This is a genomic window from Citrobacter sp. Cf132 (genome assembly GCF_030333885.1).
GTDB lineage: Bacteria > Pseudomonadota > Gammaproteobacteria > Enterobacterales > Enterobacteriaceae > Citrobacter > Citrobacter freundii.
Window position 1 is genome coordinate 1 of record NZ_JAOWFA010000023.1, and the last position, 57,671, is coordinate 57,671.

At 52.5% G+C, this 57,671-nt stretch carries 50 protein-coding genes and 1 riboswitch (1 of these 51 running past the window's edge); of the genes, 24 read left to right on the plus strand and 26 right to left on the minus strand.

Features of this window, described 5'->3' with window-relative positions; all coding sequences use genetic code 11:
• Positions 1 to 92: 92 nt before the first annotated feature.
• Together murI and btuB are read right to left on the minus strand one after the other, a co-directional pair.
• Positions 93 to 944, minus strand: coding sequence for a glutamate racemase (murI, locus tag OGV85_RS00540; protein ID WP_003028870.1), 852 nt, complete (start codon positions 942 to 944; stop codon positions 93 to 95).
• Positions 889 to 2,727 carry a TonB-dependent vitamin B12 receptor BtuB gene (btuB, locus tag OGV85_RS00545; RefSeq protein ID WP_061548048.1) on the minus strand — a complete coding sequence of 613 codons (1,839 nt, stop codon included), beginning with the start codon at positions 2,725 to 2,727 and terminating at the stop codon, positions 889 to 891. The genes murI and btuB overlap by 56 nt, the downstream gene beginning before the upstream one ends.
• Positions 2,728 to 2,792: 65 nt before the next feature.
• Positions 2,793 to 2,979, minus strand: a riboswitch (cobalamin riboswitch).
• Positions 2,980 to 3,094: 115 nt separating this feature from the next.
• Here btuB and trmA point away from each other — a divergent pair.
• Entirely contained in the window at positions 3,095 to 4,195 is a 1,101-nt protein-coding gene (gene trmA / locus OGV85_RS00550) for a tRNA (uridine(54)-C5)-methyltransferase TrmA (protein WP_003028866.1), read from the plus strand.
• 82 nt (positions 4,196 to 4,277) lie between these two features.
• On the opposite strand, the gene OGV85_RS00555 is transcribed toward trmA, so the two are convergent.
• Both OGV85_RS00555 and fabR read right to left on the minus strand, forming a co-directional pair.
• Positions 4,278 to 4,637, minus strand: coding sequence for a YijD family membrane protein (locus OGV85_RS00555; RefSeq protein ID WP_003028863.1), 360 nt, complete (start codon positions 4,635 to 4,637; stop codon positions 4,278 to 4,280).
• A 15-nt stretch (positions 4,638 to 4,652) separates the two neighbouring features.
• Positions 4,653 to 5,288, minus strand: a complete 636-nt coding sequence (fabR, locus tag OGV85_RS00560) for an HTH-type transcriptional repressor FabR (protein ID WP_003028862.1) — start codon at positions 5,286 to 5,288, stop codon at positions 4,653 to 4,655.
• A gap of 191 nt (positions 5,289 to 5,479) precedes the next feature.
• Between fabR and sthA the strand changes: the two genes are divergently transcribed.
• Positions 5,480 to 6,880: a Si-specific NAD(P)(+) transhydrogenase gene (gene sthA, locus OGV85_RS00565; RefSeq protein WP_003028860.1), complete on the plus strand. Its 1,401-nt coding sequence runs from the start codon at positions 5,480 to 5,482 to the stop codon at positions 6,878 to 6,880.
• On the opposite strand, the gene oxyR is transcribed toward sthA, so the two are convergent.
• From oxyR to argC, 4 genes are all read right to left on the minus strand, one after another.
• Entirely contained in the window at positions 6,863 to 7,780 is a 918-nt protein-coding gene (oxyR, locus tag OGV85_RS00570) for a DNA-binding transcriptional regulator OxyR (protein ID WP_003028858.1), read from the minus strand. The two genes, sthA and oxyR, sit on opposite strands and share 18 nt — an antisense overlap.
• A gap of 263 nt (positions 7,781 to 8,043) precedes the next feature.
• Positions 8,044 to 9,417 (minus strand): argininosuccinate lyase, encoded by a 1,374-nt coding sequence (argH, locus tag OGV85_RS00575; protein WP_032950735.1) that lies wholly within the window; start codon positions 9,415 to 9,417, stop codon positions 8,044 to 8,046.
• 108 nt (positions 9,418 to 9,525) lie between these two features.
• A complete protein-coding gene (gene argB, locus OGV85_RS00580; RefSeq protein WP_003028854.1) occupies positions 9,526 to 10,299 on the minus strand; it encodes an acetylglutamate kinase in 774 nt (257 codons plus the stop codon).
• A gap of 9 nt (positions 10,300 to 10,308) precedes the next feature.
• The gene (argC, locus tag OGV85_RS00585) at positions 10,309 to 11,313 is read right to left on the minus strand and encodes an N-acetyl-gamma-glutamyl-phosphate reductase (protein WP_008323185.1); all 1,005 of its coding nucleotides are present in this window, start codon (positions 11,311 to 11,313) and stop codon (positions 10,309 to 10,311) included.
• A gap of 155 nt (positions 11,314 to 11,468) precedes the next feature.
• Here argC and argE point away from each other — a divergent pair, with 155 nt between their 5' ends.
• The 6 genes from argE (at position 11,469) to gldA (ending at position 20,513) form a co-directional block, all read left to right on the plus strand.
• A complete protein-coding gene (gene argE / locus OGV85_RS00590; RefSeq protein ID WP_003028848.1) occupies positions 11,469 to 12,620 on the plus strand; it encodes an acetylornithine deacetylase in 1,152 nt (383 codons plus the stop codon).
• Positions 12,621 to 12,889: 269 nt separating this feature from the next.
• Positions 12,890 to 15,541 (plus strand): phosphoenolpyruvate carboxylase, encoded by a 2,652-nt coding sequence (gene ppc, locus OGV85_RS00595; protein ID WP_032938423.1) that lies wholly within the window; start codon positions 12,890 to 12,892, stop codon positions 15,539 to 15,541.
• A 212-nt stretch (positions 15,542 to 15,753) separates the two neighbouring features.
• Positions 15,754 to 17,487 carry a phosphoethanolamine transferase CptA gene (locus OGV85_RS00600; RefSeq protein ID WP_003840540.1) on the plus strand — a complete coding sequence of 578 codons (1,734 nt, stop codon included), beginning with the start codon at positions 15,754 to 15,756 and terminating at the stop codon, positions 17,485 to 17,487.
• Positions 17,488 to 17,638: 151 nt separating this feature from the next.
• The gene (locus tag OGV85_RS00605) at positions 17,639 to 18,487 is read left to right on the plus strand and encodes a helix-turn-helix transcriptional regulator (RefSeq protein WP_061548047.1); all 849 of its coding nucleotides are present in this window, start codon (positions 17,639 to 17,641) and stop codon (positions 18,485 to 18,487) included.
• A 247-nt stretch (positions 18,488 to 18,734) separates the two neighbouring features.
• On the plus strand, positions 18,735 to 19,397 hold the full coding sequence (gene fsa / locus OGV85_RS00610) for a fructose-6-phosphate aldolase (protein WP_016151282.1): 663 nt from the start codon (positions 18,735 to 18,737) through the stop codon (positions 19,395 to 19,397).
• Positions 19,398 to 19,409: 12 nt separating this feature from the next.
• Complete coding sequence (gene gldA, locus OGV85_RS00615) at positions 19,410 to 20,513, plus strand: bifunctional L-1,2-propanediol dehydrogenase/glycerol dehydrogenase (protein ID WP_061548046.1); 1,104 nt, start codon at positions 19,410 to 19,412, stop codon at positions 20,511 to 20,513.
• Positions 20,514 to 20,599: 86 nt separating this feature from the next.
• Here gldA and katG read toward each other — a convergent pair whose 3' ends face one another.
• From katG to OGV85_RS00630, 3 genes are all read right to left on the minus strand, one after another.
• Entirely contained in the window at positions 20,600 to 22,780 is a 2,181-nt protein-coding gene (katG, locus tag OGV85_RS00620; protein ID WP_003028832.1) for a catalase/peroxidase HPI, read from the minus strand.
• Positions 22,781 to 22,946: 166 nt separating this feature from the next.
• Complete coding sequence (gene metF, locus OGV85_RS00625; protein ID WP_003028830.1) at positions 22,947 to 23,834, minus strand: methylenetetrahydrofolate reductase; 888 nt, start codon at positions 23,832 to 23,834, stop codon at positions 22,947 to 22,949.
• A 157-nt stretch (positions 23,835 to 23,991) separates the two neighbouring features.
• Complete coding sequence (locus OGV85_RS00630) at positions 23,992 to 24,900, minus strand: LysR family transcriptional regulator (protein ID WP_061548045.1); 909 nt, start codon at positions 24,898 to 24,900, stop codon at positions 23,992 to 23,994.
• A gap of 89 nt (positions 24,901 to 24,989) precedes the next feature.
• Between OGV85_RS00630 and OGV85_RS00635 the strand changes: the two genes are divergently transcribed.
• A complete protein-coding gene (locus OGV85_RS00635) occupies positions 24,990 to 25,367 on the plus strand; it encodes a carboxymuconolactone decarboxylase family protein (protein WP_061548044.1) in 378 nt (125 codons plus the stop codon).
• 38 nt (positions 25,368 to 25,405) lie between these two features.
• Here the strand turns inward: OGV85_RS00635 and OGV85_RS00640 are convergent, their stop codons facing one another.
• On the minus strand, positions 25,406 to 26,962 hold the full coding sequence (locus tag OGV85_RS00640; protein ID WP_048216984.1) for a bifunctional metallophosphatase/5'-nucleotidase: 1,557 nt from the start codon (positions 26,960 to 26,962) through the stop codon (positions 25,406 to 25,408).
• A gap of 133 nt (positions 26,963 to 27,095) precedes the next feature.
• On the opposite strand from OGV85_RS00640, the gene OGV85_RS00645 reads away from it, so the two are divergent.
• On the plus strand, positions 27,096 to 28,259 hold the full coding sequence (locus OGV85_RS00645) for a hypothetical protein (protein ID WP_061548043.1): 1,164 nt from the start codon (positions 27,096 to 27,098) through the stop codon (positions 28,257 to 28,259).
• A gap of 35 nt (positions 28,260 to 28,294) precedes the next feature.
• Here the strand turns inward: OGV85_RS00645 and metL are convergent, their stop codons facing one another.
• A complete protein-coding gene (metL, locus tag OGV85_RS00650) occupies positions 28,295 to 30,727 on the minus strand; it encodes a bifunctional aspartate kinase/homoserine dehydrogenase II (protein WP_061548042.1) in 2,433 nt (810 codons plus the stop codon).
• Positions 30,728 to 30,729: 2 nt separating this feature from the next.
• Positions 30,730 to 31,890: a cystathionine gamma-synthase gene (gene metB / locus OGV85_RS00655; RefSeq protein WP_003028818.1), complete on the minus strand. Its 1,161-nt coding sequence runs from the start codon at positions 31,888 to 31,890 to the stop codon at positions 30,730 to 30,732.
• Between the two features lie 264 nt (positions 31,891 to 32,154).
• Between metB and metJ the strand changes: the two genes are divergently transcribed.
• Complete coding sequence (gene metJ, locus OGV85_RS00660; RefSeq protein ID WP_003028816.1) at positions 32,155 to 32,472, plus strand: met regulon transcriptional regulator MetJ; 318 nt, start codon at positions 32,155 to 32,157, stop codon at positions 32,470 to 32,472.
• Between the two features lie 52 nt (positions 32,473 to 32,524).
• Here metJ and OGV85_RS00665 read toward each other — a convergent pair whose 3' ends face one another.
• From OGV85_RS00665 to rpmE, 3 genes are all read right to left on the minus strand, one after another.
• Positions 32,525 to 33,949: an MFS transporter gene (locus OGV85_RS00665; protein ID WP_003028813.1), complete on the minus strand. Its 1,425-nt coding sequence runs from the start codon at positions 33,947 to 33,949 to the stop codon at positions 32,525 to 32,527.
• Between the two features lie 78 nt (positions 33,950 to 34,027).
• Positions 34,028 to 34,708: an oligogalacturonate-specific porin KdgM family protein gene (locus OGV85_RS00670; RefSeq protein WP_286552897.1), complete on the minus strand. Its 681-nt coding sequence runs from the start codon at positions 34,706 to 34,708 to the stop codon at positions 34,028 to 34,030.
• Between the two features lie 336 nt (positions 34,709 to 35,044).
• Positions 35,045 to 35,257 carry a 50S ribosomal protein L31 gene (gene rpmE / locus OGV85_RS00675; protein ID WP_003028810.1) on the minus strand — a complete coding sequence of 71 codons (213 nt, stop codon included), beginning with the start codon at positions 35,255 to 35,257 and terminating at the stop codon, positions 35,045 to 35,047.
• 204 nt (positions 35,258 to 35,461) lie between these two features.
• Here rpmE and priA point away from each other — a divergent pair, with 204 nt between their 5' ends.
• The 7 genes from priA to rraA all read left to right on the plus strand — a co-directional run bounded on the left by priA (position 35,462) and on the right by rraA (position 43,454).
• Positions 35,462 to 37,660, plus strand: a complete 2,199-nt coding sequence (priA, locus tag OGV85_RS00680) for a primosomal protein N' (protein WP_181522674.1) — start codon at positions 35,462 to 35,464, stop codon at positions 37,658 to 37,660.
• A 156-nt stretch (positions 37,661 to 37,816) separates the two neighbouring features.
• Positions 37,817 to 38,842 (plus strand): DNA-binding transcriptional regulator CytR, encoded by a 1,026-nt coding sequence (gene cytR / locus OGV85_RS00685; protein ID WP_003028807.1) that lies wholly within the window; start codon positions 37,817 to 37,819, stop codon positions 38,840 to 38,842.
• Between the two features lie 93 nt (positions 38,843 to 38,935).
• Complete coding sequence (gene ftsN / locus OGV85_RS00690; protein WP_003840513.1) at positions 38,936 to 39,916, plus strand: cell division protein FtsN; 981 nt, start codon at positions 38,936 to 38,938, stop codon at positions 39,914 to 39,916.
• Between the two features lie 91 nt (positions 39,917 to 40,007).
• Positions 40,008 to 40,538: an ATP-dependent protease subunit HslV gene (gene hslV / locus OGV85_RS00695; RefSeq protein WP_003028805.1), complete on the plus strand. Its 531-nt coding sequence runs from the start codon at positions 40,008 to 40,010 to the stop codon at positions 40,536 to 40,538.
• Positions 40,539 to 40,547: 9 nt separating this feature from the next.
• Positions 40,548 to 41,879, plus strand: a complete 1,332-nt coding sequence (hslU, locus tag OGV85_RS00700) for an ATP-dependent protease ATPase subunit HslU (RefSeq protein WP_003028803.1) — start codon at positions 40,548 to 40,550, stop codon at positions 41,877 to 41,879.
• 67 nt (positions 41,880 to 41,946) lie between these two features.
• Positions 41,947 to 42,876, plus strand: a complete 930-nt coding sequence (gene menA, locus OGV85_RS00705) for a 1,4-dihydroxy-2-naphthoate polyprenyltransferase (RefSeq protein WP_003028801.1) — start codon at positions 41,947 to 41,949, stop codon at positions 42,874 to 42,876.
• Positions 42,877 to 42,968: 92 nt separating this feature from the next.
• On the plus strand, positions 42,969 to 43,454 hold the full coding sequence (gene rraA / locus OGV85_RS00710; RefSeq protein WP_003028798.1) for a ribonuclease E activity regulator RraA: 486 nt from the start codon (positions 42,969 to 42,971) through the stop codon (positions 43,452 to 43,454).
• 36 nt (positions 43,455 to 43,490) lie between these two features.
• On the opposite strand, the gene OGV85_RS00715 is transcribed toward rraA, so the two are convergent.
• The 3 genes from OGV85_RS00715 to zapB form a co-directional block, all read right to left on the minus strand.
• A complete protein-coding gene (locus OGV85_RS00715; protein WP_048220112.1) occupies positions 43,491 to 43,880 on the minus strand; it encodes a hypothetical protein in 390 nt (129 codons plus the stop codon).
• A gap of 100 nt (positions 43,881 to 43,980) precedes the next feature.
• On the minus strand, positions 43,981 to 44,544 hold the full coding sequence (locus OGV85_RS00720) for a hypothetical protein (protein ID WP_231877190.1): 564 nt from the start codon (positions 44,542 to 44,544) through the stop codon (positions 43,981 to 43,983).
• A 92-nt stretch (positions 44,545 to 44,636) separates the two neighbouring features.
• A complete protein-coding gene (zapB, locus tag OGV85_RS00725; protein ID WP_088732415.1) occupies positions 44,637 to 44,882 on the minus strand; it encodes a septal ring assembly protein ZapB in 246 nt (81 codons plus the stop codon).
• Positions 44,883 to 45,310: 428 nt separating this feature from the next.
• On the opposite strand from zapB, the gene OGV85_RS00730 reads away from it, so the two are divergent.
• The 4 genes from OGV85_RS00730 (at position 45,311) to fpr (ending at position 49,674) form a co-directional block, all read left to right on the plus strand.
• Positions 45,311 to 46,156: an MIP/aquaporin family protein gene (locus tag OGV85_RS00730; protein WP_003028793.1), complete on the plus strand. Its 846-nt coding sequence runs from the start codon at positions 45,311 to 45,313 to the stop codon at positions 46,154 to 46,156.
• Positions 46,157 to 46,177: 21 nt separating this feature from the next.
• Complete coding sequence (gene glpK / locus OGV85_RS00735; RefSeq protein ID WP_003028792.1) at positions 46,178 to 47,686, plus strand: glycerol kinase GlpK; 1,509 nt, start codon at positions 46,178 to 46,180, stop codon at positions 47,684 to 47,686.
• Between the two features lie 135 nt (positions 47,687 to 47,821).
• Complete coding sequence (gene glpX / locus OGV85_RS00740; protein ID WP_003840506.1) at positions 47,822 to 48,832, plus strand: class II fructose-bisphosphatase; 1,011 nt, start codon at positions 47,822 to 47,824, stop codon at positions 48,830 to 48,832.
• Positions 48,833 to 48,927: 95 nt separating this feature from the next.
• The gene (gene fpr, locus OGV85_RS00745) at positions 48,928 to 49,674 is read left to right on the plus strand and encodes a ferredoxin--NADP(+) reductase (RefSeq protein WP_003840504.1); all 747 of its coding nucleotides are present in this window, start codon (positions 48,928 to 48,930) and stop codon (positions 49,672 to 49,674) included.
• Positions 49,675 to 49,737: 63 nt separating this feature from the next.
• Here the strand turns inward: fpr and OGV85_RS00750 are convergent, their stop codons facing one another.
• Positions 49,738 to 50,166, minus strand: a complete 429-nt coding sequence (locus tag OGV85_RS00750) for a DUF805 domain-containing protein (RefSeq protein ID WP_003840502.1) — start codon at positions 50,164 to 50,166, stop codon at positions 49,738 to 49,740.
• A 100-nt stretch (positions 50,167 to 50,266) separates the two neighbouring features.
• On the opposite strand from OGV85_RS00750, the gene OGV85_RS00755 reads away from it, so the two are divergent.
• Positions 50,267 to 50,863, plus strand: coding sequence for a YiiQ family protein (locus tag OGV85_RS00755; protein WP_003028785.1), 597 nt, complete (start codon positions 50,267 to 50,269; stop codon positions 50,861 to 50,863).
• 111 nt (positions 50,864 to 50,974) lie between these two features.
• On the plus strand, positions 50,975 to 51,742 hold the full coding sequence (gene tpiA, locus OGV85_RS00760; protein ID WP_003028783.1) for a triose-phosphate isomerase: 768 nt from the start codon (positions 50,975 to 50,977) through the stop codon (positions 51,740 to 51,742).
• A gap of 39 nt (positions 51,743 to 51,781) precedes the next feature.
• Here tpiA and OGV85_RS00765 read toward each other — a convergent pair whose 3' ends face one another.
• The 5 genes from OGV85_RS00765 to pfkA form a co-directional block, all read right to left on the minus strand.
• Positions 51,782 to 53,254, minus strand: a complete 1,473-nt coding sequence (locus OGV85_RS00765) for a DASS family sodium-coupled anion symporter (protein ID WP_016151273.1) — start codon at positions 53,252 to 53,254, stop codon at positions 51,782 to 51,784.
• A gap of 113 nt (positions 53,255 to 53,367) precedes the next feature.
• Positions 53,368 to 54,672 (minus strand): SLC13 family permease, encoded by a 1,305-nt coding sequence (locus OGV85_RS00770; RefSeq protein WP_061548040.1) that lies wholly within the window; start codon positions 54,670 to 54,672, stop codon positions 53,368 to 53,370.
• A gap of 73 nt (positions 54,673 to 54,745) precedes the next feature.
• Positions 54,746 to 55,495 carry a CDP-diacylglycerol diphosphatase gene (locus OGV85_RS00775; RefSeq protein WP_003847865.1) on the minus strand — a complete coding sequence of 250 codons (750 nt, stop codon included), beginning with the start codon at positions 55,493 to 55,495 and terminating at the stop codon, positions 54,746 to 54,748.
• A gap of 104 nt (positions 55,496 to 55,599) precedes the next feature.
• Positions 55,600 to 56,589 carry a sulfate/thiosulfate ABC transporter substrate-binding protein Sbp gene (gene sbp / locus OGV85_RS00780; protein ID WP_003028779.1) on the minus strand — a complete coding sequence of 330 codons (990 nt, stop codon included), beginning with the start codon at positions 56,587 to 56,589 and terminating at the stop codon, positions 55,600 to 55,602.
• Between the two features lie 203 nt (positions 56,590 to 56,792).
• Positions 56,793 to 57,671, minus strand: the 3' portion of a protein-coding gene (gene pfkA, locus OGV85_RS00785) for a 6-phosphofructokinase (protein ID WP_003028778.1). 84 nt of this gene lie beyond the right edge of the window; 879 of the gene's 963 nt are visible here — the last part of the coding sequence; the start codon falls outside the window, past its right edge; its stop codon occupies positions 56,793 to 56,795.

Consider the following 57,671-nt stretch of genomic DNA (forward strand, 5'->3'; position numbering starts at 1 on the left):
GTCAGTGGAGGCGCATTATAGGGAGTTATTTCAGGCTGACAAGGGGAAATTTAAAATAATCTTCCGAGTGCGTATTTTTTCATCAAAACCACTTAAACTGACAGTTTTTCGAGCGTTTTAAAGCCATAGCGCTGTAGCACGGGCAATAGTTGTTCGGCTTCTGTCGTCATTGCCATACAAAATGCAACGTTCTCATCGGTTGATTTCGCATCTGGCGCTTCATGTTCTAATAACCAGGCCGTGCGGCGCGCAATCGCGGCACCAGAATCCACCAGCCGCGTCCCCTCGGGCAGGACCTGTAAAAGCTCTTCCTGTAATAGAGGGAAATGAGTGCACCCGAGCACTACCGTATCGGGTGGTTCCGACATCCGCAGCCACGGACGCAGAATACGCCGCAGATCTTCCAGAGAAACTGTTTCACCGTGCAGCTTCGCTTCCGCCAGTTCCACCAGCTCAGCAGAACCCAACATTGCAATTTGGCATTCGTTAGCAAACCGCGCAATCAGCTCATGGGTATACGAGCGCTTCACCGTTGCACGCGTAGCCAGCAGCCCCACTACGCCATTCGCCGTGAGTCGCGCCGCCGGTTTAATCGCAGGCACCACGCCCACAACCGGGAAGGCAAACTTCTCACGTAACGCAGGAAGCGACACCGTGCTTGCTGTATTACATGCGATGACCGCAAGAGAAAGGGGATAGCGCTGCTGGACAGCAGTCACAATCTCAACAACACGCTCGACGATAAACTCCTCGCTCTTCTCTCCATAAGGGAAGGCGACGTTGTCGAAAGCGTAGATATAGTGGAGATCCGGCAGAAGACGCCGGATCTCGTCATAGACCGACAACCCACCGACGCCGGAATCAAACACCAGCACGGTGGGACGGGGATCAGAAGGTGTAGCTGCCAGACAAGGTGTATTCCCGTCCTGCAGTTGCGTAGCCATAAACTGTCTCGTAATCTTTATCGAACAGGTTGGCGATTTTACCACGAACTGTCAGCTGTGAGGTGATTGGATATGACACGGCAAGATCCCACAGGCTAACTCCTCCCATTTTTACCGGCTGGTAGGTTACGTAGTCCGTGTCATAACGCGTTCCCAGGTAGTGATACGTCAGGCCCCAGTCAAAATCATAGACCTGCCAGTCAAGCTGGTATTTCACCTGCTGTTTAGAACGTCGTGCGAGGGGCTTGTCCGTAATTGCATTGCGCGAATCGACATAATCGTAGCTCAACGTATGTGCCAGCGGTCCGGTATCAAAGTTTGCGGTCGCTTCAACGCCTTTAATGCGTACTTTACCTTCGTTAAAGTATTTCTCGGTATGTGGGTCATAATCGATCATGTCATCGATATCGTTACGATACCCTGAAACTCGCCAGTTCACACCCGCCGTTAAGCCTTCAAACGCCCCTTCCCATTGCTTACTTTGTTCAGGATCCAGGTTCGAATTGCCGTAATAACCATGCAACTGCCCGAGATTAGGTGCTTTGTAAGATGTGCCGTAGGACGCAATAAAGCGATAGCCTTCAATAAACTCCCATCCGGCGCTGGTTTGCCATGTGCCATGACGTCCAAACTCGGAGTTATCATCGCTACGCGCCGCGCCTTCAAAGGTAAAGTCGCCCAATTGCTGCAACCCGGTCAGATAGAGTCCCGTATTACGCTGATCGTAACCGTCCGTGACATACCCGGTGCCAGGCGTCGTGGTTTGTTTTTGCCAGTCGACACCTGCGCCTACGTTACCGTGCCCCAGCACCATACTGTTGGACCACTGAACATTATATTGCTTCATATCATCCAGCGTGGCCGAGGAGTCATAGCGACCATAATCCGGATCATAGTTGTAGTCTTTGCTATGGCTATAGCTCGAAACCAGCTGCGACTGGATAAGCTCGCCATTAAAACGCAGTCCTGCATCCCAGCTTTGGCTGTAGAGTTTTCGGGTATCGATGAGCGGCGAGCCAGGAGAGTAATATGAGTCGTAATTGGTGCGGTTATCATAACCATAACCGCGAACAAACCCACTCCAGGTATCAGAGAAGTTGTGTTCCAGCGCGCCATACAGCGTCTTACTTAAGAAGCCGTCTTTGTCGGGCTGAGCCTGAGAGCCGGTGCTGCCGTATGCTACAACATCAAAGCCTTTGGTATAGGCATAATCGCCCATCAGCGTGACGCGCGTATTTTCGCCGAGCTGTTGTTGGGTTGAGACATCGTAATTCTGATACCCATTGCTCCCCACACCGGCTGTCAGTTCCGTCCCCGGCTTTTCGCGCGTGGTAATGATATTCACCACGCCGCCAATCGCATCAGAACCATAAACCGCCGAACGCGGCCCTCGAATGTATTCGATACGCTGCACTAACGAGACCGGGAACTGGCTGAGATCGGCTGCGCCGCTAACCCCTGCCAGGTTCAGGCGCACGCCGTCAATCAGCACCAGAACATGGCTGGCGTTGGTGCCGCGAATAGAGATAGACGAGTTTTGTCCCATACCACCGTATTGGGCGATATCGACGCCAGGCAGGCGACGAAGCACATCATTCACGGAGGTAGATTGCCAGCGATCGATATCCTGACGCGTAACAACGGTAATAGGAGCGAGTACTGCGCTACGAGGCTGCTGAAAACGGTTGGCAGTGACGACGAGAGTATCCGGGCGAGTGTCCTGTGCCCAACCAGAAAATGCCGTGACGGACAGCGCCGTGCACAGCAATGATTTTTTGATCATTGTAAAGCATCCACAATTTAAGAAGGATGCCGCAGGTCCCACCGATAGTACGCGATGATGAAAACCAGATGCGACGTTAGCCGGCAGGTCTTCGGGCTTGGAGGCGACTTAAAGAGACGATGACTTCCCGCGGCAATCCGCAGTGTCTGCACCAGGTGCGCTCATCTCTTACCTTCCTTACCGCTGCGCGTCAGCTCCAGATTTACACTGGATTCCCTTTTAACTCACAGGACCGGAAAACGGATGCTACAGTTTGTTACAACCTGGTGTCCAGACCGCGTATCACATTATCGGAAATCATCAATGACTGGACATCTGTTGAGCAATCCCTACAATCCCCGCGTACTTTTATTTTTCAGGACGCATCATGACCCCCGAACACCTTCCGACAGAACAGTACGACGCCCAGTTAGCTGAGAAAGTAGTGCGTCTGCAGAGCTTAATGACGCCATTTTATGCACAGGCTCCGGAAGTGTTTCGCTCACCGGTCAGCCATTACCGTATGCGCGCCGAATTCCGCCTGTGGCATGACGGTGATGACCTGTACCACATCATGTTCGACAGCCAGACCAAAAACCGTATTCGCGTCGACAGCTTCCCGGCAGCCAGCGAGCTCATCAACACGTTGATGACGGCAATGATCGACGGCGTTCGCAACAACCACGTCCTGCGCCACAAACTGTTTCAGATTGATTACCTCACAACCCTGAGCGATCAGGCGGTGGTTTCGATGCTGTACCATAAAAAGCTGGATGATGAATGGCGTAAGGAAGCCGAAGCGCTGCGAGATGCGCTGCGGGCGCAAAACCTGAACGTGCATTTGATTGGTCGGGCTACCAAAACCAAAATTGAGCTGGACCAGGACTACATTGACGAACGCTTGCCGGTTGCAGGTAAAGAGATTATCTACCGCCAGGTTGAGAACAGCTTCACCCAGCCGAACGCCGCCATGAATATTCAGATGTTGGAGTGGGCGATTGATGTCACCAGGGGCTCAAAAGGCGACCTGCTGGAGCTGTATTGCGGCAATGGCAATTTCTCGTTAGCCCTGGCGCAAAACTTCAACCGCGTACTGGCCACTGAAATCGCCAAACCGTCCGTGGCTGCTGCACAGTACAACATCGCGGCTAACCATATTGATAACGTACAAATTATCCGCATGGCGGCCGAAGAGTTTACTCAGGCGATGAACGGCGTTCGCGAGTTCAACCGTTTGCAGGGAATCGATCTGAAGAGTTACCAGTGTGAAACTATCTTCGTTGACCCACCGCGCAGCGGTCTGGACAGCGAAACGGAGAAAATGGTGCAGGCGTATCCGCGCATTCTGTACATCTCCTGCAATCCGGAGACGCTGTGTAAGAACCTGGAAACGTTAAGCCAGACGCACAATGTTTCACGTCTGGCGCTATTCGATCAGTTCCCGTATACGCACCATATGGAGTGCGGAGTACTGTTAACGAAGAAGTAAGACTGAACGGAGGCCGGATAAGCACTACCGGTTCAGATTGCTGGATAGCGGCTTTGCCTTATCCGGCCTACAGCGACAACTGTTACTCTACAATTTCCTGTTTACGGTTACGCACTTTAAAGCCGATCCAGAACACCAGAATCACCGACAGCACCGCCGGGAAGAAGTTAGAGCCAATATCCGGATATTCAGCGCGTACCACGGTGCTGTACAGCAGAACACCGAGAATAAAACAGGCGGCGGCCAAGCCCGGCAATCCCACAGGCATGGTGCGGTTCTGATAGCGTTGATGCAGACAATAAACCGTCAGCACCAGCGAAATAATCGGGAATACGGAGAATGGCACAATGGAGCTAAACAGCGCCGCAAATGTACCATTGATTGATAAGCCAGCAACCAGCGCCAGCAGCAGCGTACCTTTATCTTGACCTGACTGTTTCATTGCTTGTCCTTCTCGTTACTCGGAGTGGTGCGTCATCTTCTCTTGTTCACGGCGGTACCAATAAAATGCGCCTTTCGCGATCATGCGCAGTTGCAATACTAGCCGCTCTTCTAGCTGTCGACGCTGTTCAGCGCCAACATCCAGTGCTTCTGCCCCGGCGCTGAAAACAATGGTTACCATGGCTTCGGCTTGCGCTTCAGTAAACGCACGAGGCATATGGTTTTCGAGTTCCAGATAGTCCGCAAGTTCCGCAATGAAGTGCTGAATTTCACGTGCGACCGCTGCACGAAACGCTGCGGATGTCCCCGAACGCTCGCGCAATAATAAACGGAAGGCGTTGGGATTGTTGCCGATGAACTCCATAAATGTTGAGACCGAGGTGCGGATCACACTCCCGCCCTTCGCGATACGCTGGCGCGCCTGGCGCATCAATTGACGCAGCATCAGACCGCTTTCGTCCACCATCGTCAGGCCGAGTTCATCCACATCGCGGAAATGGCGATAAAACGAGGTTGGCGCAATGCCCGCTTCACGAGCAACTTCGCGTAAACTGAGGCTGGCAAAACTACGCTCAGCGCTCAGTTGACTAAATGCGGCTTCTACCAGCGAACGCCGGGTTTTTTCTTTTTGTTGCGCTCTAACGCCCATCACGATGTCTGAATCCTTCCACATACCTTGCTGGCACTATACCAGAGATTAGGCGGTTGGCATGGCTTTGTGAATGATTGTTTACGCGCAGTTTGTGCTTCGACTTCGCAAAAAAGCACAACGATAATTGGGTTATCCTGACAACGATGTTACTATTCTGTTGCTTTTATGTATAAGAACAGGTAAGCCTGACCATGTCACATTCCTACGATTACGATGCAATAGTAATAGGTTCCGGTCCCGGCGGCGAAGGCGCTGCAATGGGTCTGGTTAAGCAAGGAGCGCGCGTCGCGGTGATTGAGCGCTATCATAACGTCGGCGGAGGCTGTACCCACTGGGGCACCATCCCGTCGAAAGCCCTCCGCCACGCCGTCAGCCGCATTATTGAATTCAATCAGAACCCACTGTACAGCGACCACTCCCGACTCCTTCGTTCTTCTTTTGCCGATATTCTCAACCACGCTGATAACGTTATTAATCAGCAAACGCGTATGCGGCAAGGATTTTACGAGCGCAATCACTGCGAAATTTTGCAGGGGAATGCCCGTTTTGTTGATGAACACACGATCGCCCTGGAATGTCACGACGGTACGGTGGAAACGCTGACTGCGGATAAGTTTGTTATTGCCTGCGGTTCGCGTCCTTATCGCCCTGTTGATGTCGACTTTTCGCATCCACGGGTTTACGACAGCGACTCTATCCTGAGCCTGCACCACGAACCACGCCATGTGCTGATTTATGGCGCGGGGGTCATTGGCTGTGAATATGCGTCGATCTTCCGTGGAATGGACGTCAAAGTTGATTTAATCAACACCCGCGATCGTCTGCTGGCGTTCCTCGATCAAGAGATGTCCGACTCGCTCTCTTACCACTTCTGGAACAGCGGTGTGGTCATTCGCCATAACGAAGAGTATGAGAAGATTGAAGGCTGCGATGACGGTGTCATCATGCACCTGAAATCCGGTAAGAAACTGAAGGCAGACTGCCTGTTGTACGCCAATGGCCGTACCGGTAATACCGATTCGCTGGCGCTGGAAAACATTGGCCTGAAAACCGACAGCCGTGGGCAGCTCAAAGTGAATAGCATGTACCAGACGGCGCTGCCGCATGTGTATGCTGTAGGGGATGTGATCGGTTATCCGAGCCTGGCATCGGCAGCCTACGACCAGGGACGCATTGCCGCCCAGGCGTTGGTAAAAGGCGAAGCCACCGCGCATCTGATTGAAGATATCCCGACCGGGATTTATACCATTCCAGAAATCAGCTCCGTTGGTAAAACCGAACAGCAACTCACGGCAATGAAAGTTCCATACGAGGTTGGCCGCGCCCAGTTTAAGCATCTGGCACGTGCGCAAATCGTGGGTATGAGTGTCGGAACGCTGAAGATCCTGTTCCATCGCGAAACCAAAGAGATTCTGGGGATCCACTGCTTTGGGGAGCGCGCGGCCGAAATTATTCACATCGGACAAGCGATAATGGAGCAAAAAGGTGGTGGTAACACTATCGAGTACTTCGTTAACACCACCTTTAACTACCCAACCATGGCAGAAGCCTATCGGGTAGCAGCGCTAAATGGCTTAAACCGCCTGTTTTAACGCGCTGTCGAAATGGCCATCCATTGATCCACGGATGGCCTCTGCCAACTGTTCATAACGGCTGCGCAGCGGCGAACCAGGACGGTACACCAGACCAATCGTACGACGCGGTTCGGGTTTAATGCATGGCAGATAGACGACACCATCACGCTTACGCTCCGGCGGAACAGCCAGCGCAGGCAGTAAGGTAATACCGCTTCCTGCCGCCACCATGTTACGCAGCGTTTCCAGACTGGTTGCCCGAAAATGGGTATCTTCATCAGCACCCGCTTCAAAGCAGAAGCCCATTGCCTGATCGCGCAGGCAGTGGCCATCTTCCAGCATCAGCAGTTTTTCACCCGCCAGATCGGACATCGGTACACAGTCACGGTTTGCCCACGGATGATCTTCATAGATCGCCAGCAGCATAGGCTCATCAAATAGCGGTACTTCGATGAACGCCTCACTCTCTTTCACCAGCGCCAGAATGACGCAGTCGAGCTTGCCGCTATCCAGTTGCGCTAACAGCTGATGTGTCTGCGCCTCATGGAGATACATTTCCAGTTTTGGGAAGGTCTGGTGCAACATCGGAATAATATGCGGCAGCAGGTATGGCCCCACCGTTGGGATCAAACCAATATGCAGCGGGCCAGACATTGTCTCGCCTTGTTGGCTTGCCATCTCCTTGAGCACTTTGACCTCGCGCAGCACGGTGCGCGCCTGATCCACCAGCAGCAAACCAGCCTGGGTGAACAGCACCTTGCGACTCGTACGCTCCAACAACATGACGCCAAGCTCATCTTCCAGCTTGCGGATCTGCCCGCTCAGCGTTGGTTGGCTAACGTGACAGGAGTCTGCCGCTCGTCGGAAGTGACGATGTTCGGCTAGCGCTACCAGGTATTCAAGATCACGAATATTCATTATTCATCCTCCATCGCCACGATAGTTCGTAGCGATAGGTAGCATAGCAACGAACGATTATCCCTATCAAGCTTTCTGTTTAATAATGCACCACAGAAACGGAACGGTACCCCTTTAACCCTTGAAGCTACTGTCCGTTCTGAGAGTTTCTCTCATACTCGAAATAACTAAAGCCAACGTGAACTTTTGCGGACCTTGTGTCCGCATTTTTTTTGCATAAAAAAGCCCGGCGTGACGCCAGGCTCGAATGATTACCCATCACTTTATGCCAGACGTGCCTTCGCGTAGTCGATCGCCTGTGCAACCTGCTGGGGTGACACGCCGCCTTTCGCCGCACGCTTGTCCAGGCACGATTGCAACGAGAGGATCTGGTAAACATCATCGCCAATCACCTGGCTAAACTTTTGTAAGTCAGCAAGCGACAGCGCCTCCAGCGGTTTGCCCTGTCGAATCGCCTCGACCACCGTTTCACCTACGATATGGTGCGCTTCGCGGAACGGGACACCTTTCGCCACCAGATAATCCGCCAGTTCAGTGGCGTTAGCATAGCCCTGCTGCGCCGCTTCCTGACAACGCGGACGTTTCACCTGGATGCCATCCAGCACCAGCGCGGCCATATGCAGACAGTCCAGCCAGGTGTCGAGCGCGTCGAACAGCCCTTCTTTGTCTTCCTGCATATCTTTGTTGTATGCCAGCGGGAGGCCTTTTAACGTCATCATCATGCCGGTCAACGCACCCTGCACGCGACCGCATTTGCCACGGATCAGCTCCAGCGCATCCGGATTTTTCTTCTGCGGCATCAAAGATGAACCCGAAGTCACACGATCGGACAGCTCGACAAAGCCCGCTTCGCCGGTGTTAAAGAAAATCAGGTCTTCAGCAAAACGCGACAGGTGTACCATGCCGATAGAGGCGTCTGAGAGTAACTCCAGAACGTGGTCACGGTCAGAAACGCTGTCCAGACTGTTGCGCGTAGCCGAGGCAAAGCCCAACCAACCCGCCAGCTGCTCGCGATCGATTTCATACGCCGTACCCGCCAGCGCGCCGCAGCCTAACGGACTGACGTCCAGGCGTTTGAGCGCATCCTGCAGGCGGCTCTCGTCACGCGCCAACATTTCAACATAGGCCAGACACCAGTGAGCAAACGTCACCGGCTGCGCACGTTGCAGGTGGGTGTAACCCGGCATGACGGCGTCCTGGTTATTCTCCGCCGTCACCACCAGCGCAGTTTGCAACTGACGATTGGCCGATAGTAATTCGATAACCGTGTCTTTGCACCACAGCTTGAGATCGGTCGCGACCTGGTCGTTACGGCTACGTCCGGTATGCAGTTTTTTACCAAGCTGGCCGACTTTATCAATCAGCTTACCTTCCACCCAACTGTGAATATCTTCGGCATCGCTTTGCAGAATCTGCTGAGGATTCGCACGAACCTCTTCCAGCAGATTATTCAGCGCCTCTTCCAACCGCAGCTGTTCATCAGCAGTCAGTACACCGACCGTTACCAACGCTTTGGACCAGGCCACAGAGCCAACAATATCCTGTTCTGCCAGGCGGTAGTCAAAACGCAACGAGTCGTTGAACTGTTTGAACCGCTGATCTGCTGCCTGTGTAAAACGCCCACCCCAAAGTGCCATAACGAATTTCCTTAATATGATATTTTTGCCCGGTGGCGCTGCGCTTACCGGGCCTACAAAACCCACGTAGGCCGGATAAGGCGAAGCCGCCATCCGGCACATTAATAGTTAAGCCAGAATACGCGTACCAATTGGCGTGCCGTTAAACAGCGCCGGGAGTTGCTCTGCATGACGCCAGGAGGCGATATCCACCGGACGACCCAGCGTACGCGCGGCATCCAGCGCCGCATTCACCTTCACGATCATGCCATCGGTAATAATGCCCTGTTCAATCAGCTGTTCCGCTTTCGCTGCGGTCATTTCGGCAATACGCTGGCCTTTACCATCCAGAATACCGCTCACATCAGAGAGCAGGATCAGATCCGCACCCAGCGTTGCCGCCAGCGCTGTTGCCGCCTGATCGGCATTCACGTTCATCAGCAGCCCATCATCAGTGACGCCAATAGAGCTCACTACCGGCAGAAAACCGCTTTCCAACAGCGTGTTAATCAGCTTAGGCGAACCCGGCTGCGCCAGTCCAACATGACCCAGTTCTTTATCGAGCGGCGTCACTTTTACGCTGTCGCCATCGCCAAGATACAGGCCAACAGACGCGATGTGATGCTTTTTCGCCCAGGCCAGCAAGGTTTTATTCGCCGTTCCTGCAAGAGCACCGGTAATAATGTCAATTTGATCGGCAGGCGTGACGCGCAGACCATTTTTCTTTTTCACCGGCAGATTCAGCTGCTTCATCAGCTCGTCAACCACACAGCCGCCACCGTGCACAATGACCAGCGGACGCTGGTGCGACTCACGATAATTCACTAGTGCGGTAAACAAGCGTTCCAGCGCCTCTTCGCTATCCAGTAAAACGCCGCCCAGCTTGATAATTAATGGATTCATTGTTGCACCCTAAATAAGAGACTGCGTTTGGGCAAAGCCAAAACGAATATTTGCGCACTGCATCGCCTGTGCCGCCGCGCCTTTCAATAAGTTGTCTTCCGTCGCCACGACGATCAGGTGTTCACCCTGTACGGCAAACCCGATATCGCAGAACGGTAATCCAACCACATTCTTCAGCGCCGGAACCCCTTTGTCATACAGACGCACCAGCGGTTTATCGCCATACGCCTGTTGCAGCGTCTGAGCCACCTGTGCATGGGTTACGCCCGCCTTAAGGCGGCAAGTGATAGTTTCCAGAATTCCGCGCGGGAAGTTACCCAGATGCGGGGTGAAAATCACTTCTGTCCCCAGATGAGTGGCGATTTCCGGCTGATGACGATGGGTAAACACGCCATACGGCTGCAGGCTCACCTCACAAAAGCTGTTGGAGATAGCCGCTTTACGCCCCGCACCGCTCACGCCGCTGGTCGCATTAATTACCGGCCACTGGCTGAGATCCAGCAGCCCGGCATCAATCAACGGTTTCAGCGAAAGCTGCGCCGCCGTCGGGTAACAACCTGGCACAGCAATCAGATTCGCTTCTTTCAGTTTATCCGCGTTCCACTCCGCCAGCCCATAAACGGCCTGCTCCAGCAGCTCAGGATGCTGATGCGTAAAGCCATAATATTTTTCATAGAACGCGCCGTCGTTTACGCGAAACGCGCCCGAAAGGTCAAACACCACGCAACCGGCCTGCAAAAACTGCGGAGCCAGGTCATGACTCACCTCATGAGCCGTTGCGAGGAACACAACATCCACCCCTGCGCTAAACTCGCTGATATCTGACATTGGCTGCAACGGTAAATCGACAATGCCTTTCAACTGCGGATGCAAATCGGAGATTAATTTTCCTGCATCATTGCTTTGCGCTGAGACGGTCAAAGCGGTTATGGTCATATCAGGATGGCGATTTACATAGGTCACAAGCTCTGCGCCGGCATAGCCACTGGCGCCCACAATCAGCGTATTCAACATCGGGGCAGCTCACCTTCTTAGATTCTGTTGCCAGGTATAAGCCTTTATCACCTCACCTTACACTTGGTGGGTTTTATTACGCTCAACGTTAATGTATTTTTATTCACAAATACTGCATGAATATTGATACTATCATGACCCGAGGTGTGTCAACAATGAAAAACAATTTACCGCCATTTATCGAGATTTACCGCGCTCTGATTGCCACGCCATCGATCAGTGCCACCGAAGAAGCGCTCGATCAAAGCAATGCAGGTTTAATCACTCTGCTGGCGGGCTGGTTTAAAGATTTAGGCTTCAATGTTGAGGTCCAACCGGTTCCCGATACGCGAAATAAATTCAATATGCTGGCGAGCATTGGACAGGGCGCTGGCGGCCTGTTGTTGGCGGGCCATACCGATACCGTACCCTTTGACGACGGACGCTGGACACGCGATCCATTCACTCTGACCGAGCATGACAATAAGCTGTATGGTTTGGGTACAGCGGACATGAAAGGCTTCTTCGCCTTTATCCTCGACGCGTTGCGTGATGTCGACGTCACGAAACTGAAAAAACCCCTGTACATTCTGGCCACTGCTGACGAAGAGACCAGCATGGCGGGAGCTCGCTACTTCTCTGAAACTACCGCTCTGCGCCCGGACTGCGCGATCATTGGCGAACCCACATCCCTGCAACCGGTGCGCGCGCACAAAGGCCATATCTCTAATGCGATACGCATTCTGGGACAGTCGGGTCATTCAAGCGATCCAGCGCGTGGCGTTAATGCGATTGAACTGATGCATGATGCCATCGGCCATATCATGCATCTGCGCGATGACCTGAAAGCGCGCTATCACCATGATGCCTTTACCGTCCCGTATCCAACGTTAAATTTGGGCCACATCCACGGCGGTGACGCCGCCAACCGAATCTGCGCCTGCTGCGAATTGCATATGGATATTCGCCCGCTACCGGGTATGACGCTAAACGATCTCAATGGGTTACTTAACGAAGCGCTGGCCCCTGTCAGCGAACGTTGGCCGGGTCGCCTGACCGTATCGGAACTGCATCCGCCAATTCCAGGCTATGAGTGCCCACCTGACCATCAACTGGTAGAGGTGGTTGAGAAACTGCTGGGCGCACAGACTGAAGTGGTGAACTATTGCACCGAAGCGCCGTTTATCCAGACGCTTTGCCCAACGCTGGTATTGGGTCCAGGCTCCATTAATCAGGCGCATCAGCCGGATGAGTATCTGGAAACGCGCTTTATTAAGCCAACCCGCGAATTAATCACCCAGGTTGTGCACCATTTCTGCTGGCATTAACTGCTTGTCACCCCGCTAATCCCTTAGTGGTAAGCGGGGCGATTTTTTAACATTTCCATAAGCAACGCTTATTTGATTGGATGTGAATTAAATAACGTAAATTCACGGCATTTATTCGTTTGCTGAACCGATTTCGCAGCAATTGACGTCACGTGTTTTACGTGGCTTTATAAAAGACGGCTAAAAAGTTAAGTCCGCAAGATTTTGCGTGATAGTCAGGCGCGAAAGATACAGGACATATTCAAAATAGATGGGGTGTCTGGGTTAATATGAACGAACAATATTCCGCGTTGCGTAGTAATGTCAGTATGCTCGGCAAAGTGCTGGGAGAGACCATCAAGGATGCGTTGGGAGAGAACATTCTTGATCGCGTAGAAACAATTCGAAAGCTGTCCAAATCATCTCGCGCTGGCAATGAAATTAATCGCCAGGAATTGCTCACCACACTGCAAAATCTGTCTAACGACGAGCTGCTGCCGGTTGCCCGCGCATTTAGCCAGTTCCTGAACCTGGCCAACACCGCCGAGCAGCACCACAGCATTTCGCCAAAAGGCGAAGCCGCCAGCAACCCGGAAGTGATTGCTCGCACTCTGCGTAAACTGAAAGAGCAGCCCAACCTCAATGACGCCACCATCAAGAAAGCCGTAGAATCACTCTCTCTGGAGCTGGTACTCACCGCCCACCCGACCGAGATCACTCGTCGTACGCTGATCCATAAAATGGGTGAAGTGAACGCCTGCCTTAAGCAGCTTGATAACAAAGACCTCGTCGATTATGAACGCAACCAACTGATGCGCCGTCTGCGTCAGCTCATTGCTCAGTCCTGGCATACGGATGAAATCCGCAAACTGCGCCCAAGCCCGGTTGATGAAGCCAAATGGGGATTCGCGGTTGTTGAAAACAGCCTGTGGGAAGGTGTGCCGAACTACCTGCGCGAGCTGAATGAACAACTGGAAGAGCATCTTGGATATAAGCTGCCGGTTGATTTTGTCCCGGTTCGATTTACCTCCTGGATGGGCGGCGACCGTGACGGCAACCCGAACGTAACGGCGGATATCACCCGTCACGTGCTATTGCTCAGCCGCTGGAAAGCGACAGACCTGTTCCTGAAAGACATCCAGTTTCTGATTTCTGAGCTGTCGATGGTGGATGCTACGCCGGAACTGATGGCGCTGGTAGGTGAAGAAGGCGCAGCTGAACCATACCGCTACCTGATGAAAACCCTGCGTTCTCGTCTGATGGCGACCCAGGCCTGGCTTGAAGCCCGTCTGAAAGGCGAGAAATTGCCGAAACCTGCGGGACTTCTCACCCAAAACGAACAGCTCTGGGACCCGCTTTACGCGTGCTACCAGTCTCTACAGGCCTGTGGTATGGGCATCATCGCCAATGGCGAATTGCTCGACACCCTGCGCCGCGTGAAGTGTTTCGGCGTGCCGCTGGTGCGTATTGATATTCGTCAGGAAAGCACCCGTCATACTGAAGCCTTGGGCGAACTGACTCGTTATCTGGGCATTGGCGACTACGAAAACTGGTCGGAAGCAGATAAACAGGCTTTCCTGATCCGCGAACTGAATTCCAAGCGTCCGCTCCTGCCGCGTAACTGGGAGCCGAGCAATGACACCCGTGAAGTGCTCGACACCTGTCGGGTCATTGCCGAAGCCCCGTATGGCTCCATTGCCGCCTATGTTATCTCGATGGCGAAAACGCCGTCGGATGTGCTGGCCGTGCATCTGCTGCTGAAAGAAGCCGGAATTGGTTTTGCTATGCCGGTCGCTCCGCTATTTGAAACGCTGGACGACCTCAACAATGCCGATGACGTCATGTCCCAGCTTCTGAATATCGACTGGTACCGCGGCTTTATCCAGGGCAAACAGATGGTCATGATTGGCTACTCTGATTCCGCAAAAGACGCGGGCGTGATGGCAGCGTCCTGGGCGCAATACCAGGCTCAGGACGCGCTGATCAAAACCTGCGAAAAAGCCGGTATCGAACTGACGCTGTTCCATGGTCGCGGTGGATCCATTGGTCGCGGCGGCGCGCCTGCGCATGCGGCGCTGCTCTCTCAACCACCAGGCAGTCTGAAAGGCGGTCTGCGCGTGACAGAACAAGGGGAGATGATCCGCTTTAAGTACGGCCTGCCGGAAGTGACCATCAGCAGCCTGTCGCTGTATACCGGAGCAATTCTGGAGGCCAACCTGTTACCACCGCCAGAACCGAAGGATAACTGGCGTCATATCATGGATGAGCTTTCCGATATTTCCTGCGAGCTATACCGTGGATATGTGCGTGAAAACAAAGACTTCGTCCCTTATTTCCGCTCAGCTACACCGGAGCAGGAACTGGGTAAATTGCCGCTCGGTTCACGTCCGGCAAAACGCCGTCCGACCGGCGGCGTTGAGTCTCTGCGTGCTATACCGTGGATCTTTGCCTGGACGCAGAACCGTCTGATGCTCCCGGCCTGGCTTGGTGCTGGTACCGCGCTGCAAAAAGTGGTTGAAGATGGTAAGCAAAGCGAACTCGAAGCGATGTGCCGCGACTGGCCATTCTTCTCCACACGCCTTGGCATGCTGGAAATGGTTTTCGCGAAAGCAGACCTGTGGCTGGCAGAGTATTACGATCAGCGCCTGGTCAAAAAAGAGCTGTGGCCGCTGGGTGAAGAGCTACGCCAACGCCTGGCAGCAGATATCGATGTCGTACTGGCGATTGCCAACGACTCACATTTGATGGCCGACCTGCCGTGGATTGCCGAGTCCATTCAGTTAAGGAATGTTTATACTGACCCGCTGAACGTCTTACAGGCAGAGTTGTTACACCGCTCACGCCAGGCCGAAGAGCAAGGCCATGAACCGGATCCACGCGTTGAACAAGCGCTGATGGTGACCATCGCGGGTGTCGCCGCCGGTATGCGCAATACGGGCTAACGTCCCCTCCTGCTGTCGCCTTCGTGCTACTGTACGAAGGCGACAGTAAAAACCGCTGTTACAACCACTTCATTTTCAATATATTCCTGCCTGAACATATTCACTACGTGAATATTACAACAGCAAAACACGATCCTGAGATCGTGATGCTTCAGTTCCTCTTAATGTTTAGTCGCTACTCTTGGCGCTACGATTAAAGACAGGCTCACATTATGCAATCCTTACAACTCCAGTCTAAACCCGCCTTTAGCTGGAAAGCCCTGGGTTGGGCGCTCCTCTATTTTTGGTTTTTTTCCTCATTACTGCAGGCCGTTATCTATTTTAGCGGCTATAGCGGATCTACCGGCCTACGCGACTCCCTGCTGTTCAGCTCGCTGTGGTTGATCCCGGTATTTTTATTTCCAAACCGTATCCGCATTATTGCTGCCGTCATTGGCGTAATTCTATGGGCGGCCTCGCTGGCAGCTCTGAGCTATTACGTCATTTACGGGCAAGAGTTCTCGCAAAGCGTTCTGTACGTAATGTTTGAAACCAATGCGAACGAAGCCAGCGAGTACCTGAGTCAATACTTCAGCCTGAAGATCGTCTTAATTGCGCTGGCATATACAGCAATGGCAATTCTGCTATGGACACGTCTGCGTCCGGTACATATTCCATCACCCTGGCGCTATCTGGTGTCGTTTGCACTGTTATACGGATTGATTCTGCATCCGATGACAGTGAACACATTTATCAAACATAAGCCGTTTGAAAAAACGTTGGATGGGCTCGCTTCACGTATGGAGCCCGCCGCGCCGTGGCAATTCATCTCCGGGTATTATCAATATCGTCAGCAGTTGACCTCGCTCAATAGCCTGCTGAATGAGAACAATGCCCTGCCGCCGCTGGCCAACTTTAAAGACAGTTCAGGTGACGCACCGCGTACGCTGGTACTGGTGATTGGTGAGTCAACGCAACGTGGCCGCATGAGCCTGTATGGCTATCCGCGTGAAACGACGCCAGAACTGGATGCGCTGCATAAATCCGATCCTAACTTCACCGTATTCAATAATGTCGTGACTTCCCGTCCGTACACCATTGAAATCCTGCAGCAGGCGCTGACCTTCGCTAACGAGAAGAACCCGGATCTGTATCTGACTCAGCCGTCCCTGATGAACATGATGAAACAGGCGGGTTATAAAACCTTCTGGATCACTAATCAGCAGACGATGACCGCCCGCAACACCATGCTGACGGTGTTCTCTAAGCAGACGGATAAACAGTTCTATATGAACCAGCAGCGTACGCAAAGTGCGCGCGAATATGACAGCAACGTGCTGGCGCCATTTAAAGAAGTACTGGCCGACCCGGCACCGAAAAAGTTCATCATCGTGCATCTGCTGGGTACGCATATTAAGTACAAATTCCGCTATCCGGATGGCCAGGGTAAGTTCGATAATAATATCGACCATGTTCCCGCAGGCCTGAGTAACGATGAGCTGGAAGCCTACAACGATTACGACAGCGCGAATGTTTATAACGATCATATTATTGCCAGCCTGATCAAAGACTATAAAGCGACCGATCCGAACGGCTTCCTGCTGTACTTCTCCGATCATGGCGAAGAGGTTTACGATACGCCACCGCACAAAACGCAGGGTCGTAATGAAGACAACCCAACGCGTCATATGTACACGGTGCCGTTCCTGTTGTGGACTTCGGAAAAATGGCAGGCCGCGCACCCGCGCGACTTCTCACAGGATGTGAATCGTAAATACAGCAGCTCAGAGCTTATCCATACATGGTCTGACTTAGCGGGCTTCACCTACGATGGCTTCGATCCAACTCGCGCCATTACCAGTCCGCAGTTCAAAGAGACAACCCGCTGGATTGGCAATCCGTACAAGAAAAATGCCCTGATAGATTACGATTCCCTGCCTTACGGCGATCAAATCGGTAATCAATAACCGTCTGCCGGATGCGCTACGCTTATCCGGCCTACAGCTCGCAAAGACTTGTAGGCCGGATATGGCATTAGCCGCCATCCGGCAATAATCACTTGAGGGCGATTGTTTTCAACGTTACTGTTTCCCTGTCTGCTGCCTGCAAGGGATTAACATGTATCACGACGTCAGCCATCTTCTCTCCCGCCTGATTAACGGCCCCACGCCGCTGCGGCAGATTTATTTCGCCAGCACCAATAGCACAACGCCGGAACTGGCGTATCAGGTCGATTTTCCCCGGCTGGAAATTGTGCTGGAAGGTGAATTTGCGGATTCTGGCATCGATAAGGTGCTTACCCCCGGCGATGTCTTGTTTGTTCCGGCTGGCGGCTGGAATATTCCGCAGTGGATCACACCGGTCACGACACTCAGCATTCTGTTCGGCAAACAGCAACTGGGTTTCAGCGTCGTCCAATGGGACGGCAAGCAATATCAAAACATTACCCACCAGCACGTCGCTCGGCGCGGGCCGCGTATTGGCTCTTTTCTGCTGCAAACGCTCCATGAGATGCAAATGCAGCCACAGGAGCAGCAAACGGCCAGGCTAATCGTTGCGAGCTTGCTGAGCCACTGTCACGATCTGCTCGGCAGCCAGATCCAAACCGCATCACGTAGTCAGGCGCTTTTCGACGCCATTCGCGGCTATATTGACGAACGCTACGCTTCACCACTCACCCGTGAATCCGTCGCACAGGCGTTTTACATTTCACCCAATTACCTCTCCCACCTGTTTCAAAAAACGGGCGCTATCGGGTTTAACGAATACCTGAATCATACGCGACTGGAACATGCAAAAACGCTATTAAAGGGTTACGAGCTGAAGATCAAAGACGTGGCGCACACCTGTGGGTTTATTGACAGCAACTACTTCTGCCGCCTGTTTCGCAAGAATACTGAGCGTTCGCCGTCAGAGTATCGTCGGCAGTATCACAGCCAGCTGACGGAGAAAAAAACTGACCAGTAATAATCGCATACTGGGACAGAAAACGGAGACAAAGGTAACATTTACTGGATTTTTGTATTATCAAAAAACATATGCCAGCACATATCACTTACATGTGAAGTATCTCCCACTTTTATAGCCATATTACATTTATCCAGCTTTTGGCAGATTTGTCAGATAGCGCCGCGTGACGAAACACTCTTATCCTGTGCATAGCAAAGCAACCCGGCAACGGGTAGCTAACGGAAAACGTAGAGGGTGTTTTTGTATGGAACTTTATCTTGATACCGCCAACGTCGCGGAAGTCGAACGTCTGGCCCGCATCTTCCCTATCGCGGGCGTCACCACCAACCCAAGCATTGTGGCAGCAAGCAAAGAATCCATCTGGGATGTGCTGCCACGCCTGCAGAACGCCATTGGAAAAGAGGGCATTCTGTTTGCCCAGACCATGAGCCGGGATGCGCAGGGCATGGTGGAAGAAGCTAAACGCCTGAGCAATGCGGTGCCCGGTCTGGTAGTGAAAATCCCGGTGACATCCGAAGGTCTGGCCGCGATCAAGATGCTGAAAAAAGAGGGTATCACCACGCTGGGAACCGCCGTTTACAGTGCTTCTCAGGGGCTACTGGCTGCGCTGGCAGGAGCGAAATATATCGCGCCTTACGTTAACCGTATCGACGCGCAGGGCGGCGACGGGATTCGCACAGTACAGGAACTGCAAACATTGCTGGAACTGCATGCACCGAACAGCATGGTACTGGCGGCCAGCTTTAAAACTCCACGTCAGGCGCTGGATTGCTTGCTGGCAGGATGTGAAGCAATCACCCTGCCATTAGACGTAGCGCAACAAATGCTCAATACCCCTGCGGTAGAGTCAGCAATAGAGAAGTTTGAGCAGGACTGGAACAACGCATTTGGTCACATCAACCTGTGAGGGAAATAAAGTATGGATCGCATTATTCAATCACCTGGTAAGTACATCCAGGGTGCCGATGTTATTACCCGTCTTGGCAGCTACCTCAAACCATTGGCAGAGCGCTGGCTGGTCGTTGGAGACAAGTTTGTCTTAGGCTTTGCCCAGGGTGCACTGGAAAAAAGCTTCCAGGATGCCGGACTGGCGCTGGAGATTGCACCGTTTGGCGGCGAATGTTCACAAAACGAAATCGACCGTCTGCGCGTCGTAGCGGAAAAAGCGCAGTGTGCGGCAGTACTTGGTATTGGTGGCGGTAAAACGCTGGATACCGCCAAAGCGCTGGCGCACTTTATGGGCGTGCCTGTCGCCATTGCGCCAACCATCGCCTCTACCGATGCGCCGTGCAGCGCGCTGTCCGTCATTTACACCGATGCCGGTGAATTCGATCGCTATCTGCTGCTGCCTAATAACCCGGACAGGGTCATTGTTGATACCAAAATTGTCGCGGGCGCACCGGCGCGTCTGTTAGCTGCGGGTATTGGCGATGCGCTGGCGACCTGGTTCGAAGCGCGTGCCTGTTCACGCAGCGGCGCAACCACCATGGCGGGCGGTCAGTGTACTCAGGCGGCGCTGGCGCTGGCAGAGCTGTGCTTTAATACGCTGATCGAAGAAGGTGAAAAAGCGATGCTGGCTGCAGAGCAGCACGTGGTTACACCAGCACTGGAGCGCGTTATTGAAGCCAACACCTATCTGAGTGGCGTCGGTTTTGAAAGCGGTGGTCTGGCAGCGGCTCACGCCATTCATAACGGTCTGACCGCAATCCCGGATGCACATCATTATTACCACGGCGAGAAAGTGGCTTTCGGTACGTTGACGCAGTTGGTGCTGGAAAACGCACCCGTCGATGAAATTGAAACCGTTGCCGCGCTGTGCCATTCCGTTGGCTTGCCGATTACCCTGGCGCAACTGGACATCAAACAGGATATTCAGGCGAAAATGCGCATTGTGGCTGAGGCCGCCTGTGCCGAAGGCGAAACCATCCACAACATGCCTGGCGGCGCAACGCCGGACCAGGTGTATGCCGCCCTGCTTGTGGCTGACCAGTGCGGTCAACGTTACCTGCAAGAGTGGGAATAACCTGCAAATAGAAAATCCCCGCAAATGCGGGGATTTTTTTATTCCTACCATGCCGGACCCGCGCAAGCGGCATCCGGCATCGTCTGTTACAGCAGATCGAAACGATCCAGGTTCATCACTTTCACCCATGCGGCCACGAAATCTCTCACGAACTTCTCGTGGGCATCGCTGCAGGCATAAACTTCAGCCACTGCGCGCAGTACAGAGTTAGAACCGAACACCAGATCGGCGCGGGTTGCGGTGTATTTTACTTCGCCGCTCAGACGGTCACGACCTTCAAACAGCTCTTGTGACTCATCAACCGCCTTCCACTCATGGCGCATATCCAGCAGATTGACGAAGAAGTCAGTGCTGAGTACGCCTGGACGATCGGTAAAGACACCGTGCTGGCTACCATCAAAGTTGGTACCCAGTACGCGCATACCGCCCACCAGCACGGTCATTTCCGGTGCGGTTAACGTCAGCTGCTGTGCTTTATCAATCAGCAGCGACTCGGTGGTCGATACGTCAGGACGGGCGCGGTAGTTACGGAAGCCATCGGCGATCGGCTCAAGCAGTTCAAACATCTCAATATCCGTTTGATCCTGGCGCGCATCCACGCGGCCCGGCGCAAAAGGTACCTTAATGCTGACGCCCGCAGCGCTAGCCGCCTGCTCGATACCAACAACCCCGGCCAGCACGATAATATCGGCCAACGAGGCGGTATGGGCAGACTTATAAATCCCTTCCAGCACAGGCAGAACGCGTGCTGCGGTGGCATTCACATCCCAGCCTCGCTGTGGATCCAGCGCCAGACGCGCACCGTTAGCGCCGCCACGTTTATCCCCACCGCGGAAAGTCGATGCCGACGCCCACGCTACCGATACCAGTTCGCCCACGGACAGCCCGGAAGCGGCAATGGTCGCTTTCAGCTTCAGGATATCTTCTTCGCTTGGGTTGAAGAACGCATGCGGCAGCGGGTCTTGCCAAATCAAATCTTCTTTTGGCACTTCCGGTCCGATGTAACGCGCTTTTGGCCCCATATCACGGTGCGTCAGTTTAAACCACGCACGAGCAAACGCTTCATTGAACGCCTGCGGATCGTTCAGGAAACGGCGGGAGATTTTCTCGAACTCAGGATCGAAACGCAGCGTCAGGTCGGTAACCAGCATCGTCGGCTTACGTTTTTTCGATGGATCAAACGGATCAGGAATAATTTCTGGCGCATCAACCGCTTCAAACTGAATAGCGCCTGCCGGACTGCGAGTTTGTACCCACTCATATTTGAACAGGTTCTCGAAGAAATAGTTGCTCCATTGGGTCGGCGTCTGCGTCCAGACCACTTCCAGACCGGAAGTAATTGCGTCTGCGCCCGCGCCACTGCCGTAGCTGCTCGCCCAGCCCAGGCCCTGTGCTTCAATCGGTGCGGATTCAGGATCGGCGCCTACGTGCGAAGCCGGTGCAGCGCCGTGGGTTTTGCCCAACGTATGACCGCCGCCAATCAGCGCTACGGTTTCTTCGTCGTTCATTCCCATGTTACCGAAGGTCGCGCGAATAGCCGCTGCCGCTGAAAGCGGTTCGCCGCTATGGTCCGGCCCTTCCGGGTTCACATAGATAAGGCCCATTTCGGTTGCGCCCAGCGGCGCTTTGGCCAGTTCTTCCGGGTGACGGTGAGTCAGCCAGGCTTTTTCATCACCCCAGTTTACGTCGAGATCCGGTTCCCAGACATCTTCACGACCAGCACCAAAGCCGAAGGTGCGGAAGCCTGAGTTTTCCAGCGCCACGTTACCCGCGAGGATAAACAGGTCGGCCCAGGAAATTTTCTGACCATATTTCTGCTTGATTGGCCACAGCAGACGACGCGCTTTATCAAGGCTAACGTTGTCCGGCCAGGAGTTCAGTGGTGCAAAACGCTGCTGTCCGCGACCCGCGCCACCGCGTCCATCGATGGAGCGATAGGTCCCTGCACCGTGCCATGCCATGCGGATAAACAATCCAGCATAGGTTCCCCAGTCAGCGGGCCACCACGGTTGAGATTCGGACAGAAGGGCTCTGAGATCCCCTTTCAGGGCAGAGTAGTCGAGTTTGCTAAACTCTTTGCGGTAGTCGAAGTCCTCACCCAGCGGGTTAGAACGGTTGGAATGTTGGTTTAAAAGATCAACGCGCAGTTGATTTGGCCACCAGTCGCGGTTGTTCGTTCCTGCTCCCGCGCTCTGGTCGTGACCGCCCTGATGAAAAGGACACTTACCGGCAGTTGATGTGTTCTGGCTATCGTCGGACATGCTCATCTATATGCTCCCTTTACAGTGTTCTGACTACGATATACACCACCAGTGATAAGATATAGTCGAAATAACCCACAGATTCGATAGCTAATTCCTTTTATATTTTACGTTACAGAGATGTAGATCAAAATGATCAACAAAAAGCCCTCCGTAGAGGGCTGGGATCTGTTTAGTTCGGTCTTACACCCAGTGTGTGACAAATAGCGTAGCTCATCTCGGCACGATTAAGGGTATAGAAGTGAAAATCCTTCACCCCTTCGCGGCTGAGAATCTTCACCATGTCCATGGCGATATTAGCGCCCACCAGCTTGCGGGTTTCCGCGTCATCATCCAGACCATCAAACATGGTCGACATCCACGCCGGAATGCGGACGTTGGTCATGTCGGCAAATTTTTTCGCCTGCTTAAAGTTGGAGACTGGCAGGATACCCGGAATAATTTCCACATCGATACCCGCAGACACGCAGCGATCGCGAAAACGCAGATAGCTTTCTACATCGAAGAAAAACTGGGTGATCGCCCGGTTCGCACCGGCATCAACCTTACGCTTCAGGTTCAGCAAATCAGCCTGAGCGCTCTTCGCTTCCGGGTGCACTTCCGGGTAAGCCGCAACGGAGATATCAAAGTCTGCAACGTCTTTCAGTAGCGTCACCAGGTCAGAAGCATACATATCCGGTTTACCGCTTCCCGGCGGCAGGTCACCGCGCAGGGCAACAATATGACGAATACCGTTGTTCCAGTAGTCCTGAGCAATAGTCCGCAGCTCATCGCGGGTTGCATCAATACAGGTCAGGTGCGGAGCCGCTTCAAGGCCAGTGCGATCCTTAATGCCTTTAATAATGCTGTGCGTACGGTCGCGCTCACCAGAGTTTGCACCGTAAGTGACTGAAACAAACTTCGGCTTCAGGCTGCTCAGGCGATCGATGGAGTTCCACAGGGTTTGCTCCATTTCACTGGTGCGCGGCGGGAAAAACTCAAATGAAACGTTAATCTGACCGGCAACTTCTGCCAGGCTCTGATTCAGGGCTTCCCGCTGGTTGGCGTGAAAAAAGCTCATACCTTACCTCATCAATCTTTTGTCGTTATATGTTGTGTTGTGAACTGCTATACGTTTAGACGTCTAGATGTAAAAATGACGGAAAAGCATGCTGGCGTCAACACAAAAATCATCGCTAAAGGTGAGGAATACTCAGTCAACGTGAAAAAAATTCACATCAGTCTGAATTGATGAGGGATTGCGCCATGACCGTCTGCAGCCACTCTAATTTCTTTACGTTTTCAGGCAGCATCAGCAGCCCCGTGCTAATACGCAATTCGGTATCGGTAAGCGGCAGGAATATCACACCCCGACGTTGGATAGCGGAAAAAGAGGCCGGAAGCAGACTCAGACCTTCACCCTGCGCGATCCGCGCCAACAACACGTCATGTTCCAGCGGTTCTTCAATACAGGCAGGAGCGTAACCGGCACGACTAAAAATGTGTCGGGTGTAATCAAAAAAGGCAGAGTTACGTTCACGTTTGAACCAGAACAGCGGTCGGTGGCTCAGCGACTTTAATGAGAGTGACGACAGCGCCGCCTCTGGCCAGAGCGCGGGTAAGGCGACGATCATCGATTCTTGCCAGCCGAGCGGCGTGACGCTAAGCCCCGAAGTCTCAAGCGGTAACGCCACCAGCGCGGCATCCAGCTTTCCACGACGCACCATACGCGCGAGTTCAGGCGAACCATGACGGACAATATGTCGCTTCTGCGCATGCGTAGTCAGCTGTGATTCAAGCGCCGCAAAAACGCCCTGTTCAAACGCCGTGCTTAACCCTAAGCGCAGAGATGCTTCCCCGACTTGCGTTAATTGACTCAACGCAGCGTAGGTTTTGTCCTGGAGATCAAGCAACGGGCGTACCATTTCAAGTACGCGCTGGCCGTCCTCCGTCAGCGTTAATCCACGGGTATGACGGACAAACAGCGTGACCCCCAGGCGATCTTCAAGCTGGCGAATGTGGCGGCTCAACGGTGGCTGCGACATAAACAAGCGCTGCGCAGCCCGGCTCATATTGTTCTCTTCCGCTACTACGGAAAAGTAGCGCAGCAGGCGAATATCCAGAGAGTGTAATGGCGATGTTGTCATACCGAAAAGGTATCACGGAAACGGTATTATCCAAATCATTCTACGCCCCCTATTCTCTCGCCATACGCCACACCTACGAGGGAAAAATCATGGAATCAGAACGTTTTATTACCGGCCAGAAAATGCTGCAACAGGTAGATGGTAAAGGGGGAGAGGCCGTCGTTGAGAGCCTGAAGGATATCGCGCCGGATTTTGCCCGCTACCTGCTGGAATTTCCGTTTGGCGACATCTATGCACGTCCAGGTCTGGACCTGCGCAGCCGGGAAATTGCCACTGTCGCCGCGTTAACGGCAATGGGCAATGCCGCCCCGCAGTTGAAAGTGCATATTGGCGCGGCATTACACGTTGGTTTAAAGCAGGATGAGATCGTTGAAGTGATTATGCAGATGGCCGTATATGCCGGCTTCCCTGCCGCACTCAATGGTTTGTTCGCCGCGAAAGAGGTGTTTTCCTCTCACAGAGGCTAAAACAACAGGCCAGCGGATTGTCTGCTGGCCTGAGCTCACTATGGTTTCACATCTGCCACACGCATGCCTTTAAGCTGCTCATCCGTCAGCGTATTTCCCGCCTTGAAATAGTCAACGACAGCATTAGAGACATAGTAACCTCCGGAGGTATTTCGCGTTTTTCCTTCGGTAAATGCCGTAAAACCATCACCGCCGTCTGCCAGGAAGCTATTGGTGGCTATGTGATAAACCGTGGCATCCTCAATCGGTTTACCGTTTAACGTTAGTACGGTGACGCGCTGACCGACTGGTTTACTGCTGTCATACTTCATCTCCAGTCCTTTGGACACCTGCAATACACCGTTGCTTAAACCCGCGCCGTGCTCCATCAGGCTACGCAACTGTTTACCGGTGAGATCCATTGTTGCCAGCTCGTTGGGGAACGGGAAGGTGCTAATGACTGCACCCATCGTGATAGCACCTGCTGGGATTTCATTACGGATACCGCCCGAATTAGTGAGCGCTAATTGAGTATCTTTACCTGCCGCCACCAGCAACGCATCCGCCGCCAGATTGCCCAACGAAGAAGATTCACCGTAAGCACGCGTCAGCTCAACCGGAGAGTTTGCAACCGTCTGTTGTACCACCTTATCAAGCTTTTTATTCCAGCCATCAATGACCTGTTTCGTCTGCGGGTCTGGCTGCCACTCATCAGCATAAATGGTCTTCAGCTCGAAGTTCTTCACGGTAAATTGATGCGGTTTCTGCTGATAATCCAGCACCAGTTTACCCACATCAATACCGCCGCTGTCGGTAGAAAGAATCAGAGTGTTACCGACTTTAATCGGCTCCGGCGTGCCCACATGCGCATGGCCGGTAATCAGGATATCCAGCCCCTTTACCTGACCTGCGGTCTGGATGTCTTTATCCAATGCACGGCGCACATCTGTACTTCCCTGACTAGACTGACGCGCTGGCGTACCTTCATGGATCAGCGCCACAGTGAGATCGACTTTACCTTTAAGCTCATCGATATAGCGTTGCAACCACTTCACTTCATCCCGCGCTTCAATACCGACACGTGTCGCAGCAGAAACCGTATCATCAAAAGCAAACACGCCGTGCAGGCCAATCACACCAATCTTCACGCCATCTTTTTCAATAATGGTGTAAGGCTTATCCCAGAACATTTTGCTGCTGTTCTGATAAAAGATATTACCCTGCACGATGGGGAATTTCGCCTGACTCAGTTGTAGTAGCGTGTTATCCCAACCGTGATCGAATTCATGATTACCCATGGTGACAGCATCAAAATTCATGGTGTTCATGATATCGATAATCGCCTTACCCTTGGTCAGGCTGCTGATATACGGCCCGGTAAAATAATCACCGGCATCAAAAAACCAGGTGGCGCTATTTTTCGTTTTTTCCTGCTTCACCATCGTCGTGATATTAGCCCAACCACCAATATCACGCGTGCCATTAGCAATCCATGGGACTTTATAAGGTTCAACGTGGGCGTGAAGATCGTTGGTATAGATAATCGTGACATCTTTGGCACTCGCCCAAAGCGGCAACGATACCAGAACACCAACAGCAAGCATTTTTAACTTCATAATCAATCCCTTTCAGTCATATAAAGAATCGCTACGTTACGTTCTGAAAGGTTTTTTTATGTGAGAAAACTCACATCCACTGGTGATAGTCGCAGGTCAAAATCAACGACCATTAAAAATCGTTGGTAATACGATGACGTCACTGTTCACCATCAATTGCTGTAAGTCCTTCGGCTGTAAAAATCTGGGGCTGGCGAGCTCACCAGATTACAGCTGGCCCGAGTATCGGTTGGGTTATGCTGCGCTGCATTGCCGGGCATGCGGCAGCTATCCCCCGCTGTTTAATGAGGAACAGTTTGGTGGGTGGTTGTCAGCATATTTAACGGATTTTGCCGCCCAAAGCGGTCATTTTTGCCCACGATGTTATCAGCGGGAAACCATCCTCTATGGGCATAATCCTCAGGGCAGCCAACGCATTCAGTGCCGGAGCTGCAAACAAGTCTGGACACCAAAGCAGCAGCCGCTCACCACCATTGTTCCACCAGAACAAATAGCGACGGTTCCCTTAATCGTCCCTTTTCAGGGAGCCTGCACCGACCAGAAACTTTATGTATTACTCAGTTTTGACGCTATTCGCGGCAATATTTTGCATATTTCCAGTAATTTCACGCCCCATCTCGTAGGGGATACATTACGATACCGCTGGCGTAACAACGTTGAACCTACGGTCATTCATGACGATATCGTTGAACGAGTAAGACAGAGGGAAACCCTGTTTTTACGCCGCAGCCAGTTTGATGAAATCCAGTACGGCAGTGCCATGCTCAAACGAAATGCCAACGGCGCAGTTTTACGCCCGGTCATTACCGCGCACGGACATTTCCGCATACTGAGCCATCTCTGGCCTGAGGTAAAAACGCACATTATTGCCCACGAATGTTTTCTGCGCGGCGCGGCGATTACCGCATGGGCGCAGCAATATCGCGATCATCACGCTTCGCTTTGGTTTATTGATGAAGAGATCAATAGCGATAAGTGCACACTGCCCTGGCGATTACTGGGTAAAACCTGGCAGGGGTGGTGGCGAAACCAGTGGCAAATTTGGCAACAAGGCGACACACGCAAAATGGTGTGTCTGTTAACGGAGGGTCAGGTTGAAAAAGGGGCGTCAATCACACTGGCGGCAGGCCACCATTTTCTCGCCTGGTTACAGCAGCAGGCGGAGTTTCGGGATAGCGCCCGTTACTCGGCTCATTCGGTGTTTCAGACGATAAGGACGCTGGCAGATAAATACAACGCCTTGAATTTGCCCGGTGGCGCTGCTGCTTACCGGGCCTACGGTTTGTGTCATAGTTAGGCCGGATAAGCGTAAGCGCCACCCTGCAACGCAAACTACAGCAACTGCGCCAAACGGTTGATGTCAGACTGAATCGCCCCAGCGGTGACGTCACGACCTGCGCCCGGTCCACGGATCACCAGCGGGTTATCGCGATACCAGCGGCTCTCTATGGCGAATACGTTATCGCACGGCAACAGCGCCGCCAGCGGGTGTTCAGGGCGAACCGCTTCAACACCAACGCGAGCTTTGCCGTTAGCATCAAAACGCGCCACATAGCGCAGCACCAGCCCCATTTCACGCGCCGCTTCCAGACGCTGCACCATCTGCTCGTTCAGCTCATCGCCATTCTCAAAGAAATGGTCAATAGAGCCTTCTTCACAATGCGCAGGCACCAGCGATTCCACGCGAACCTGGTCCGGTTCGATGTCGTAACCCGCTTCACGCGCCAGAATCACCAGCTTACGCATCACATCTTTGCCGGAAAGATCTACGCGCGGATCGGGTTCAGTCAGACCCTGTTGCCATGCCTGATCCACCAGATCGGTGAATGGGACTGTGCCATCAAATTGCAGGAACAACCACGACAACGTGCCGGAGAAGATCCCGCTGATCGACAAAATGGTATCGCCACTATCAATCAGATCGCGCACGGTATGGTTGATCGGCAAACCTGCACCCACGGTGGCGTTATATAACCAGTGGCGACCCGTTTTTTCGAAAGCGTCATGAATCTGGCGGTAATTATTACTGCTGCTCGCCCCGGCCAGTTTGTTGGCGCTGATAACGTGGAAACCATGGCTGGCAAAATCCAGATACTGATCCGCCAGTTGCTCGCTCGCTGTCACATCCAGCACCACTAAATCATCATACGGGTGAGCACGCATCCACAGGAATAGAGACTCTTCATCCTGCTCTACCGCCTCGTCATCAAAGAAAGCTAACGCGCGGCTGGCATCCAGCCCTTCGTAATTCAGCAGGCTACGACGGCTATCAACCACACCCGCCAGCACAAACTCTAATCCGGTACGCGCCGAGAGCGTGCTCTGCTCGCGAGCGAACAGCTCCAGCCAGCGCGACCCAATGTTGCCTTTGCCGAACAACACCAGACCAATGCGTTTTTCAGCACGGAAGATTGACTGATGCAGACCCTGAATCAGGCTCTCCGTTGGCCCAGCACGCAGTACCGCGACCAGGCTGATGCCCTCTTCCGACTGCCAGGTGAATTCAACCGGCTGACCTTTCAACTGTTGCCAGAAACGGTGGCAGTGCAGCGGATTACGGGTGACACCCGCCCCGACCATCGCCACCAGCGCCAGCCCCTGGCGCAGACGCAGCTCGCCTGGCAGGCCAGCTTCATCCAGAATTTTCAGCGCGCTGTCAGCGACTTCGGAGGTGTAGCAAAATTGCAATAGCTGGCGGTCAGGATGCACGCCCACTGCCAGCGGACGCACCTGGCTACGTTTTAAAACCTGGTCAATCTCTTTATAAGCCAGCTTAAAATCCTGGCCAGTCGGAACCAGAAACTCAATCAGGCAGACGTCATCATGACTGGTCACAATACGCGCCCCGGTACCGGAGGCCAGTACTCGCTCAATACGCGTTGAACCCTGCTCTGGGGTATAGCTACAACGCAACTGGAGATCGATATCGCTACCGGAAACCGGCTGTAAGGTACGGGCATGGAGAACCGGTGCCGCCAGACGCGCCAGCTCGCTGGCTTCATCCAGGCGCAGCAGCGGCAGCAAACAGGCGTCTTTTACTTTACGCGGATCCGCGCTGTAAACCCCAGCGACATCGCTCCAGATAGTTACTCGGGAAACGCCCGCCAGCGCACCAACCTGCGTCGCCGAGTAGTCAGAACCGTTACGCCCCAGTAGCACTGTTTCACCGGCATTGCTGCGGCTAATAAAGCCGGTAACCACCAGGCGTTTACCCGGATGCTGCGCCAACAGTTGCTGCAGTAATGGGTAAGAAAGACCTTCATCGACCTGCGGCTGGGCACCGCGTTCAGCACGTAAAAAATCGCGCGCATCCAGCCAGGCCGACTCCAGCCCCTGTTGATTAAGGACGGCAGACATCAAACGCGCGGACCATACCTCGCCATGCCCAACAACCTCAGCATAGACGGCATCGTTCACGCCGCTGTCGAGTAACCCAGCCAGGCGTTCCAGATCGTGAATAAACGCGCCAATCAGTCCATCCGCCACCTCGGGAGGTAACAAACCGCTGATAAGCTCACTTTGATAGCGACGTAACGCCTGTTGAACCTGATGCGCAGAAAGGCGATCGGTCTGGCTTAATTTCAGCCAGCTAATCAACTGGTTAGTGGTACTGCCTGCGGCTGAAACAACCATCATGTCATCAGGCTGCGAGTAATCCGCCATAATGCCTGCGACACGCAGATAACATTTCACGTCTGCCAGACTACTACCACCAAATTTGTGCAGTTGACGACCCTTCGCCCCTGCCTGCGCAATCACACTCATGTTTACCCCTTGTTTGCAGCCCGGAAGCCATTTTCCAGGTCGGCAATTAAATCTTCGCCATCTTCAATACCGGTGGAGATACGCAGCAGCGTTTCGGAAATTCCGGCAGCAGCACGCGCTTCTGGTGCCATGCCCGCGTGTGTCATGGTTGCGGCGTGGGAGATCAGACTTTCAACGCCCCCTAACGATTCCGCCAGCGTAAACAATGACAACCCGCCGAGGAAACGGCGCAGCGTTTGCTCATCGCCATCCAGTTCAAAACTTAACATCGCGCCAAAGCCTTTTTGCTGACGCGCAGCAATCTCATGGCCCTGATTATCCGGCAATGACGGGTGATACAATTTTTTCACCAGCGGCTGAGTTTGCAGATAATCGACTATCGCCTGAGCATTACGTTGCGCCACCTCCATACGAGGAGACAAAGTACGCAGGCCGCGCAACAGCAGATAACTATCAAACGCGCCGCCGGTCACACCAATATTATTCGCCCACCATGCCAGTTCAGTGACCGTTTCCGGATCTTTGGCTATAACCACACCAGCCACCACGTCTGAGTGACCGTTTAAATATTTCGTGCATGAATGCAACACCAGATCGGCGCCTAATGCCAGTGGATTTTGCAGTGCCGGGCTTAAAAAAGTGTTGTCCACCACGCTGACCGCGCCAGCCTCGCGCGCCAACTGGCAGATTTTCGCAATATCCACCACGCGCAGCAGCGGGTTGCTTGGACTTTCTACCAGCACCAGCTTCGGTTTTTCCGCCAATGCGGCCTGCAATGCCTGCTCATCTCCTTGATCGACAAACAGGACGCGATAACAGCCACGCTTTGCCAGACTGTCAAACAGTCGGTAGCTCCCGCCGTAGCAGTCGTGCGGTGCAACCAGCAGATCGCCAGGCTTAAGGAAGACAGTGGTCACCAAATGAATCGCCGACATGCCAGTATTGGTCAGTACAGCACCTGCACCACCTTCCAGTTCCGCCAGCGCACGTTGAACGACATCACGCGTTGGGTTGCCGCGACGCGAATAGTCATGAGCACGAGGTTCATTAAATCCGGTAAAGTTATAGGTGCTGGAGAGGTGAATCGGCGGGACAACGCAACCGTACTGTTCGTCGTCATTTAACCCGCTACGCACTGCGATGGTGGCCTGTTTACGCGTCATATTGAGAAGATCCTGGCTGAGTCGGTGAAAAGTCAGGCACCAGAGTAATCATTGTTACTATAGCCGTCAATACATCTGGACATCTAAACTTCTTTGCGTATAGATTGAGCAAACTGGAAATAGCCGTTAAAATTATATGCATTAGCGTACATCTGCGTCGGCTACTTCGTGTCAGGGCCGCGCCACTACGATAAACTACGCGCAATTATGGTCCGGGCTCAGGTTCTGGCCTCAATATTAATGACAAAGAGGATTAGGTATCTCATGGCTGAATGGAGCGGCGAATATATCAGCCCATACGCTGAGCACGGTAAGAAGAGTGAGCAAGTCAAAAAAATTACGGTTTCCATTCCTCTGAAGGTGTTAAAAATCCTTACCGATGAACGCACGCGTCGTCAGGTGAACAACCTGCGCCACGCCACCAACAGTGAACTGCTGTGTGAAGCGTTTCTGCATGCTTTTACCGGGCAACCATTACCCAACGATGAAGACCTGCGTAAAGAGCGCAGTGATGAAATCCCGGAAGAAGCAAAGGTAATCATGCGTGAACTGGGTATCAACCCGGAAACGTGGGAATACTGATTGTTAGAACAGATGAGAAAAGGCGGGATTGCTCCCGCCGATTCTCGCTATGTTACTTACTGATACCATTAAGTTTATTCAATGTTTCTTCCATTTTGAGCGTCTCTTTACGGTTCAATGGATAGAAATAAATCAGAATGACCGCCGCCAAAAACAGGCATAGTGCCGGCAAGAGATTCGCCATCGTATAAATATTTTCCTGCACAATGCTGGTTTGCACAGCGCCACCTGTTGAAGATGATTGATAACCAATGATGGCCAACATAAAGCCGCCAATGGCTCCTGCACACGCCTGACCAACCTTGCGGGCAAAGAAGTTCACACCATAGACGGTACCATCCTCGCGATCGCCGGTGACATACTGGTGATAATCACACACATCGGTCATAAACGCCCAAATCATCAGGTTGAATAGTCCAGCCCCCAACGTCGCCAGGAACAGGAAAACCAAATAGACTTTCGCGTCGGTAATGTGGATGAAGTACATAATCAAATACATCGCTACTGCAAAGAGTAGCGCGCCGACGCTGGCCTCTTTTTTACCAAACCGCTTTGTGAGCCAGGATGCCGATGGTGCCAGCAAAACCAGGGAACCAAAGGTAAACAGCAACGCGACTGACATCGCCTCTTTATTGTGGAAATAGTCATTAAACAGGTAAGTCATATTGGTACCGGACAATCCCTGATTAATCACAATCAGCAAATCCACAACCACTAAAACAATCAGCGCCTTATTGCGTGCCAGTCCCTTCAGCAACACCGAAACGGGCATGCTCTCTTTTCTCTCCACGCGCACGCGTTCGGTCGTTAACTGACAGGTCAAGGATAAAAAGATAAAGCCCAGCACTGCGCAACCAATGGAAATCCAGAAGAAGTGTTGCCCGGAAATCACCTGGCTTCCGTCCACCAGGGTGGTGTACATCAGGATCGGAATGAAAAAGCCGGTTGCCCCACCGCCGATAGCTGACCCAACGCTGCGCCAGGTTGACAGCGAGACACGATCATCCGGATTCGAGCTAATCGCCGCAGACATAGCACCGTACGGAATACTCACGGTCGATAACAGCGAACCGTAAATGAAATAGGAGCAACAGATGTAGATAATTTTCGCCGTATAAGAAAAATCATTCACAAACGGCAGGAACAGGACAACTGCAATGATGCAAAATGGATACTTCATGCGACGCACCCACGGGTTAAAACGTCCATGTACCGTCAATTTAGAGGTATCGCATAAGCGCCCTACACCAACATCAACGAACGCATCAAAGAGTTTGGTCACAAAATAGAGTGAGCCAACGATAACGCCGGAAATACCGAGGACGTTAGTGTAATAAATCATTAAAAAACTATTAACTAAGCCAAGAATAAAACAGGTTCCGAGGTCACCACATAAATAACCAATTTTATCTCGAATTCCGAAAGGTCTGACGGCAGTGGGTTCATTATTTCCGATAATAGTTCCATCATTAGACATGATGTCAACTCCTTAGACATATTATTCACACAAACTATGCTTATCGATGTAATCAGTCGATATGAAAGCTATTACCGGTTAGAAGTTATAACCAAGACCGACACGATAACGGGTCTGACGATCGTCAGTCGTTGTTGTGTTATAACCCGAGGAAACGTTACCAACCTCAACAAATGGAACCCAAGAGCCTAGTTTATACGCCACGAGGAAGTTATATTCATAATCATCTTTCCGGTTGTTATATAAATCTTCGCTATCGGCAATTTTATAAATACCATTTAGCTCAAACATCCAGTCATTGACGTTATAACCAAGCCAGGCTTCCGGACGATAGACCATGCGGTCATCTTTGCCGTCAGTGTTTCTGCGCATGTACTCCTGACGATAGCGGAACGCGGTCCACCAGCTGTCGTTAATGTTGTACTGCACGCGGATGTAAGGTTTATAAATCGTGATGTTATCGCCCGTTTCGATCGCAATACCTGGCTGCCAGATAAGATCCCGCCAGGTAAACTGGTAGCTTGCCGTATACTCATTGCCATTACTCTCCATATTATTCCACGCATCATTAGATTGCGTATCTTCGGAACGTGAAATGGCTTCGACTGCGACACCAAAACCAGTCGCAAAACGGTGAGACATATAAACACGATCGTAATTACGCCCATCGTCATAATATTCATGCCGGTAATCAACATAACCCGCTTGTGCGGCCGCAGAGAATAATGGAATCAGTAATAACGCAGATTTAAATTTCATGACAATCCCTCTTCACACTCAACAACGGAAATTACCCAACTCGTCCCGTCCATTAATGGGAAACGATGAAGGATTAAGAATAATTTTATATTTCCATGAAAGTGTATTTTAGAAAGAAAGCAGAAACCTTTGGTATTTTGCCAACAATTGGCATGAGTGGCAGAAATCAGAAGATAAAAATGACGCAGATCACCAGTAGAAACATTTTACCTAAAAAATAAAAACGCCGTTTCATTTGTTAAATAAAAACACTATTCAACACATCAATATAAATTTTAGTCTTCAAGCGCAGATACAAAAAAAGCGCCATAAGGCGCTTTTTTCTGACAGCTGAACTTACTTGCTGCCTGGGATGCTGAAACGCTTGTTGAAGCGATCAACACGGCCACCGGTAGCAACATCACGCTGCTTGCCAGTATAGAACGGGTGGCACTTGCTGCACACGTCGAGGTTCAGATCGTGACCGACAGTAGAGCGGATTTTAATGACGTTACCGCAAGAGCAGTTTGCAGTAATTTCTTCGTATTTCGGGTGAATATCTTTTTTCATGGGAAAACCTCGGTTTAAGGCCGCGTCGCTCTTCCAGCCCTAACGCCAGACACCACGCGATGTTAATAGTATAGGTCAGTGATACAAATTTGTATCAAAGGCGGCGAATCATACAGAAATTAACCTGCTCATGCAAACTGATCCGCATTCTACCCTCCACTAATGTGTATACTAACCCGCCAGATTTCAAGTCAGGATGATTCAATGCCCGTTGCGCACGTTGCCTTACCTGTTCCGCTACCTCGCACCTTTGACTACCTCCTGCCGGAAGGCTTGAGCGCCAAAGCCGGGTGTCGTGTACGCGTGCCTTTTGGCAAGCAGCAGGAGCGCGTGGGTATCGTCCTGTCCGTCAGCGAGCACAGTGAACTACCGCGGAGCGAATTGAAAGCCGTTCTCGAAGTGCTGGACAGCGAACCGGTCTACTCGACCTCTGTCTGGCGTCTGCTGTTGTGGGCGGCGGATTATTATCATCATCCTATCGGTGACGTACTGTTTCACGCTCTGCCAATTTTACTGCGCCAGGGACGTCCGGCGACAAACGCGCCCATGTGGTACTGGTTTGCCACTGAAGAAGGCCAAGTTATTGACCTCAACAGCCTGAAGCGTTCTCCTAAGCAGCAACAGGCGCTGGCTGCGCTACGCCAGGGAAAAATCTGGCGCGACCAGGTGGCTGAACTGGAATTTAATGACGCCGCATTACAGGCGCTGCGGAAAAAAGGGCTGTGCTCCCTGGCGAGCGAAACGCCAGGCTTTAGCGACTGGCGTACGCACTACGCGGTTTCCGGTGAGCGTCTGCGGCTGAATACCGAACAGGCCACCGCCGTCGGGGCGATCCACAGCGCATCTGACAGTTTTAGCGCCTGGCTATTAGCGGGCGTGACGGGATCGGGTAAAACAGAGGTCTATTTAAGCGTACTGGAAAATGTGCTCGCTCAGGGCAAACAGGCACTGGTAATGGTGCCGGAGATTGGCCTGACGCCGCAAACTATTGCCCGTTTTCGCGAACGCTTCAATGCGCCGGTCGAAGTTCTGCACTCGGGTTTAAATGACAGTGAACGTCTTTCGGCATGGCTGAAGGCGAAAAATGGTGAAGCGGCAATTGTTATCGGCACGCGCTCGTCGCTGTTTACGCCGTTTAAAAATCTGGGCGTGATTGTCATCGACGAAGAGCACGACAGCTCTTATAAACAGCAGGAAGGCTGGCGTTATCATGCGCGCGACCTCGCGGTTTATCGCGCCCATAGCGAACAAATTCCCATCATTCTCGGCTCAGCCACCCCTGCGCTGGAAACGCTGTGCAACGTGCGGCAGAAAAAATACCGCATGTTGCGCCTGACGCGCCGTGCCGGGAATGCACGCCCAGCCATTCAGCACGTGCTGGATCTCAAGGGTCAGCAGGTACAGGCCGGGCTCGCCCCTGCGCTTATCGCCCGTATGCGTCAGCATCTGCAAGCGGATAACCAGGTGATCCTGTTTTTAAACCGCCGGGGTTTTGCGCCTGCCCTGCTGTGCCACGACTGTGGCTGGATTGCTGAATGCCCGCGCTGCGATCACTACTACACGCTGCATCAGGCGCAACACCATCTGCGCTGCCATCACTGCGACAGTCAGCGTCCGATACCGCGTCAATGCCCTTCCTGCGGCTCAACGCACATGGTTCCGGTAGGACTCGGAACCGAACAGCTTGAGCAGGCTCTGGTGCCTTTTTTCCCCGGCGTGCCAATCTCACGCATCGATCGCGACACTACCAGCCGCAAAGGCTCGCTGGAGCAGCATCTGGCGGAAGTGCATCGCGGCGGCGCGCGAATCCTGATCGGCACGCAAATGCTGGCGAAAGGCCACCATTTCCCGGACGTCACCCTGGTGGCGCTGCTGGACGTTGACGGCGCGCTGTTCTCCGCAGATTTCCGGTCGGCAGAACGCTTCGCCCAGCTCTACACGCAGGTTTCCGGGCGTGCCGGTCGCGCCGGGAAGCAGGGCGAAGTGGTACTGCAAACGCACCACCCTGAACATCCGCTGCTGCAAACCTTGCTGTATAAAGGGTATGACGCCTTTGCCGAGCAGGCGCTGGCAGAGCGACAAACGCTCCAGCTTCCCCCATGGACCAGCCATGTGATCGTGCGGGCAGAAGATCACAACAACCAGCATGCGCCGATGTTCTTACAGCAGTTACGAAATCTGATTCAGGCCAGTCCGCTGGCCGATGAAAAACTGTGGGTGTTAGGTCCAGTTCCCGCCCTGGCGCCCAAACGTGGCGGTCGCTATCGCTGGCAAATTTTGTTGCAGCACCCGTCGCGAATTCGCCTGCAGCATATCGTCAGCGGAACGCTGGCGCTGATTAATACGTTACCCGATGCACGTAAGGTTAAATGGGTGCTGGATGTCGATCCCATCGAGGGATAATCCCTCACGATGCGAGGCGGATCGTAAAATTAAATATCCATCACACTTTTTATGAAAATTCTGTAACCGCTTCCATTCACTATCTGATAAAAATGTTTCAGATGAAGGCTATTCAAGGACGAGTCTGTGCCAGCAGCTCTCTGGCGAGGAGAAAGAGTGAAACCGAATAAGCAGGTTGCCGCCGCTACGATGAAAGATGTTGCTCTGAAGGCGAAAGTCTCAACGGCAACCGTATCCCGCGCATTAATGAACCCAGACAAAGTCTCGCAGTCAACCCGTAACAAGGTTGAGCAGGCAGCGCTTGAAGTGGGATATTTACCCCAATCAATGGGACGTAACGTTAAGCGTAATGAATCGCGTACCATTCTGGTGATTGTGCCGGATATCTGCGATCCGTTTTTTAGCGAAGTGATTCGTGGCATCGAAGTCACCGCCGCAGAACAGGGATATCTGGTGCTTATCGGCGATTGCGCGCACCAGAACCAGCAGGAAAAGACCTTCCTCAACCTCATAATTACCAAGCAGATCGATGGCATGGTGCTGCTCAGCTCGCGCCTGCCGTTTGATGCCAGCGTGGAAGAGCAACGCAACTTGCCACCGATGGTTATGTCCAACGAGTTCGCGCCAGAGCTGGAACTGCCCACCGTGCACATTGATAACCTCACCGCCGCCTTCAACGCGATGAACTATCTGCTGGAACTGGGGCATAAACGCATTGGCTGTATCGCCGGGCCCGAAGATATGCCGCTGTGCCATTATCGTCTGCAAGGTTACGTTCAGGCACTACGTCGCAGCGGAATTACGGTCGATCCGCATTTCATCGCGCGCGGTGACTTTACCTATGAAGCGGGAGCCAATGCGCTTAAACAGCTCCTGGCGCTACCACAGCCGCCTACCGCGGTCTTTTGTCACAGCGATGTCATGGCGCTTGGCGCCCTCTCTTACGCCAAACGTCAGGGCCTGAAGGTGCCCGACGATTTATCGATTATCGGCTTCGATAACATTTCGCTCGCGGAATTTTGTGATCCACCCCTGACAACCGTCGCACAGCCGCGTTTCGATATCGGACGTGAAGCTATGCTGTTACTGCTCGATCAATTACAAGGACAGAACGTCAGCAGTGGCTCACGTTTACTGGACTGCGAGCTTATTATTCGGGGTACTACCCGGGCACTGACGTAAAGTAAAGTGCTTTCGGACTCCCCTGTCTGGTCAAAGGCCCGCCGCTTAAGTAACATGGCGGGCTGACGAACGAATAAATACAGCGAAACGATAGTGGCACAACGAGATTATGTACGTCGCGGCCAACCGGCACCTTCGCGGCGCAAGAAGAGCACATCACGGAAAAAACAACGCAATACGCCTGCGGTATCGCCCGCAATGGTTGCTATTGCTGCAGCCGTACTCGTGACCTTTATCGGTGGTCTGTACTTCATTACGCATCACAAGAAAGAAGAGTCCGAAACGCTGCAAAACCAGAAAGTCACCGGTAATGGCATCCCGCCAAAACCGGAAGAGCGCTGGCGATACATTAAAGAGCTGGAAAGCCGTCAGCCTGGCGTACGTGCGCCTACCGAACCGTCTGCCGGCGGCGAGGTGCTGAACGCCGATCAGCTAACCAATGAGCAGCGCCAGCTATTGGCGCAAATGCAGGCTGATATGCGTCAACAGCCAACGCAGCTCAACGAAGTGCCGTGGAACGAACAAACGCCTGAACAGCGTCAGCAAACGTTGCAGCGCCAGCGTCAGGTACAGCAACAGCAATGGGCCAACACGCAGCAGCAGGCTCAACAGCCGCGCACGCAACCACGGGTAGCGGAACAGCCTTACCAGCAGCCGCAAACGCGTACGGCGCAAACCGCGCCGGTACAGCAGCCGAAAGCACAGCCAAAACCGGCGGCGCAACAGCCGTATCAGGATTTGCTGCAAACGCCTGCGCATACCACCGCCGCTCAGCCGAAAACGCAACCGGCCGCGCCAATAACGAATGAAACGCAGCCGCCAAAACAGACGGCGGAGAAAAAAGATGAACGCCGCTGGATGGTTCAGTGCGGGTCATTTAAAGGCGCTGAGCAGGCAGAAACCGTGCGCGCGCAGCTGGCCTTTGAAGGGTTCAACTCGCGTATTACCACCAATAACGGCTGGAATCGCGTGGTCATTGGTCCGGTCAAAGGCAAAGAGAATGCCGACAACACTATCAGCCGCCTGAAGGTTGCTGGTCACACAAACTGCATTCGACTCGCCACTGGGGGTTGAAACCCCCAAAATCCCCCCCATCTATACTTGCATTACGCCCCGCACACTGTGCGGGGCCTGTACATTGCATTTGTAACCAAGGGGTCTGCTCGTGACAACAATAGTAAGCGTACGCCGTAACGGCCATGTGGTAATCGCCGGTGATGGTCAGGCCACACTGGGTAACACCGTAATGAAAGGCAACGTGAAGAAAGTCCGCCGTCTTTACAACGACAAAGTCATCGCGGGCTTTGCGGGCGGTACTGCGGATGCATTCACGCTGTTTGAACTGTTTGAACGCAAGCTGGAAATGCACCAGGGTCACCTGGTGAAGGCTGCCGTTGAACTGGCAAAAGACTGGCGTACAGACCGTATGCTGCGCAAACTCGAAGCGCTGCTGGCCGTCGCAGATGAAACGGCATCGCTCATCATCACCGGTAACGGCGACGTCATCCAGCCAGAAAACGATCTGATTGCCATCGGCTCCGGCGGTCCCTACGCCCAAGCTGCTGCACGCGCTCTGCTGGAAAACACCGAGCTTGGCGCACGCGAGATTGCTGAGAAAGCGTTGGATATTGCAGGGGATATCTGCATTTATACCAACCACTTCCATACCATCGAAGAATTGAACTCCAAAGCGTAAGGATCCCCCATGTCTGAAATGACCCCACGCGAAATTGTCAGCGAACTGAACAAACACATCATCGGCCAGGATAACGCTAAGCGTTCCGTGGCGATTGCCCTGCGTAACCGCTGGCGTCGTATGCAGCTCAACGAAGAGTTGCGTCATGAAGTCACGCCGAAAAACATTCTGATGATTGGCCCGACCGGCGTCGGTAAAACCGAAATCGCCCGTCGCCTGGCAAAACTGGCCAACGCGCCGTTCATCAAAGTTGAAGCAACCAAATTCACCGAAGTTGGCTATGTTGGTAAAGAAGTTGACTCGATCATCCGCGATCTGACCGATGCTGCCATTAAGATGGTTCGCGTTCAGGCAATCGAGAAAAACCGCTTCCGCGCTGAAGAGATGGCGGAAGAGCGCATTCTCGACGTGCTGATCCCACCGGCTAAAAATAACTGGGGACAGTCAGAGCAGCCGCAGGAACCTTCTGCAGCGCGTCAGGCGTTCCGTAAAAAACTGCGTGAAGGCCAACTGGATGATAAAGAGATCGAAATCGATCTCGCGGCCGCACCGATGGGCGTTGAAATTATGGCGCCTCCGGGAATGGAAGAGATGACCAGCCAGCTGCAGTCCATGTTCCAGAACCTGGGCGGTCAGAAGCAAAAACCGCGTAAGCTGAAAATCAAAGACGCGATGAAACTGCTGATTGAAGAAGAAGCGGCCAAACTGGTGAACCCGGAAGAGCTGAAACAAGAAGCTATCGACGCCGTTGAGCAGCACGGGATCGTGTTTATCGACGAAATCGACAAAATCTGTAAGCGCGGTGAATCCTCCGGCCCGGACGTGTCCCGCGAAGGCGTACAGCGCGACCTGCTGCCGCTGGTTGAAGGCTGCACGGTGTCTACCAAGCACGGCATGGTGAAAACCGATCACATCCTGTTTATCGCCTCTGGCGCATTCCAGGTGGCGAAACCGTCCGACCTGATCCCGGAACTGCAGGGTCGTCTGCCGATTCGTGTGGAACTTCAGGCGCTGACCACCAGCGATTTTGAGCGTATCCTTACCGAACCGAATGCCTCCATCACCGTCCAGTACAAAGCGCTGATGGCGACTGAAGGTGTGGACATCAACTTCACTGAATCCGGTATTAAACGCATTGCCGAAGCGGCCTGGCAGGTTAACGAAACCACCGAAAACATCGGTGCACGTCGTCTGCATACCGTTCTGGAACGTCTGATGGAAGATATTTCCTATGATGCGAGCGATTTGAACGGCCAAAGCATCACAATTGATGCCGAATATGTGAGCAAACATCTGGATGCGCTGGTCGCAGATGAAGATCTGAGCCGTTTTATCCTATAATCGCGTTCAATGCATTTTCATCACTGTTGATGGGGCTGATAAAGCCCCATTTTTATTGGCGCTAAATATGACTGAACAACAACAAATTAGCCGCTCACAAGCCTGGCTGGAAAGTTTACGACCTAAGACCTTACCGCTCGCCTTCGCGGCGATCATCGTCGGTACGGCATTAGCATGGTGGCAAGGATACTTCAATCCGCTGGTTGCTCTGCTGGCATTGATTACGGCGGGATTGCTGCAAATTCTGTCCAATCTCGCTAACGACTATGGCGATGCCGTCAAAGGCAGCGACAAGCCCGACCGCATAGGACCGCTGCGCGGTATGCAAAAAGGGGTCATCACCCAACAGCAGATGAAGCGGGCGCTGATCGTCACCGTGGTCTTGATCTGCCTGTCCGGTCTGGCCCTGGTTGCTGTGGCCTGCCACACGCTGGCAGATTTTGTCGGCTTCCTGGTGCTCGGCGGCCTGTCGATCATCGCCGCAATCACCTACACCGTAGGCAATCGCCCTTACGGATATATCGGTCTGGGCGATATTTCCGTGCTGGTGTTCTTCGGCTGGCTGAGCGTTATGGGAAGCTGGTATCTGCAGGCGCATACGTTGATTCCGGCGCTCATTCTGCCTGCTACCGCCTGCGGCCTGCTGGCAACTGCCGTGCTCAACGTCAACAATCTGCGCGATATCAACAGCGACAGAGAGAACGGCAAGAACACGCTGGTCGTGCGTTTAGGCGCTGTCAATGCCCGCCGCTACCACGCCTGTCTGCTGATGGGCACGCTGGTCTGCCTGGCCCTGTTTAACCTGTTCTCACTGCAAAGCCTGTGGGGATGGCTGTTTATCCTCGCCGCTCCGCTGCTGATTAAACAGGCGCGATACGTGATGCGTGAGATGGATCCTGCGGCAATGCGCCCAATGCTGGAACGCACCGTAAAAGCGGCATTGTTAACTAACCTGCTGTTTGTCGTTGGAATTTTCTTAAGTCAGTGGTCTCTTTAACTGACAAATATCAATTAACAATTGATGATTTTGCCAACAGTACACATAGCGCGATATACTAAAAATTCTCGCAGCAACTGAACGTTGAGCCTATGAAATACGATACATCCGAGCTTTGTGACATCTATCAGGAAGATGTCAACGTCGTGGAACCACTGTTCTCTAACTTTGGAGGACGGTCGTCGTTTGGCGGACAAATCATCACGGTAAAATGTTTCGAGGACAACGGGTTGCTGTACGATCTGCTCGAACAAAACGGCCGTGGTCGCATTCTGCTGGTCGATGGCGGTGGTTCTGTCCGTCGTGCGCTGGTCGATGCCGAACTGGCTCGACTGGCCGTACAGAATGAATGGGAAGGTCTGGTCATCTACGGCTCAGTCCGTCAGGTAGACGATCTGGAAGAACTGGATATCGGCATTCAGGCGATTGCCGCAATTCCGGTCGGTGCCGCAGGGGAAGGTATTGGAGAAAGCGATGTGCGCGTCAACTTTGGCGGTGTAACGTTCTTCTCTGGCGACCACCTGTACGCCGACAACACCGGGATAATCCTCTCCGAAGACCCGCTTGATATCGAGTAAGTAAAAAGGCCATCAGCAAATTTGATGGCCTTTTTTTCATTCATTTGATTCGTAATGAATGACTTTAATATCATACTTTTCATTTTTTTCTTCGGCAACGACGCTCATCATCTCACGACTGGCAGGATAAGTTTCGATATAAGCATTTAATTTATCCACAGCTATCTGAACGTCACTCTTTTGTATTCCGATAAAAATTATTTCACTGAGTTGAAGATGGCTACCTTCATCTGAATAGCTTACAAAAAACCAGTCGCTGGATACCCTTGGGACCTGTTTAAGAGGTTTCGGTGTTAGCAGATGATAGAATAATAAATTCTGCTGTGTATAGATTTTTTCTGTAAAGATGCTCAACATGAAACAGCAATAAAGTAGCGAAATTAAAATCATAAATACAATAATAAAACCTGATTTCCTGAACTTCATATGCGGAGTTCCCGAACATAATTTGGATTCGCAACAGGTTTTATTATATCCATAAATAAAGGTAATTCCCCTGAGTAGGGTTCATGTTTCTTATCCTTATCTATTGGGTCAGGAAATAGTAACGGATAACGCTTTTGTTTTTAAACTCACCAACAGGACCATAGAAGTCCCAGATACGATAAGCCTTTTCTTTCGAACAGATCTGAAGACGAGAGGTGTAATCTGCATAATTTACAGCTTGGTAAAAACCAAATAAGTTCGATACCAAATCTTCAGCACTATAGCCACTATCCGTTAAATATACGTAAGGCCAAAAATCCTGCAAGGATTCGAAGCGATGTGACGTACCTAAGAATATCGATAAAGCAATACCTTGTAAGGTTCGTTCCGGTAATCCTCGTCGCACCATAAATCTACGATATATACCAGTATTAATATTTAGGCCATGAATGTTTTTGGACATACTTTGATGATAATTTACTTCATAAAATTCGCTATCACCACCACGAGCTCTTATCATTTCAAACCATAATCTTTCAGCCCCTGCTGGATTAGCATGGCCTAAATCAATCCATCCTAGATTCTCTGTATAGATAAGGCCATATTTAATATCACTGGTGATAAATCGATCCGAATTATCAATAATATCGTTTCTTTTTGTCATATCGTATTCTTTGAAATTTAAAAGTTACGATATCCTAATCTCTACATAGTAAAAAGGCATCCATTATGGATGCCTTTTTAAAGAAATCAGAATTAGACTTCTTCCATACGACCCAGCAGGGCATGCAGACGATCCTGCCAGCCATTCTGCTGTTCTTTCAGGTTGTTGTTCTCACGCTCCAGCTCTTCACGCTGCTGCTGTGCAGTCTGAACTTCCTGCGACAGTGAGTTGTTCTTTTCTTTCAGCTCTTCGATTTCCATCTGTAACAGCGTGATGGTATCAATCGCCTGCTGTACTTTTGCTTCCAGTTTCTCAAACACTTCTAATGACATCGTCATACCTCTCCTGAATTGCAAGGCGTTGATGGATAAAAATCCTCGTCCCGATAACCGGCGACGCCTTAATAAAAACGAGCGCACTCTACTTAACACCGATTGTATGAAGCCGCGTCATCCCTGTCCAGCGGCATCCCGCGCAGATTGCGGTTTGCAACACTTTTAGTCTTTCTCCTGGTGACATGACTGTCATAACTCTTAAGTGTTAACAGATTGATCAGTGAAATGATTCAGCTCACACTATTTTTGTATAACAAATACCGCACAATGGCGCGAAAACGCTCATTTTGTTGATGCAGTACACACATTTTAATTTCGATATTTCTCGTTTTTGAGCGTTAACGATAAATTAACAGTGTGCCTACCGGCTCCGGGGATGTCAGTGACCTTCTCGCACACAATAAACATTAAACTCTCTTCAGGATCCGATTATGAGTCAAACCTCAACCTTAAAAGGCCAGTGCATTGCTGAATTCCTCGGTACCGGGTTGTTGATTTTCTTCGGTGTGGGCTGTGTCGCTGCACTCAAAGTAGCTGGTGCTACTTTTGGTCAGTGGGAAATCAGTATCATCTGGGGTCTGGGGGTAGCAATGGCTATCTATCTGACCGCAGGCGTTTCTGGTGCACACCTGAATCCCGCGGTAACCATCGCACTCTGGCTGTTCGCCTGTTTTGATAAACGCAAAGTTGTCCCTTTTATTATTTCGCAAATTGCCGGCGCCTTTTGCGCAGCGGCATTGGTTTACGGGCTTTATTACAATCTTTTCATCGATTTTGAACAAACCAACCATATCGTGCGTGGCACTACCGAAAGCCTGGGTCTGGCGGGTACTTTCTCCACCTATCCGAATCCGCATATCAATTTTGTGCAGGCCTTCGCGGTTGAAATGGTCATTACCGCTATTCTAATGGGGCTGATTCTGGCTCTGACCGACGATGGTAACGGTGTACCTCGTGGTCCGCTGGCACCACTGCTGATTGGCTTATTAATTGCCGTTATTGGTGCTTCCATGGGTCCGCTGACAGGTTTTGCGATGAACCCGGCACGTGACTTCGGACCGAAACTCTTCGCCTGGATGGCCGGATGGGGTGAGATTGCCTTCACAGGTGGTCGCGATATCCCTTACTTCCTGGTTCCGGTGTTTGGCCCAATTACCGGCGCGATTTTGGGCGCATGGGCATATCGCAAACTGATTGGTCGCCATTTACCGTGCGATGTCTGCGTGATTGAAGAAAAAGACGCGGCGGCCAACACTCAACAAAAAGCTTCGCTGTAATGTGACTACGGGACAAAAATTATGACTGAAAAAAAATATATCGTTGCGCTCGACCAGGGCACCACCAGCTCCCGCGCGGTCGTAATGGACCACGATGCGAATATCGTTGCCGTTTCACAGCGCGAATTCGAGCAAATCTACCCGAAAGCAGGTTGGGTAGAACACGACCCAATGGAAATTTGGGCAACCCAAAGCTCTACGCTGGTTGAAGTTCTGGCGAAAGCCGATATCAGTTCCGATGAAATTGCAGCGATCGGTATTACCAACCAGCGTGAAACCACCATCGTCTGGGAGCGTGAGACCGGTAAACCAATCTACAACGCCATTGTGTGGCAGTGTCGTCGTACCGCAGATATCTGCGAAAAGCTCAAGCGCGATGGCATGGAAGAATACATCCGAAACAACACCGGCCTGGTGATTGACCCGTACTTCTCTGGCACCAAGGTGAAATGGATCCTCGACCACGTTGAAGGCTCGCGTGAACGCGCTCGTCGCGGCGAACTGCTGTTTGGTACCGTGGACACCTGGCTTATCTGGAAAATGACGCAGGGACGCGTACACGTCACGGATTACACCAACGCTTCACGTACCATGCTGTTCAACATCCACTCCCTGGACTGGGATGACACGATGCTGGATGCGCTGGATATTCCGCGCGCCATGCTGCCAGAAGTGCGTCGCTCTTCTGAAGTGTACGGTCAGACCAACATTGGTGGTAAAGGCGGCATTCGTATTCCTATCTCCGGTATCGCCGGTGACCAGCAGGCAGCTCTGTTTGGCCAGCTGTGCGTAAAGGAAGGGATGGCGAAAAACACTTACGGTACCGGCTGCTTCATGCTGATGAATACCGGTGAGAAAGCCGTTAAGTCCGAAAACGGACTGCTGACCACCATCGCCTGCGGACCGACCGGGGAAGTGAACTACGCGCTGGAAGGTGCGGTATTTATGGCTGGCGCATCCATTCAGTGGCTGCGCGATGAAATGAAACTCATCAGCGATGCATTCGACTCTGAGTATTTCGCCACCAAAGTGAAAGACACCAACGGCGTGTACGTCGTTCCGGCATTTACTGGCCTGGGTGCACCGTACTGGGACCCGTATGCACGTGGCGCCATCTTCGGCCTGACCCGTGGCGTAAACTCCAACCACATCATCCGCGCAACGCTTGAGTCTATCGCTTATCAGACGCGTGATGTTCTGGAAGCGATGCAGGCTGACTCCGGTATTCGTCTGCACGCCCTGCGCGTTGACGGCGGTGCGGTCGCCAACAACTTCCTGATGCAGTTCCAGTCTGACATTCTGGGCACCCGCGTAGAGCGTCCGGAAGTTCGCGAAGTCACCGCATTAGGTGCAGCGTACCTGGCTGGCCTGGCAGTAGGCTTCTGGCAGAATCTGGATGAGTTGCAGGAGAAAGCGGTCATCGAGCGTGAATTCCGTCCAGGCATCGAAACCACCGAGCGTAACTTCCGTTACAGCGGCTGGAAAAAAGCGGTCAAACGCGCCATGGCATGGGAAGATCACGACGAGTAATACGTCATTGCCGGATGGCTACTTTGGCTTATCCGGCAAAATCTTCGTGCGGGGGCAACCCCGCACACACATCAATAATCTCGCCCCCTCCCCTGTGCTACACTTCGCGCCATTCCTTTCAGCTACGAGTTTGCAATGAGACGAGAACTTGCCATTGAATTTTCACGCGTGACCGAAGCGGCCGCGCTGGCTGGCTATAAATGGTTGGGCCGCGGCGATAAAAATACCGCTGACGGCGCGGCAGTGAACGCCATGCGTATTATGCTCAACCAGGTCAACATCGACGGCACCATCGTGATTGGCGAGGGTGAGATTGATGAAGCGCCGATGCTGTTTATCGGTGAAAAAGTCGGGACCGGTCTTGGCGATGCGGTCGACATCGCCGTCGATCCTATTGAAGGCACACGCATGACGGCAATGGGTCAGGCAAACGCGCTGGCCGTACTGGCTGTGGGCGATAAAGGCTGCTTCCTGAATGCGCCAGATATGTACATGGAAAAGCTGATTGTCGGCCCAGGCGCAAAAGGGTCTATCGACCTGAACCTGTCACTGGAAGCCAACCTGCATAACGTTGCCGCTGCACTCAATAAACCGCTGAGTGAGCTGACCGTAACCATTCTGGCCAAACCACGCCATGATGAAACGATCGCCGAAATGCAAAAACTGGGCGTGCGCGTCTTCGCTATTCCAGACGGCGACGTTGCGGCCTCCATTCTGACCTGCATGCCAGACAGTGAAGTTGACGTGCTGTACGGCATTGGCGGCGCACCTGAAGGTGTGGTTTCCGCAGCGGTGATCCGCGCACTGGACGGCGACATGCAGGGCCGTTTGCTGGCGCGTCATGACGTCAAAGGCGACAGCGAAGAGAACCGTCGTATTGGCGAACAAGAACTGGCTCGTTGCGCCGCCATGGGCATTGAAGCGGGCAAAGCGCTGCGCCTCGATGAAATGGCGCGTAGCGACAACGTCATTTTCTCCGCCACCGGCATCACCAAAGGCGATTTGCTGGAAGGGATTAGCCGTAAAGGTAATATCGCGACCACCGAAACGCTGCTGATCCGCGGCAAATCACGTACGATCCGTCGCATTCAGTCGATTCACTACCTCGATCGTAAAGATCCCGATGTGCAGGCGCACATCCTGTAATTGATTTGATCAATAGAGCCTTCCAGCCCATATGGGCTGGAAATCTTTCGTCCAACGAACGAAGATAAGGCAATCAAAGCAGACAGGAGAAAACCATGGCAGATTGGGTAACAGGCAAAGTCACAAAGGTGCAAAACTGGACCGATGCCCTGTTTAGTTTGACCGTGCGAGCTCCAGTTCTTCCTTTCACTGCAGGTCAGTTCACTAAGCTTGGCCTTGAGATCGACGGCGAACGCGTCCAGCGCGCCTATTCTTACGTAAATGCCCCTGATAACCCCGATTTAGAGTTTTATCTGGTGACGGTTCCCGACGGCAAACTGAGCCCTCGTCTGGCAGCACTGAAGCCTGGCGATGAAGTGCAGGTGGTGAGTGAAGCTGCTGGTTTCTTCGTGCTGGATGAAGTCCCCGATTGCGAAACGCTATGGATGCTGGCGACCGGCACGGCTATCGGCCCATATTTGTCGATTCTGCAGTTAGGCAAGGACCTGGATCGCTTTAAAAATCTGGTGCTGGTCCACGCCGCGCGCTATGCCGCCGATTTGAGCTATCTACCGCTAATGCAGGCGTTGGAAAAACGCTACGAAGGTAAATTACGCATCCAGACGGTTGTCAGCCGTGAAACAGCCGCAGATTCGCTGACCGGACGTGTACCGGCGTTGATTGAAAGCGGTGAGCTAGAAAAAGCAGTCGGGTTGCCAATGGATAAAGAAACCAGCCATGTGATGCTGTGCGGAAACCCGCAAATGGTACGCGACACGCAGCAGTTGCTGAAAGAGACCCGGCAAATGACCAAACACCTGCGCCGTCGACCGGGCCATATGACCGCAGAGCACTACTGGTAAGAACGTTTCAATGCCCGGTAAACACCCGGGCATTTTGCCGGATGGCGCTTACACTTATCCGGCCTACGAGTCAGCTCTGTACTTTACGTCCTGCGTATCCTTACCATATTTATTCGCGTCCTGGGTGCCAATGAACGCCCCCAGATCGATAAGCATACCAACCAGAATCAACGTTGGAACAAAGCGGCCTACCGCCCATTGCCAGACGCCGGGTAAAATCGCCCAATTTCCGGCCAGCAGCATCCACGCCAGGATCATCAACAGCGCCCACGCCCCGGAGCGCCCCCGGTCATGCAGACGTTTTACCGTCACTGCCGCCGTTGGCCATAGCAGACACACCAGACAAAAAGCCGCGGTCTGAATATCGAGTAATTGTTTGCTCGCCAGCGAAAACAGAACCAGCATGCTGACGATCCAGAGGCCAATCCAAATCCAGAAATCACGGCGCCCGATGCGCCCTTTAAATGAGAATAACCACTGCTGTATGGTCATGTAAGTTCCTTTATTATTACCTTCCAGAACAGTTTACCCTTTTGACAAGCTCGACGGTTACCGTTTTAATCGTGAGCAATGAGAATGAAAGGTACGATTGATGAAGCAAGGATTTACACTGTTTTTATTATTGTTTTCAGCCTTAACCGCGAGCACTGCGGTACTGGCGGAAGAGCCGTCGACGGCAACCACGGCCCCCTATTTACTGGCGGGCGCGCCGACCTTTGACCTGTCGATTAGCCAGTTTCGTGAAAACTTTAATACGCAGAATCCGAAGCTTATTCTGAATGAGTTCCGTGCCATCGACAGCAGTCGCGATCGAGCAAATCTCACCCGCGCAGCCAGTAAAATCAATGAAAACCTGTATGCGTCTTCCGCTCTTGAACGCGGCACCCTTAAAATCAAAAGTATGCAGATAACCTGGTTACCCATTCAGGGGCCAGAACAAAAGGCAGCCAAAGCGAAAGCGCTGGAATACATGACCGCCGTCATCCGCACCGTCGCACCGCTACTGACGAAGGAACAGAGCCAGAAAAAGCTGCAAAAACTACTCGCCGCAGGCAAAGGTAAGCGCTATTACGCTGAAACAGAAGGCGCAATTCGCTATGTTGTTGCTGACAACGGTGAAAAAGGACTGACCTTCGCTGTTGAACCGATTAAGCTGGTACTATCAGAAAGTCTTGAGAAGGCGAATTGATGACAAAAAGCAAAGCCTTTCAGGGGATGAATCTCTATACTGTTTCACAGACCATGCTGCCCTCACGGGCGGCCATATTCCTTAATTCGCTGACAAGCGTGGAGAAATGAAATGCGACATCCTTTAGTGATGGGTAACTGGAAACTGAACGGCAGCCGCCACATGGTAAACGAACTGGTTGCTAACCTGCGTAAAGAACTGGCTGGCGTTGCTGGCTGTGCAGTAGCGATTGCTCCGCCGGAAATGTATATCGACCTGGCGAAACACGCCGCTGCCGGTAGCCACATCATTCTGGGCGCGCAGAACGTTGACCTGAACCTGTCTGGCGCATTCACTGGTGAAACAAGTGCTGAAATGCTGAAAGACATCGGCGCGCAGTACATCATTATCGGTCACTCTGAGCGTCGTACTTACCACAAAGAATCTGACGAGCTGATCGCTAAAAAATTCGCCGTGCTGAAAGAGCAGGGTCTGACTCCAGTTCTGTGCATCGGCGAAACCGAAGCAGAAAACGAAGCGGGCAAAACTGAAGAAGTTTGTGCACGTCAGATCGACGCGGTTCTGAAAACTCAGGGCGCGGCAGCATTCGAAGGCGTCGTTATCGCTTACGAACCAGTATGGGCTATCGGTACCGGCAAATCTGCAACTCCTGCTCAGGCTCAGGCTGTTCACAAATTTATTCGTGACCACATTGCCAAAGCTGACGCGAAAATCGCTGAGCAAGTTATCATCCAGTACGGCGGTTCTGTAAACGCAGCTAACGCGGCAGAACTGTTCGCTCAGCCGGACATCGACGGTGCGCTGGTTGGTGGTGCTTCTCTGAAAGCAGACGCCTTCGCAGTCATCGTTAAAGCAGCAGAAGCCGCTAAACAGGCTTAAGTTGTTAAGGCGGGAGGAGCCCTCCTCCCGCTGTATTAACTACCAGTATCCCAACCAGTGCCACCAGAAGGCGCCGGTCACACCCCAAATGGTCAGGTTGACCACACTCATCACCAGCCCCGTTTTCCACCACTCCGCCAACGTAACATAGCCCGAACCAAAGATAATAGGCGCAGTACCCGTGCCATAGTGCGTGAGCGACATCATCAAGGAGGAGGAGAAACCGAGCATTAAACCAAGCAGCGCTGGCGGCGCGCCGAGGCCTAAGCCTGCGGCGAAGAACGCAGCGAACATAGCCGTAATATGCGCAGTTGTGCTGGCGAAAAAGTAGTGCGAGTAGACGTAAAGCAGGATCAACAACAGCGTCGCAACACTCCAGTGCACGCCAAGATGGTCGATTGCGCTACCCACGCTGGTTGCCAGCCATCCTACCAATCCCAGTTTGCTGAGAAAATCCGCCATCATCACCAGCGCGGCAAACCAGACTATCGTATCCCATGCCCCGCGGCATTTAAGAATGTCATCCCAGCTCAATACACCCGCCATCAATAGAATCGACAATCCAATTAACGCGGCGCTAGTGGGGTTTACGCTCCAGGCACTGCCCATCAGCATTGCTGGAACACCCGCCCATAGACAGAGCAGCAAAATGAACACCCCCAGGGTGATTTTCTCTGCCAAAGAAAGTGGACCCAGCGCATCCAGTTTTTGCCGCGCAAACTGCGGCGCATTTGGCGTGCGCGTGATAGCTGGCGGATAGAGCCACCAGATTACAATCGGCATGACAACCAGTGATACCAGTGCGGGAAGAAGCGCCGCAATAGCCCACATTCCCCAGGTCATGTTCAGCACGCCATCCGTCCCCTTTGTCAAAAAACTGACGATTAACGGATTAGGTGCAGTCGCGGTGATGAACATAGCCGAGCTGATCGGGTTAATGTTGTAGTTCACCAGCGCGAGATAACGGCCCGTGGAGCCATTCTCGGCATGGCCTGGCTGCGAGCCGAGGCTCTCCGCAATCGCCCGCATTACCGGGTGGATAATGCCACCACCACGCGCGGTATTGCTTGGCGTTACGGGTGCAATTAGCGTTTCCGCAAGGGTTAATGCCCACGCAATACCCAGCGTTCTTTTACCAAATAGCGCAATAAACCCGTAGCCAATACGCGCGCCCAGGCCGGTCTTTAACAGACTTTGCGACAGCATAATGGATAAACCAATCAGCCAGATTAGCTGGTTAGAAAAACCACTCAATGCATCGTTCAATGCCGCCGAGGGTTTGCCTGGGTTAGTAACGCCTGTCATCGCCACCAGCATAATCGCTACAATCGCAATTGCGCCAATGGGCATAGCTTTACCGATAATCGCGGCGATCGTACCAATAAACAGTGCCAGCAGATGCCACGCTTGCGGGGTTACGTCAGGAGGACACGGGATAACAAACCAGATGGTCAGCGTAATCACAAGCGAGATGATGGCAGGCCAGCGGCGGATGGGGGTCAAACTGTCCATGAATCAATCCTTGAGTTTCCAGTGCGCAAATCTGCGCTCAGGCATTAACCGATATTGCCGCGCATAATACAATTCACTCACTCACAAAACATAAAATTAACATTTTGATACAACTACAGTTTTCCCAACACCGTAAACCAGGCGTAATCCAGCGGCAGAAGAATCAAATACGTTGCCGCCGCCAGTGCGATACACAGCAGCATCCCTGCCCTTGCAGGTACTTTCCCGAGCGCCATCGCCACCACAATCGGCGAAGCCTGATACGGCAGCAGCGGTGTGGAATAACCCAGCACCTGGATCATAATCACCGACAGCAGCGGGAATCCCGTCGCATCGGCAAAGCTTTGCGCCAACGTGGTATACAGCGCCGGAACACCGTTCGCCGTCATAATAAAATTAAGCGCCGTGGTAATACCGGTCAGCGCGAGGAAACTGGTAAACGGCTTTTCCGCATCCAGCGGCATCACCTGTAACAGCGCTTCACCAACGGCGCTACCAATACCTGTTTGCGTGACGGTGATCGCCAGCCCCAGAATACCCGCCACATAAATGCAGGTACGAATGTTGACCCCAGTGGAAAACTCGTCGCCATTGATAAAGCCAACCCGTGGGAGCAATGTGATAACTGCCGCCGCCAGCCCAGTCCACGCGGGGCCAATGCCGTGCCAGCTTTCGCTTACCCAAAGAAGCAACACCACCGCTAACATCCAGGCCAGACGTTTTTCATCTCCGCTCATCGGTTCCGACGGCGTGAGATCGCGCGGCGCATGGGGCTTGCCAGGGAACAGCCAGCAGATAAGCACGATGAGAACCGCGCCTTTAAGCCAACCCAGAACCGGCGTATGCAGCAGCAAATAGGGAAGATAATTGAGGTGGATGCCGTAAGAGCCTTCCGCAGCGCCGCTCATCACCAGATTCGGTACGTTTGCGGGTAAAATCGTCGCAGAAAGCTGAAATGTCCCAAACCCAACGGCCAGTGCCAGACCATACCAGCCGCGCGTACCATCGTTAATTCCAGCCCGTTTCGCCATCGCTGCGACAATCGGCATCAGCAGCGCAATGCGGCCCATGTTGGATGGCATTACAAACGCCAGCGCGTAACTCAACAGCACCACACTCGCCACCATTAACGGCCAGGAGTCGGTCAACCGTGATGACAGCGCTCTCGCCGCCCTGTCCGCCAGCCCCGTTTTACGAATCGCGATACCCAGCACAAAGCCGCTAAACACCAACCAGAATGCGGAGGACGCAAAGCCGCCAAAGATCACATCCGGAGGCGCGATTTTGGCGACCATCGCCACGGCAAAGAACAGCAGCGCCGTTATAAACTCCGGCAGCAGCGACGTAGCCCAGAGCAGAATGGTGATGCCAACCACCAGAGAGGGGATAAACAGAGGGTGTGTAAGCCAGAGCGACATGCCTGTCTCCTGTTGTTTTTTTCAACAAGAATACGGGGACAGGCATGCGGAGTAAACGCCAGATTAGGTGGGGTTAACGCAGAATATCACATTGATGATCCTGAATTTCCTCAGCGGAGGCGAGATTCAGCGCCAGCAGATTGCGCTGAGTAGCCAGCAGAACAAAGGATTCATCGCTCTGACGCACCATAGCTAACGCATAGCTGCCCATATGCTCACGTGCATCCGGCACCTCTTCAGCCAGCATCATAAACGGGCTGCGTTGTGCCAGTTCATTTTCCGTGACGCGACGCGCCAGATATTCATGACCGCGCAGCCCACCTGGTAGAGGTAGCCAGCGGGTGCTGATTTTCGCCAGGTTGTCATCCAGCTGTTTTCTGACATCGGTTCGCAGGCAGGAGATATGAATATGCAGGTGATTTTGCGTGCGCCCGCTACGTGAGTTAATGGTCAGAGAGACTGCTTTGTCAGGGATTTCCTGGCCGTATTTTTGGCTCATAAAGCTACGCGCCTGCCAGGCCAGCCAGAAAAAGTTCGGCGTGCCTGATTTTAACAGCAGTGGGCTTTCCGTACCGTTAATGCGATAAGTGGGCATCAACAAATATTGCAAAGGGCCGTTACGGTCTTTGAACACCACATATCCGGCATCCGGCTTCACTTCTGCGCATGGTGCAGGATCCTGCTGCTGCAACTGGTGCGGCAAGCATTGTTGAAGGACGATCTGGCGTAATGCGTCCGGGTTGCCGGTGAATTTCCAGTACCCGATGCCTGCAGCGGCGGCAACCACAATCACCGCCAATAAAAGATAGCCTGCTTTTTTCATTACGCGTTTCCTGCATCCCATTGAAGGGCAAGAGTAACGCAAAACCATGACAAATAAAAAACCCGGTCGCGTTAGGCCACCGGGTCGGTAAATCACAGACTTATTTAGCGTTTGCTGATCTGGTCGAACGTACCGCCATTAGAGAAGTGCTCTTTCTGCGCTTTCGTCCAGCCGCCAAACTCTTCATCGATGGTGAACAGCTTCAGCTTCGGAAATGCATTTTCGTATTTCTTCGCAACGTCTGTATCACGTGGACGATAATAGTTTTTCGCTGCAATTTCCTGGCCTTCCGGAGAGTAGAGATACTTCAGGTAAGCTTCCGCCACCGCTTTGGTGTCTTTCTTTTCCACCACTTTATCGACCACGGAAACGGTCGGCTCCGCGAGAATAGATTCACTCGGCGTCACTATCTCGAATTTGTCTTTACCCAGCTCGTTCGTTGCCAGCAGCGCTTCGTTTTCCCAGGCGATCAGCACATCACCGATACCACGTTCAACGAAGGTATTGGTTGAACCACGCGCACCGGAATCCAGCACTTCAACGTTTTTAAACAGAGCCTTGACGAAGTCCTGCGCTTTGGCCTGATCGTTGTTGTTGTGGTGCAGGGCATAGCCCCATGCCGCCAGATAGTTCCAGCGTGCGCCGCCTGAGCTTTTCGGGTTTGGTGTAATCACTGACACGCCCGGTTTGATCAAATCGTTCCAGTCATGAATTTGTTTGGGGTTGCCTTTGCGGACCAGGAACACGATGGTGGAGGTGTAAGGCGCAGAGTTATCCGGCAAACGCTTAATCCAGTTTTTATCAATTCGACCACGTTCAGCAATGGCATCCACGTCGTACGCCAGTGCCAACGTCACGACATCGGCTTCAATACCGTTGATGACAGAGGTCGCCTGTTTACCAGAGCCGCCGTGTGACTGGCGGATCACGACGTTATCGCCCGTTTCCTGCTTCCAGTGCGCGCTGAAGGCTTTATTGTACTGCTCGTACAGTTCACGTGTTGGATCGTACGATACGTTAAGTAACTGAATATCCTTTGCCAGAACGCTGGTCGATGCCAGCAATAATGTTAACCCTACGCCCCATTTGTTCATCGCCCAGCTCTCTTATGTGATGTTGTGATGAGCAAAGCGTGCCAGAAAGGCATCCAAACATTAAAGAATAAAAAAAGATTTGCTATAACTTCGGGGAATAAATGAGGCAGGTTGTGCCGGATGACGGCTTACGCCTTATCCGGCCTACAAGAGTACACGCTGTAGGCCCGGTAAGCGAAGCGCCACCGGGCAACAAAAAACAATCAGTACAGTTTTTTCGCGCAGTCCAGCCAGTCACCTTTGAACGGACGCTTCATGTTCTCGATAGCATCGATGATATCGTGGTGAACCAGTTGCTCGTTCTGAATACCGACACAGCGACCGCCATGACCTGCCAGCAGCAGTTCAATAGCATATGCGCCCATACGGGATGCCAGGATACGATCGTAAGGAACCGGGGAACCACCACGCTGAATGTGACCCAGTACGGTCGAACGCGTTTCGCGGCCCGTTTCCTTCTCGATGTAATGCGCCAGTTCGTCAACGTCACACATGTGTTCAGTGATCGCTACGATTGCGTGTTTTTTACCTTTCGCGATGCCCGCTTTGATTTCAGCAACCAAATCGTCGCGACTGAATTCCACTTCCGGAACCACTACGAACTCACAACCACCGGCAATTGCAGCCGCCAGGGTCAGATCGCCACAGTAGCGGCCCATCACTTCAACGATGGAAATACGCTGGTGAGAAGAAGAGGTATCACGCAGACGGTCAATCGCTTCTACTACAGTACCCAGAGCGGTGAAGTAACCGATGGTGTAGTCGGTACCCTTGATATCGTTGTCGATAGTGCCCGGCAGACCGATGCATGGGAAGCCCATTTCAGTCAGGCGTTTCGCACCCATGTAAGAACCGTCACCGCCGATAACAACCAGCGCATCAATGCCACGCTTTTTCAGGTTTTCGATAGCCACCGCACGCACGTTTTCGTCGCGGAATTCCGGGAAGCGAGCTGAACCGAGGAAAGTACCGCCACGGTTGATCATGTCGGACACGCTGTAGCGGTCAAGCTGGACCATACGGTCTTCATACAAACCCAGGTAGCCATCATGGATCCCCATGACTTCCAGCCCTTCCGTCAA

Bases quoted from the DNA above. Each gene is read 5' to 3' on its own strand.
- murI (WP_003028870.1), bottom strand. From the start codon at position 944: ATGGCTACGCAACTGCAGGACGGGAATACACCTTGTCTGGCAGCTACA.
- btuB (WP_061548048.1), bottom strand. From the start codon at position 2,727: ATGATCAAAAAATCATTGCTGTGCACGGCGCTGTCCGTCACGGCATTT.
- trmA (WP_003028866.1), top strand. From the start codon at position 3,095: ATGACCCCCGAACACCTTCCGACAGAACAGTACGACGCCCAGTTAGCT.
- OGV85_RS00555 (WP_003028863.1), bottom strand. From the start codon at position 4,637: ATGAAACAGTCAGGTCAAGATAAAGGTACGCTGCTGCTGGCGCTGGTT.
- sthA (WP_003028860.1), top strand. From the start codon at position 5,480: ATGTCACATTCCTACGATTACGATGCAATAGTAATAGGTTCCGGTCCC.
- oxyR (WP_003028858.1), bottom strand. From the start codon at position 7,780: ATGAATATTCGTGATCTTGAATACCTGGTAGCGCTAGCCGAACATCGT.
- argH (WP_032950735.1), bottom strand. From the start codon at position 9,417: ATGGCACTTTGGGGTGGGCGTTTTACACAGGCAGCAGATCAGCGGTTC.
- argB (WP_003028854.1), bottom strand. From the start codon at position 10,299: ATGAATCCATTAATTATCAAGCTGGGCGGCGTTTTACTGGATAGCGAA.
- argC (WP_008323185.1), bottom strand. From the start codon at position 11,313: ATGTTGAATACGCTGATTGTGGGCGCCAGTGGCTATGCCGGCGCAGAG.
- argE (WP_003028848.1), top strand. From the start codon at position 11,469: ATGAAAAACAATTTACCGCCATTTATCGAGATTTACCGCGCTCTGATT.
- ppc (WP_032938423.1), top strand. From the start codon at position 12,890: ATGAACGAACAATATTCCGCGTTGCGTAGTAATGTCAGTATGCTCGGC.
- OGV85_RS00600 (WP_003840540.1), top strand. From the start codon at position 15,754: ATGCAATCCTTACAACTCCAGTCTAAACCCGCCTTTAGCTGGAAAGCC.
- OGV85_RS00605 (WP_061548047.1), top strand. From the start codon at position 17,639: ATGTATCACGACGTCAGCCATCTTCTCTCCCGCCTGATTAACGGCCCC.
- fsa (WP_016151282.1), top strand. From the start codon at position 18,735: ATGGAACTTTATCTTGATACCGCCAACGTCGCGGAAGTCGAACGTCTG.
- gldA (WP_061548046.1), top strand. From the start codon at position 19,410: ATGGATCGCATTATTCAATCACCTGGTAAGTACATCCAGGGTGCCGAT.
- katG (WP_003028832.1), bottom strand. From the start codon at position 22,780: ATGAGCATGTCCGACGATAGCCAGAACACATCAACTGCCGGTAAGTGT.
- metF (WP_003028830.1), bottom strand. From the start codon at position 23,834: ATGAGCTTTTTTCACGCCAACCAGCGGGAAGCCCTGAATCAGAGCCTG.
- OGV85_RS00630 (WP_061548045.1), bottom strand. From the start codon at position 24,900: ATGACAACATCGCCATTACACTCTCTGGATATTCGCCTGCTGCGCTAC.
- OGV85_RS00635 (WP_061548044.1), top strand. From the start codon at position 24,990: ATGGAATCAGAACGTTTTATTACCGGCCAGAAAATGCTGCAACAGGTA.
- OGV85_RS00640 (WP_048216984.1), bottom strand. From the start codon at position 26,962: ATGAAGTTAAAAATGCTTGCTGTTGGTGTTCTGGTATCGTTGCCGCTT.
- OGV85_RS00645 (WP_061548043.1), top strand. From the start codon at position 27,096: ATGACGTCACTGTTCACCATCAATTGCTGTAAGTCCTTCGGCTGTAAA.
- metL (WP_061548042.1), bottom strand. From the start codon at position 30,727: ATGAGTGTGATTGCGCAGGCAGGGGCGAAGGGTCGTCAACTGCACAAA.
- metB (WP_003028818.1), bottom strand. From the start codon at position 31,890: ATGACGCGTAAACAGGCCACCATCGCAGTGCGTAGCGGGTTAAATGAC.
- metJ (WP_003028816.1), top strand. From the start codon at position 32,155: ATGGCTGAATGGAGCGGCGAATATATCAGCCCATACGCTGAGCACGGT.
- OGV85_RS00665 (WP_003028813.1), bottom strand. From the start codon at position 33,949: ATGTCTAATGATGGAACTATTATCGGAAATAATGAACCCACTGCCGTC.
- OGV85_RS00670 (WP_286552897.1), bottom strand. From the start codon at position 34,708: ATGAAATTTAAATCTGCGTTATTACTGATTCCATTATTCTCTGCGGCC.
- rpmE (WP_003028810.1), bottom strand. From the start codon at position 35,257: ATGAAAAAAGATATTCACCCGAAATACGAAGAAATTACTGCAAACTGC.
- priA (WP_181522674.1), top strand. From the start codon at position 35,462: ATGCCCGTTGCGCACGTTGCCTTACCTGTTCCGCTACCTCGCACCTTT.
- hslU (WP_003028803.1), top strand. From the start codon at position 40,548: ATGTCTGAAATGACCCCACGCGAAATTGTCAGCGAACTGAACAAACAC.
- menA (WP_003028801.1), top strand. From the start codon at position 41,947: ATGACTGAACAACAACAAATTAGCCGCTCACAAGCCTGGCTGGAAAGT.
- rraA (WP_003028798.1), top strand. From the start codon at position 42,969: ATGAAATACGATACATCCGAGCTTTGTGACATCTATCAGGAAGATGTC.
- OGV85_RS00715 (WP_048220112.1), bottom strand. From the start codon at position 43,880: ATGAAGTTCAGGAAATCAGGTTTTATTATTGTATTTATGATTTTAATT.
- OGV85_RS00720 (WP_231877190.1), bottom strand. From the start codon at position 44,544: ATGACAAAAAGAAACGATATTATTGATAATTCGGATCGATTTATCACC.
- zapB (WP_088732415.1), bottom strand. From the start codon at position 44,882: ATGACGATGTCATTAGAAGTGTTTGAGAAACTGGAAGCAAAAGTACAG.
- OGV85_RS00730 (WP_003028793.1), top strand. From the start codon at position 45,311: ATGAGTCAAACCTCAACCTTAAAAGGCCAGTGCATTGCTGAATTCCTC.
- glpK (WP_003028792.1), top strand. From the start codon at position 46,178: ATGACTGAAAAAAAATATATCGTTGCGCTCGACCAGGGCACCACCAGC.
- glpX (WP_003840506.1), top strand. From the start codon at position 47,822: ATGAGACGAGAACTTGCCATTGAATTTTCACGCGTGACCGAAGCGGCC.
- fpr (WP_003840504.1), top strand. From the start codon at position 48,928: ATGGCAGATTGGGTAACAGGCAAAGTCACAAAGGTGCAAAACTGGACC.
- OGV85_RS00750 (WP_003840502.1), bottom strand. From the start codon at position 50,166: ATGACCATACAGCAGTGGTTATTCTCATTTAAAGGGCGCATCGGGCGC.
- OGV85_RS00755 (WP_003028785.1), top strand. From the start codon at position 50,267: ATGAAGCAAGGATTTACACTGTTTTTATTATTGTTTTCAGCCTTAACC.
- tpiA (WP_003028783.1), top strand. From the start codon at position 50,975: ATGCGACATCCTTTAGTGATGGGTAACTGGAAACTGAACGGCAGCCGC.
- OGV85_RS00765 (WP_016151273.1), bottom strand. From the start codon at position 53,254: ATGGACAGTTTGACCCCCATCCGCCGCTGGCCTGCCATCATCTCGCTT.
- OGV85_RS00770 (WP_061548040.1), bottom strand. From the start codon at position 54,672: ATGTCGCTCTGGCTTACACACCCTCTGTTTATCCCCTCTCTGGTGGTT.
- OGV85_RS00775 (WP_003847865.1), bottom strand. From the start codon at position 55,495: ATGAAAAAAGCAGGCTATCTTTTATTGGCGGTGATTGTGGTTGCCGCC.
- sbp (WP_003028779.1), bottom strand. From the start codon at position 56,589: ATGAACAAATGGGGCGTAGGGTTAACATTATTGCTGGCATCGACCAGC.